This window comes from Halobaculum sp. MBLA0147 (assembly GCF_041361345.1).
GTDB lineage: Archaea > Halobacteriota > Halobacteria > Halobacteriales > Haloferacaceae > JAHENP01.
Genome location: NZ_JBGKAD010000002.1, coordinates 230,687 through 288,357, shown reverse-complemented (window position 1 = coordinate 288,357; position 57,671 = coordinate 230,687). Strand labels below are relative to the sequence as shown.

The 57,671-nt window shown below is 66.6% G+C and carries 48 protein-coding genes and 1 pseudogene (1 of these 49 cut by a window edge); 21 read left to right on the top strand and 28 right to left on the bottom strand.

What is annotated here, in order from left to right; all coding sequences use genetic code 11:
• The 4 genes from RYH80_RS15710 to RYH80_RS15695 form a co-directional block, all read left to right on the top strand.
• On the top strand, positions 1–608 hold the end of the coding sequence (locus RYH80_RS15710; protein WP_370904965.1) for an ABC transporter permease. The gene continues 796 nt to the left of window position 1, outside the view; only the last 608 of its 1,404 coding nucleotides appear in the window; the start codon falls outside the window, past its left edge; the stop codon is at positions 606–608.
• A gap of 419 nt (positions 609–1,027) precedes the next feature.
• Entirely contained in the window at positions 1,028–3,163 is a 2,136-nt protein-coding gene (locus RYH80_RS15705) for a hybrid sensor histidine kinase/response regulator (RefSeq protein WP_370904964.1), read from the top strand.
• 351 nt (positions 3,164–3,514) lie between these two features.
• A complete protein-coding gene (locus RYH80_RS15700; protein WP_370904963.1) occupies positions 3,515–4,036 on the top strand; it encodes a copper resistance protein CopD in 522 nt (173 codons plus the stop codon).
• A gap of 282 nt (positions 4,037–4,318) precedes the next feature.
• Positions 4,319–4,504: a hypothetical protein gene (locus tag RYH80_RS15695; protein WP_370904962.1), complete on the top strand. Its 186-nt coding sequence runs from the start codon at positions 4,319–4,321 to the stop codon at positions 4,502–4,504.
• Positions 4,505–4,511: 7 nt separating this feature from the next.
• Here the strand turns inward: RYH80_RS15695 and RYH80_RS15690 are convergent, their stop codons facing one another.
• From RYH80_RS15690 to RYH80_RS15680, 3 genes are all read right to left on the bottom strand, one after another.
• Positions 4,512–5,381, bottom strand: a complete 870-nt coding sequence (locus RYH80_RS15690) for a universal stress protein (RefSeq protein WP_370904961.1) — start codon at positions 5,379–5,381, stop codon at positions 4,512–4,514.
• Between the two features lie 116 nt (positions 5,382–5,497).
• Positions 5,498–6,883 carry a hemolysin family protein gene (locus RYH80_RS15685; RefSeq protein WP_370904960.1) on the bottom strand — a complete coding sequence of 462 codons (1,386 nt, stop codon included), beginning with the start codon at positions 6,881–6,883 and terminating at the stop codon, positions 5,498–5,500.
• Positions 6,772–7,332 carry an MMPL family transporter gene (locus RYH80_RS15680; RefSeq protein WP_370905130.1) on the bottom strand — a complete coding sequence of 187 codons (561 nt, stop codon included), beginning with the start codon at positions 7,330–7,332 and terminating at the stop codon, positions 6,772–6,774. The genes RYH80_RS15685 and RYH80_RS15680 overlap by 112 nt, the downstream gene beginning before the upstream one ends.
• A gap of 229 nt (positions 7,333–7,561) precedes the next feature.
• Between RYH80_RS15680 and RYH80_RS15675 the strand changes: the two genes are divergently transcribed.
• Positions 7,562–8,404 carry a DUF4097 family beta strand repeat-containing protein gene (locus RYH80_RS15675; RefSeq protein ID WP_370904959.1) on the top strand — a complete coding sequence of 281 codons (843 nt, stop codon included), beginning with the start codon at positions 7,562–7,564 and terminating at the stop codon, positions 8,402–8,404.
• A gap of 152 nt (positions 8,405–8,556) precedes the next feature.
• Here RYH80_RS15675 and RYH80_RS15670 read toward each other — a convergent pair whose 3' ends face one another.
• Positions 8,557–8,946, bottom strand: a complete 390-nt coding sequence (locus tag RYH80_RS15670) for a hypothetical protein (protein ID WP_370904958.1) — start codon at positions 8,944–8,946, stop codon at positions 8,557–8,559.
• A gap of 399 nt (positions 8,947–9,345) precedes the next feature.
• Here RYH80_RS15670 and RYH80_RS15665 point away from each other — a divergent pair, with 399 nt between their 5' ends.
• Entirely contained in the window at positions 9,346–10,161 is an 816-nt protein-coding gene (locus RYH80_RS15665) for a transcriptional regulator TbsP domain-containing protein (RefSeq protein WP_370904957.1), read from the top strand.
• Positions 10,162–10,460: 299 nt separating this feature from the next.
• Here RYH80_RS15665 and RYH80_RS15660 read toward each other — a convergent pair.
• Together RYH80_RS15660 and RYH80_RS15655 are read right to left on the bottom strand one after the other, a co-directional pair.
• Positions 10,461–10,814 (bottom strand): annotated as a pseudogene (locus RYH80_RS15660) (class I SAM-dependent methyltransferase); the annotation flags it as partial.
• A 279-nt stretch (positions 10,815–11,093) separates the two neighbouring features.
• Positions 11,094–11,753 carry a nucleotidyltransferase domain-containing protein gene (locus RYH80_RS15655; RefSeq protein WP_370904956.1) on the bottom strand — a complete coding sequence of 220 codons (660 nt, stop codon included), beginning with the start codon at positions 11,751–11,753 and terminating at the stop codon, positions 11,094–11,096.
• Positions 11,754–12,179: 426 nt separating this feature from the next.
• Here RYH80_RS15655 and RYH80_RS15650 point away from each other — a divergent pair, with 426 nt between their 5' ends.
• Both RYH80_RS15650 and RYH80_RS15645 read left to right on the top strand, forming a co-directional pair.
• Positions 12,180–13,292, top strand: coding sequence for a WD40/YVTN/BNR-like repeat-containing protein (locus RYH80_RS15650; RefSeq protein ID WP_370904955.1), 1,113 nt, complete (start codon positions 12,180–12,182; stop codon positions 13,290–13,292).
• Positions 13,289–14,275, top strand: coding sequence for a WD40/YVTN/BNR-like repeat-containing protein (locus RYH80_RS15645; RefSeq protein WP_370904954.1), 987 nt, complete (start codon positions 13,289–13,291; stop codon positions 14,273–14,275). Before RYH80_RS15650 ends, RYH80_RS15645 begins: the two co-directional genes overlap by 4 nt.
• Before the next feature lie 58 nt (positions 14,276–14,333).
• Here the strand turns inward: RYH80_RS15645 and RYH80_RS15640 are convergent, their stop codons facing one another.
• Positions 14,334–14,912, bottom strand: a complete 579-nt coding sequence (locus tag RYH80_RS15640) for a DUF7344 domain-containing protein (RefSeq protein ID WP_370904953.1) — start codon at positions 14,910–14,912, stop codon at positions 14,334–14,336.
• Between the two features lie 528 nt (positions 14,913–15,440).
• Between RYH80_RS15640 and RYH80_RS15635 the strand changes: the two genes are divergently transcribed.
• The 6 genes from RYH80_RS15635 (at position 15,441) to RYH80_RS15610 (ending at position 20,981) form a co-directional block, all read left to right on the top strand.
• Positions 15,441–16,043, top strand: a complete 603-nt coding sequence (locus tag RYH80_RS15635; RefSeq protein WP_370904952.1) for a SipW-dependent-type signal peptide-containing protein — start codon at positions 15,441–15,443, stop codon at positions 16,041–16,043.
• A 149-nt stretch (positions 16,044–16,192) separates the two neighbouring features.
• On the top strand, positions 16,193–17,497 hold the full coding sequence (locus RYH80_RS15630; RefSeq protein ID WP_370904951.1) for a TasA family protein: 1,305 nt from the start codon (positions 16,193–16,195) through the stop codon (positions 17,495–17,497).
• 48 nt (positions 17,498–17,545) lie between these two features.
• The gene (locus RYH80_RS15625; protein ID WP_370904950.1) at positions 17,546–18,487 is read left to right on the top strand and encodes a TasA family protein; all 942 of its coding nucleotides are present in this window, start codon (positions 17,546–17,548) and stop codon (positions 18,485–18,487) included.
• Between the two features lie 54 nt (positions 18,488–18,541).
• The gene (locus RYH80_RS15620; protein WP_370904949.1) at positions 18,542–19,063 is read left to right on the top strand and encodes a signal peptidase I; all 522 of its coding nucleotides are present in this window, start codon (positions 18,542–18,544) and stop codon (positions 19,061–19,063) included.
• Positions 19,064–19,435: 372 nt separating this feature from the next.
• Entirely contained in the window at positions 19,436–19,852 is a 417-nt protein-coding gene (locus RYH80_RS15615; protein WP_370904948.1) for a hypothetical protein, read from the top strand.
• Positions 19,853–19,982: 130 nt separating this feature from the next.
• Positions 19,983–20,981 (top strand): hypothetical protein, encoded by a 999-nt coding sequence (locus RYH80_RS15610; protein ID WP_370904947.1) that lies wholly within the window; start codon positions 19,983–19,985, stop codon positions 20,979–20,981.
• Positions 20,982–21,033: 52 nt separating this feature from the next.
• Here the strand turns inward: RYH80_RS15610 and RYH80_RS15605 are convergent, their stop codons facing one another.
• Positions 21,034–21,393: a DUF5658 family protein gene (locus RYH80_RS15605; RefSeq protein WP_370904946.1), complete on the bottom strand. Its 360-nt coding sequence runs from the start codon at positions 21,391–21,393 to the stop codon at positions 21,034–21,036.
• Positions 21,394–21,505: 112 nt separating this feature from the next.
• Positions 21,506–22,459, bottom strand: coding sequence for a DUF8108 domain-containing protein (locus RYH80_RS15600; protein ID WP_370904945.1), 954 nt, complete (start codon positions 22,457–22,459; stop codon positions 21,506–21,508).
• Positions 22,460–22,668: 209 nt separating this feature from the next.
• Here RYH80_RS15600 and RYH80_RS15595 point away from each other — a divergent pair, with 209 nt between their 5' ends.
• From RYH80_RS15595 to RYH80_RS15580, 4 genes are all read left to right on the top strand, one after another.
• Positions 22,669–23,415 (top strand): hypothetical protein, encoded by a 747-nt coding sequence (locus tag RYH80_RS15595; RefSeq protein WP_370904944.1) that lies wholly within the window; start codon positions 22,669–22,671, stop codon positions 23,413–23,415.
• Between the two features lie 160 nt (positions 23,416–23,575).
• On the top strand, positions 23,576–25,285 hold the full coding sequence (locus tag RYH80_RS15590) for a spermidine synthase (RefSeq protein ID WP_370904943.1): 1,710 nt from the start codon (positions 23,576–23,578) through the stop codon (positions 25,283–25,285).
• Between the two features lie 73 nt (positions 25,286–25,358).
• A complete protein-coding gene (locus RYH80_RS15585) occupies positions 25,359–25,916 on the top strand; it encodes a DUF2617 family protein (protein ID WP_370904942.1) in 558 nt (185 codons plus the stop codon).
• Positions 25,917–26,092: 176 nt separating this feature from the next.
• Entirely contained in the window at positions 26,093–28,240 is a 2,148-nt protein-coding gene (locus RYH80_RS15580; protein ID WP_370904941.1) for a potassium channel family protein, read from the top strand.
• On the opposite strand, the gene RYH80_RS15575 is transcribed toward RYH80_RS15580, so the two are convergent.
• The 8 genes from RYH80_RS15575 to RYH80_RS15540 form a co-directional block, all read right to left on the bottom strand.
• Positions 28,221–28,592 (bottom strand): hypothetical protein, encoded by a 372-nt coding sequence (locus RYH80_RS15575; RefSeq protein ID WP_370904940.1) that lies wholly within the window; start codon positions 28,590–28,592, stop codon positions 28,221–28,223. The genes RYH80_RS15580 and RYH80_RS15575 overlap by 20 nt on opposite strands.
• Before the next feature lie 164 nt (positions 28,593–28,756).
• The gene (locus RYH80_RS15570; RefSeq protein ID WP_370904939.1) at positions 28,757–29,500 is read right to left on the bottom strand and encodes an SDR family NAD(P)-dependent oxidoreductase; all 744 of its coding nucleotides are present in this window, start codon (positions 29,498–29,500) and stop codon (positions 28,757–28,759) included.
• Between the two features lie 131 nt (positions 29,501–29,631).
• A complete protein-coding gene (locus RYH80_RS15565) occupies positions 29,632–30,906 on the bottom strand; it encodes an outer membrane protein assembly factor BamB family protein (RefSeq protein ID WP_370904938.1) in 1,275 nt (424 codons plus the stop codon).
• A gap of 142 nt (positions 30,907–31,048) precedes the next feature.
• Complete coding sequence (locus RYH80_RS15560; RefSeq protein ID WP_370904937.1) at positions 31,049–31,399, bottom strand: DUF6684 family protein; 351 nt, start codon at positions 31,397–31,399, stop codon at positions 31,049–31,051.
• A gap of 155 nt (positions 31,400–31,554) precedes the next feature.
• Positions 31,555–32,541, bottom strand: a complete 987-nt coding sequence (gene uvsE / locus RYH80_RS15555) for a UV DNA damage repair endonuclease UvsE (protein ID WP_370904936.1) — start codon at positions 32,539–32,541, stop codon at positions 31,555–31,557.
• A gap of 1,734 nt (positions 32,542–34,275) precedes the next feature.
• Complete coding sequence (locus RYH80_RS15550) at positions 34,276–35,565, bottom strand: orc1/cdc6 family replication initiation protein (protein ID WP_370905128.1); 1,290 nt, start codon at positions 35,563–35,565, stop codon at positions 34,276–34,278.
• Positions 35,566–36,242: 677 nt separating this feature from the next.
• Positions 36,243–37,319: an iron transporter gene (locus tag RYH80_RS15545; protein WP_370904935.1), complete on the bottom strand. Its 1,077-nt coding sequence runs from the start codon at positions 37,317–37,319 to the stop codon at positions 36,243–36,245.
• Positions 37,320–37,435: 116 nt separating this feature from the next.
• On the bottom strand, positions 37,436–38,890 hold the full coding sequence (locus RYH80_RS15540; RefSeq protein WP_370904934.1) for a hypothetical protein: 1,455 nt from the start codon (positions 38,888–38,890) through the stop codon (positions 37,436–37,438).
• A gap of 107 nt (positions 38,891–38,997) precedes the next feature.
• On the opposite strand from RYH80_RS15540, the gene RYH80_RS15535 reads away from it, so the two are divergent.
• Positions 38,998–40,266 carry an outer membrane protein assembly factor BamB family protein gene (locus RYH80_RS15535; RefSeq protein WP_370904933.1) on the top strand — a complete coding sequence of 423 codons (1,269 nt, stop codon included), beginning with the start codon at positions 38,998–39,000 and terminating at the stop codon, positions 40,264–40,266.
• Between the two features lie 114 nt (positions 40,267–40,380).
• Here the strand turns inward: RYH80_RS15535 and RYH80_RS15530 are convergent, their stop codons facing one another.
• The 3 genes from RYH80_RS15530 to RYH80_RS15520 all read right to left on the bottom strand — a co-directional run bounded on the left by RYH80_RS15530 (position 40,381) and on the right by RYH80_RS15520 (position 44,214).
• Positions 40,381–41,142, bottom strand: a complete 762-nt coding sequence (locus RYH80_RS15530; RefSeq protein WP_370904932.1) for a class I SAM-dependent methyltransferase — start codon at positions 41,140–41,142, stop codon at positions 40,381–40,383.
• A gap of 139 nt (positions 41,143–41,281) precedes the next feature.
• Positions 41,282–42,229, bottom strand: coding sequence for a mechanosensitive ion channel family protein (locus RYH80_RS15525; protein WP_370904931.1), 948 nt, complete (start codon positions 42,227–42,229; stop codon positions 41,282–41,284).
• Positions 42,230–42,477: 248 nt separating this feature from the next.
• Entirely contained in the window at positions 42,478–44,214 is a 1,737-nt protein-coding gene (locus RYH80_RS15520; RefSeq protein WP_370904930.1) for a M48 family metallopeptidase, read from the bottom strand.
• Between the two features lie 234 nt (positions 44,215–44,448).
• On the opposite strand from RYH80_RS15520, the gene RYH80_RS15515 reads away from it, so the two are divergent.
• Positions 44,449–44,883: a dual specificity protein phosphatase family protein gene (locus RYH80_RS15515; RefSeq protein ID WP_370904929.1), complete on the top strand. Its 435-nt coding sequence runs from the start codon at positions 44,449–44,451 to the stop codon at positions 44,881–44,883.
• A gap of 355 nt (positions 44,884–45,238) precedes the next feature.
• Here the strand turns inward: RYH80_RS15515 and RYH80_RS15510 are convergent, their stop codons facing one another.
• The 5 genes from RYH80_RS15510 to glpK form a co-directional block, all read right to left on the bottom strand.
• A complete protein-coding gene (locus tag RYH80_RS15510; RefSeq protein ID WP_370904928.1) occupies positions 45,239–45,874 on the bottom strand; it encodes a cyclase family protein in 636 nt (211 codons plus the stop codon).
• Positions 45,875–45,895: 21 nt separating this feature from the next.
• Positions 45,896–47,122, bottom strand: a complete 1,227-nt coding sequence (locus RYH80_RS15505) for a sensor histidine kinase (RefSeq protein ID WP_370904927.1) — start codon at positions 47,120–47,122, stop codon at positions 45,896–45,898.
• 204 nt (positions 47,123–47,326) lie between these two features.
• On the bottom strand, positions 47,327–48,502 hold the full coding sequence (locus RYH80_RS15500; RefSeq protein ID WP_370904926.1) for a Cdc6/Cdc18 family protein: 1,176 nt from the start codon (positions 48,500–48,502) through the stop codon (positions 47,327–47,329).
• Positions 48,503–48,677: 175 nt separating this feature from the next.
• The gene (locus RYH80_RS15495) at positions 48,678–49,805 is read right to left on the bottom strand and encodes a DUF7973 family transport facilitator (protein ID WP_370904925.1); all 1,128 of its coding nucleotides are present in this window, start codon (positions 49,803–49,805) and stop codon (positions 48,678–48,680) included.
• Positions 49,806–49,808: 3 nt separating this feature from the next.
• Entirely contained in the window at positions 49,809–51,341 is a 1,533-nt protein-coding gene (glpK, locus tag RYH80_RS15490; protein ID WP_370904924.1) for a glycerol kinase GlpK, read from the bottom strand.
• Positions 51,342–51,769: 428 nt separating this feature from the next.
• Between glpK and RYH80_RS15485 the strand changes: the two genes are divergently transcribed.
• Complete coding sequence (locus tag RYH80_RS15485; RefSeq protein WP_370904923.1) at positions 51,770–52,996, top strand: FAD-dependent oxidoreductase; 1,227 nt, start codon at positions 51,770–51,772, stop codon at positions 52,994–52,996.
• A gap of 61 nt (positions 52,997–53,057) precedes the next feature.
• Here the strand turns inward: RYH80_RS15485 and RYH80_RS15480 are convergent, their stop codons facing one another.
• From RYH80_RS15480 to RYH80_RS15470, 3 genes are all read right to left on the bottom strand, one after another.
• On the bottom strand, positions 53,058–53,672 hold the full coding sequence (locus tag RYH80_RS15480) for a DUF7970 domain-containing protein (protein WP_370904922.1): 615 nt from the start codon (positions 53,670–53,672) through the stop codon (positions 53,058–53,060).
• A complete protein-coding gene (locus RYH80_RS15475; RefSeq protein WP_370904921.1) occupies positions 53,665–54,543 on the bottom strand; it encodes a ParA family protein in 879 nt (292 codons plus the stop codon). Before RYH80_RS15475 ends, RYH80_RS15480 begins: the two co-directional genes overlap by 8 nt.
• A gap of 975 nt (positions 54,544–55,518) precedes the next feature.
• Complete coding sequence (locus tag RYH80_RS15470; RefSeq protein WP_370904920.1) at positions 55,519–57,462, bottom strand: ABC transporter ATP-binding protein; 1,944 nt, start codon at positions 57,460–57,462, stop codon at positions 55,519–55,521.
• Between the last annotated feature and the right edge of the window lie 209 nt (positions 57,463–57,671).

Below are 57,671 nucleotides of genomic sequence, written 5' to 3'. Positions count from 1 at the left end.
TCGTCGTCCCGACGGGCGTCGCGGCGGGGTCGGTCGCCGCCACCGTCGGCGGGCGAGTGCGAACCGTGGTGCGGTACGTCGCCGAACTGTTCCAGACGCTCCCGGCCATCCTGGTGTACCTCCTCGTGTTCTGGCTGGTCGTGGAGGGGCGACTCGTCCTGTTGGTCGTCACGCTGGGACTCGTCGGGTGGGGGAGTCTCACGCGCACCGTCGACGCCGAACTCCGACAGCGTCGCGAGGAGGGGTACGTCGAGGCCGCCGTCGCGGGTGGACTCGACGACTGGGCAGTACTCCGGCGGCACCTCCTCCCGAACCTGACACCCACGGTGGTGACGACACTCGCGACGCAGGTGCCGCTGTTCGTCGTGATCGAGGCGTCCGTCTCGTTCGTCGCCATCCCCATCGACTCCCCCGGCACGCCGCTGGCGACACTCGGCGACCCGTCCGTCGTCTCGCTCGGGCAGTTGATCTACCGTGGGTTACTGTCCAGTGGGTTCCCGGTCGCACGCTGGGTCGCCGGAGTGCCGGCGCTCGCGCTCGTCGCCGTCGTCTTCGCCGCGAACGTACTGGGCGACGGGCTCGCGGAGGCACTGAGTCCCGAGCGGTGACCACCGCCAACACTGGTAGGACCGACAGTGAACGGACGACGATGTCAGATCGCCCCGCACAGCAACGATTCGAACCGGACAAACGACACGAGGTCGACTCACGGTCGTGTCGTCGCCCGACAGTCGTTCGAGAACCGAACCACTCGTCTGACAAGTCGTTGGTAGGGTGAGCCTGTTGGTGTGTTCTCGTCGACTGTATGGGATCCATCCGACCGAACAAACGCCGGGAAACTCGAGAGGTTCGAACTCGAGTGGACTCGTTACTACGAATCGATCAACAGTGGATCGTGAACCTCGTTGACACTGTGGTGAGCGTCTCGTCTTACGCCGCGCTGTCCGGGATTCCACAGCATAAATTAATACGAACTTAGTTCCATGTCTACCCGTTATTTATTAGATGGCGACGGTAACGGACTGCTATGGATCCGTCAATCAGGATCCTCCACGTCGACGACGAGCCCAGCTTCGGCGAGTTCGTGGCAGACTATCTCGAACGGCTAGACGACGAGTTCGAAGTCCTCACCGAGACGAGTCCGGAAGAGGGTATACAGAAGCTGCGGAACGAGACCGCGGTCGACTGTGTCGTGAGCGATTACGATATGCCGGCCACGACCGGCCTCGACTTCCTGGAAGCGGTTCGTGACGACTACCCCGACCTCCCGTTCGTCCTCTACACTGGCAAAGGGAGCGAAGAGATAGCCGGCGAGGCGATCTCCAAAGGGGCGACAGACTACCTACAGAAAGGGAAGGGGACCGAGCAGTACGAGATTCTCGCGAACCGCGTGCGGAACGCAGTCGAACAGTACCAGTCCACGAAGGAGGCCGAGGAGACACGACGACGGCTTCAGAACCTCGCCGAGAGTACACCGCACTGTGTCTGGGTCTTCGACAGCGAGTGGGAGGAGTTGTTGTTCATCTCCGGATACGAGGAGGTTTGGGACAGGCCGACGGCGGCGATCAAAGAGGATCCACGTGATTTCTTGCAGGGAGTCCACCCCGACGATCGCGAGTTCGTCAGAGAAGCGATGGAACAGATGTCGAACGGAGAGCCGGTCGACATCGAGTATCGGATCGTCCGTGGTGACGGAGAGACGGGGTGGGTGTGGGTGCAGGGCGAACCCGTCTTCGACGACGGCGGATCGGTCAAGAGTGTCGTCGGGTTCACCCGCGACGTCACCGAGCGAAAGCACCGCGAACACCTGCTCGAACGGTACGAGCAGATCGTAGAGAATCTCCCGGCCGCCGTGTTCCGGACGACACACGACGGGCGGTTCGTCAGTATGAACGACGAGACGGTGGCCGTGTTCGATGCGGACTCCAGAGACGAACTGGAAGACAGGAAGGTGACGGAGCTGTACGTCGACACGGCAGATCGAGAGCAACTACTCCGACGGGTGCGATCCGAGGGATCGGTGAGCGGGTATCAGGTGGAGATGCAGACGCTGTCGGGAGACGAGATGTGGGTCGAGGTGACGATGCGAGCGACGGTAGAAGACGGTGAGGAGTACCTCGACGGTGTCTTACGCGACGTGACCGACCGGAGAGAACGGAGAGAGCGTCTCGAGCGAGCCGAAACCGTGATTCAGAACGCACAGGACGCTCTGTTCCTCGTCGACGTCGACGACGAGTACGAGATCGAACGTGCCAATCCAGCGTTCCAAGAGCGGGTCGGTCTCTCGGCCGACGAACTGATCGGTCGGACACCAGAGGAAGTGTTCGAAGGCGAGCGAGCGACTCGGACGGAACAGAAGTACGAGCAGTGCGTCTACGAACGTGAGACACTCGAGTACGAGGAAGAGTCCCACGTCGACGGCGAGACGACGTACTGGTCGACTCAGATCACGCCGATCACCGTCGACGACACCGTCGAGACGATCGTCGGTGCGACACGTGACATCACCGATCGGAAGCGACGCGAGCGACGGTTCGAAGAACAGAGCGAGCGGTTCGACGAACTCGCTACGGCCGTCTCCCACGATCTCCAGACGCCACTCCAGGCGGCGCGTGGGCGAGCAGAACTCGCTCTCGAGACTGAGGATATGGAACACGTGGAACGAGCACTCGACGCGATCGACCGGACGGACACTCTCAGGGAGAGCCTCGTCGAGGTACTCCGCACACAGGAGGTCGTCCGAGACACCGAACCGGTCGACATCGAGCAGATCGGTCGGGAGGTCCAGACGTCGGTCCAACTGCCAGAGGAACACTCGGTTCGCATCCAAGATGCACCAGACGTCGAAGCAGATCCAGACGCCCTTCGCCGACTGTTCCAGAACATTCTCTCGAACACTGTCGAGCACGGCCCTCCAGACACCACAGTGTGGATCGGAGGTCTCGACGGAGGGTTCTTCATCGAAGACGACGGTCCAGGAATCCCAGAAGCAGAACGCGACAAAGTGTTCATGCCAGGATACACGACGAAGGGAGAAGGGAGCGGGGTCGGACTCGCGAGTGTCCGCCAGATCGTCTCCGCTCACGAGTGGACGATACGTGTAGTAGACGGGCGACGAGGCGGTGCACGGTTCGAGATAACCGACGTCGAGCGGGGTGAGTAGTCCGTGTCCACCGGCCCACTCGCTCCGGTATCGAGTGCAGGGACGACCCTCGACCTGTGCGAGCGACGAGGTGCGTCGGTGAGAGTTCCGGAACCGAGGCGAGTGTCGATCGATTCGTTCGCCGTCTGGTACCCTGTCTGCTAGTCGTCGGTCGACTCCCTCGCCGACGACCGGGTGGTTCCACTGTGCTCGGTCGGTCTCGAAGAGCTCACCGGTGAACACCTCCGTTCGGAGTCGAGGGCGGTGGCTCCGACCGTGTGAGGACCTGTCGAGAGTGCGAGTGGGAGTGGTCTTGCACTGAATTGAGAGAGCTACAGAGACGGAAACGTCGGTGGAACCGAACGCGACACGATGGAACTCACGGGTGCCGACTGGGTGTGGCTCGTCTCGTACGTCTCGCACGTCCTCTCTGGGGCGCTGTGGACCGGGAACGTCTGTTACGTCGCCGCGTTCGTCGTGCCGACGGCGCAACGCGGCGGGCTGAGTCGTGCCGCCTTCGAGCACACCGTCGACGGCGTCCTCCAGATCACCCGACTGACGGGCGTCGTCCTCCCGATCACCGGCGGCTACCAGCTCTGGCGGCTCTACGCCGTCGAGACGCTCCTGTCGACACCCCGCGGGTGGCTCGTACTCGTCATGGGCATCGCGTGGGGACTCACGAACGGGCTCGTCGAACTGGGTGTGCTCGCCGTCAGCCGGGAGATTGGCGAGGTGTCGCTCGCGACGTACTTCCTCGAGCGATTCGAGATGGAATCGGACGGCTCGAATCCAGCGGCGTTGGCGGATACTCTCCGACCGTACGCCCTCGCCGCGGCCGTCTGTTCTGTCGTCTTGCTCGTCGACGCGGGGCTGTTGGCCGCCGGAGTCGTCTGAGTCGGGTGGCGATCGGTCGTCCGAACTCGCCGTCGTTCGGAGGGACGAGAGGGTCGAACCACGGCGTGCCGGGGTGCGAGCGCATCGAACCACAGCACGTCGGAGTGCGAACGTGTACGGAGACGTGTCGCGTGTCTGCACACCTCGGAGTGTATTCAGAGTAGAATGGTCACCCGAGTCTTTCCAGAGTGGTATCCTCACCCGAGTCCCCCCAGAATCGCATCGTCACCCCACTGTATGCCCGAACACTACTTCCGTGTCTCTGCGCGACGGAGACACACTGTGAGATCGACCGACGATCCGACCGAGAGCACCACTGACAGCACCGCCCAGAACAGCACTGGCAGCACTATCGAGAACGGCACCGACGCCGATCCGATCTGGACGACGACGCGTGTCCCGCCGACGGACGAGGAGACGGCCGACACCGCGGCCGAGCCGGGGCGGACGACGCGCCGGCTCTACTGAGCCCCGGTCACTCCGCCGGGTTCGCCACCGTCAGTACTGGCACCGGCGCGGAGCGGACGGTCTTCTCGGCGACGCTCCCGAGGAGGATGCGGTCCGTCCCGCGACGCCCCGTCGTCCCCATCCCGACGGCGTGCACGTCGTTCGCCTCGACACCGTCGAGAATCTCCTCGACCGGACTCCCGTGTTCGACGTGCTCGACCACCTCCACGTCGTGTGCGGCCGCCTCGTCGGCGACCGCGTCGACGGCCTCTCGTGCGGCGGCCTCGCTCTCCTCGCCGGACTCCGTCGCCCGGAGGTCCACGCCGAGGCCGTCGTCGTCGACGACCGAGAGCACGTGGAGCGTGGCGTCCGACGCGGCGGCGAACTGGACGAGGTGGGTCGCGGCGCGTGTCGCCGCCTCGCTCCCGTCGGTCGGGACGAGAATCCGCTCGTACGGGAACTCCAGTGACTCGTCCTGCTGCATCCTGACCGAGAGAACGGGGACCGACGACAGCCGGACGACCTTCTCGGAGACGCTGCCGATCAGGTACCGCGAGAGCCCCTCACGACCGTGTGTCGGCATCACGATCAGATCTTGATCGAACTCTTCGGCGTAGTCGACGATGGTCGGTGCGGGGTTCCCCTGGACCACGTCGGTGTCGTAAGCGACACCCAGCGAGTCCAGCGTGCGTTCCGCCTCCTCGATCGTGTCCTCGCCCTCCTGGACGAGGGCGTCGACCGTCTGCCCCTCGACGACCGTGACGCTGTCTCGGGTCGTGTCGGCGACGTAGAGGACGTGTATCTCCGCGTCTGCCCAGAGTGCGAGTTGGCTCGCGTGGTGGAGCACCTCTGCGGCACCGTCGCTCCCGTCGTACGGGACGAGTACGTCGTCGTACATGGTTCGGTACCGGAGATGCGACGACGGAGCCTGAAGAAGCTTGTACCTCGGTGGCTCGCGGGCAGTGGTCGCCCACCGGGTCGGTCGGCGTCGAGAACCGCCGAGCGGTGTGTCGCTCAGTCGGACTCTGCGTCGCTCGTCGCCACGTCTTCGACGGCGTCGGGCACCTCGCGGTCCACACTCACGCGGACCTCCTGGATGCGGGTGTCCGACACCTGCTCGGCGCGGACGGTGACGTTCTCGTACTCGAACTCCTCACCCTGTTCGACGAGCCGGCCGGCGCGGTTGAACATCGACCCGGCGATGGTCTCGAACTCCGCGCCCTCGGGGAGGTCCACGTCGAGTGCCTCGTTGACCGCCTCGATCCGCACGTCACCCTGGACCAAGACGGTGTCGTCGTCGACGAACTCGATCGGGTGGTCCTCGTCGCCGACGAGGATCTCGCCGACGATCTCCTCGGTCACGTCCTCCATCGTGATCAACCCCTCCGTGGCGCCGAACTCGTCGATCACGACGACCATGTGGACCCGCTTCTCGCGCATCTCCGAGAGCAGGTCGTCGACGTTCTTCGACTCGGGGACGTGCAGCGTCTGCTCGATCACGTCCGACACGGTCAACTCGTCGAACGTGTCGTAGTCGGCCTCGCGGAGTTCGCGCACGTCGAAGACGCCGGTCACGTTGTCCAGCGAGTCGTCGTACACCGGCAGGCGGGCGTGGCCGGACTCGATAGCGGTCCGGATCGCCGACTCGACCGTCGCGTCCTCGGGGACCGCGGTCATGTCGAGTCGGGGCGTCATCACCTCCTTGGCGGTCGTCTCGTTGAACTCCAGCGTCCGCTGGAGCATCTGGTGTTCGTCCTCGTCGAGGATGTCCTCGCGTTGCCCCGTCTCGATCATGTTCCGGATCTCCTCACGAGAGACGTACGACGACTCGATCGCCGAGTTGCCGCCCGTGATCTTGTTGACGGTCTTCGTGAGGTAGTAGAACAGCGTGATCAGCGGGAACAGTATCTTCCCGACGATCTTCAGTCCCGGCGCGACGGTGCGGGCCCACGAGTCGGTGTTCTCGACGGCGTAGCTCTTCGGCGCACTCTCCCCGAACAGCAAGACGAGCGACGTGATCCCGAACGAGGAGACGAGTACCGCGGTCCCCGCGTCGAAGTAGAACCCGACGATCGTCGTCGAGATCGACGACATCGTGATGTTGACGAGGTTGTTCCCGACCAGGATCGTCACGAGTAGTCGGTGGGGGTCCTCTTTGAGCGACTGCACCACCCGTGCGCCGCGTTTCCCCTGCTCGACCATCGCGTCGACCTGGTGGGCCGGCAACGAGAACAGCGCGATCTCCGACGACGAGAAGAATCCCGATCCCATGATGAGGAACAGGATCATCAGTACGCCGATCCCAGTGAACGCCGTCTGTCCCAGTTCGATACCCAGGACCGGGACGGTGTACAGCGGCACACCGCCCCCGGAGGCCAGTGCGAACACGGGTGGATCCATAGCGGTCGGACTTGCCCGACGAGCAGATTAACCCTTGTGAATCGGCACACTGCGGACCGCTGTACCGAGACCAGAACGACCCGTCGAGCGGGTCGCTCAGTCGTCACTCGGAGCCACGGTGGTCGATCCCGTCGCCGCGTCGACACCACCGGGGCGTACCGCGCCCAGAGTGCGAGGAGACTCGGGAGGACGAACAGCGCGACGACGAACGACAGCGCCAACGCGAGCACGACCAGCGTCCCGAAGCTCTGGAGTTGCGGGTGCGGGTGCAACAGCAGCGCCGAGGACGCGTCGGTCGAGGTGAGCGTACTACCGGGCAGCGCGGCTCCAGTGCTGGTCGACGCGGTCTGGTTCGCCTTGAGCTCGTCGACCCTCCCACAGCCGACGGCGGTGGTCTCGAAGGCCGGATCGGCAGTGGTCGACTCGACGGGCGGGCGGAGTTCTCTCACCACCGGGGTCGACGACCGTGTGCGAGACGGGGCGGAGAGATCCACTCACCGAGACGCGGCCGGCGAGCAGTTTGTGTCACTCCACACGCGACGGTCACGACTCCGGTGTCGGATCGCAGGACACGTCCGCTTCGGTACCGAACTGGAGGTGTCACAGGTGGTGAGACAGTGGTACAGTTCGAGAGAGCCACCTCGTCGGTTCATGTCCCACCGGAGTCTCTGCGAGAGCGTGAGACAGACACAGCGACGAGAGACGACACGGCGAACGGTCCTCGGTGCAGTCGGGAGTGTGGCGGCGGTCGGCCTCGCGGGATGTGTCGGGCCCTCCGACGACGAGCGCGAGACGGCGACCGTCGAGCACACACTCTCGGCCGACGACGTCGACGAACTCGCAGTCTCGGTGGACGACGCAGAGACGACGGTCCGCCAGTGGGACGAGTCGACGGTCCGGATCGAGGCCGAGAAGTACGCCATCGGGCAGACGAAGCTCTCCGAGGTCTCGGTGACCCGAGAAGTGTCCGGCGGGGTGTTGAACGTCGGCGGGGAGTACACCTCTGGCATACAGTTCGGTGTCGTCGGAGGTGGCGTCGAACGTCTCGACGTGCGTGTTCCCGCGGGCGTGGAGATCGGTCGTGTCGACGGCGACGACGGGAGGATAACCGTGACGAATCTCTCGGGTACCGCCGACATCGACGTCGAAGACGGCGACGTGACGGTCGACGGCGTCGACGGGCTCCGTGGCGAGATCGACGACGGGTCGATCGAAGCAGCGTCTCCCGTCCGACTCGGCGACGTGACCGGCGGCGACGCCAGCGTCGACCTCGCAGTCGGCGGGACGGACGGCGACACCACCGTCGAGTGTGACGACGGCCGCATCGTCGTCCGAGTCGCTCCGGGACTCGACGCCACGATAGTGGCGGAGTCCGACGACGGGAACGTCCAGTTCGCGGACGGCGCAGTCGACAGCGTCGAGTCGACCGGCGACGACACACTCCGCGGACGGGTCGGTGCGGGCGGTGACCGACTCCGGTTGGCCGTCGACGACGGACGGATCGTGGTTCGGCCACTGTGACGACCGGTTTGTAAACCGTAGAGTACGATACAGAAGTCGAACGCGCGTCACTCTCGGAGTGACCGGCGAGGGGGACGAGGGCGTGGAGTAGTGTCCCAGTGCACGTCGCACCCGCTCGCACACGGCAGCAGTGGTCGGACCCCCAGTACCGGCTACCGGAGACCGGCCAGTGCTTGCGAGAGAGTCGCCTCGAGGACGAGGATCGAGAGTGCGGCACCGGCGAGAGCCACGGAGACGGTCGGGAGGTCGAACAGGGAGAACGCGACGAAGAGGACGATCGAACCGACGAGTCCGACGCGGTAGCGGAACTGCAACTGTTCCGTGCGGCGCTGACGGGCCTCGATTCGATCGAGGCGGTCGACAGTGCGGTCCAACCGTTCGAGCACCTCGCCGCCGTCCGGCGTCGGTCGGCGGAGGTGGTCGTCGACGGCGTGGTGGACGGCCGCCGCCTCCGAGAGGTCGTGTTCCTCTGCGTACGCTCCGACCGCGTCGGCCGTGTCCGGGTCCAACTGAACCACGAGTTCGTCACCGTCGCTGCTCATACGCAGACGGTGTCCGCCCGGGCGGTTAGTCGTTGGGAGACGGGTCGGCGAACGCCTGATCGAAAGGCCGTCGAGAACTGCGGACACGGTGGGGTCCCAGAGGGACGGACTCCTGTGGTCTCTGTCGTGCAGAACTGCGGACACGGTGGGGTGGGTTCGCGAGCCGACCCGAGCCCGTCACCGAGTCGATCGACCCGCTCGTCGCCACGACGACGGTGTACCGACGACCGGGACTCACGGCCGCGGACGAACGGCTGCGACCCGGGGCAGATCCGTCGGTTAGTCCACCGTCACCCTGTTCGTACGCTCGCGTCGTATAGTTCCAGTTATGTTTCTGTCTTACATCATCACGACACTATCGCTAATAGTAAGTACCGTACCCACCAACTGTGGGTCGACATGTCAGACCACACGACTGCGGAGACGCGAGCGGACCTGCTCGCGACGCTGTTCGCCGACACGGACGGCGACACACTGCTCGTCGATCCGCCGGCTTCACTGTTGGCGGCGCTCGGGCGGCTGGAGACAGACGCCCTCCCGGAGCGGCTGGACGTGCTCGCGCGCGAGGAGCCGCTGAAGACTGTCCGGAACGACTTCCTCGTCGCCTCGGACCTCGCAGACCACGTGGAGGCCGACCGCCTCACGCTGCGTGTTCTCACGGGGACCCGAGAGTCGACACTCCTGGTGACGGGGGAGGCACTGTTCGCCGTACTCGACAGCGAGCAGCTCCGACCAGTCGCCATCCCCGCGGACGACGACACCGTCGTCGCGGACGTGTTCACCACGTACCGAGACCGGTTCGACGAGGCCGAGTCGTTCGGGCTCCGGACGCCGGGTCGGACGCGTGCGATGGAGCAACTCGGTGTCGACGTGAGCGAGGCCGTCCGCGAGGACTTCGAGACCGTGCTCGCCACGCTGGACGAGGTGAGCGACGACACGATCGACGCTGTGTCACTCGCACTGCTGGTGGCCGCTCGCAACGAGGCCCAACTCTACGACATCTCGAAGTGGGGCGAGGACACCGGCGTCGCGTCGAAGGCGACCTTCTCCCGGACGAAGACGGACATCGAGGATCTCGGGCTGATCACCACGGAGAAAGTGCCGATCGACGTGGGTCGCCCACGACTGCGGCTCCTCCTGGCCGACGACGACCTCGCGAGTGCGTCACTCGACGAGTTCGCGACCGTCGCACGAGAGAAGACTCGGTCGGACTGACCACGATCGATCCATCCCGGCCGACTCTGTTCACTGGGTGACGATCTCGCGAGCCCACACTTCCGTCGGTCGGGTCGAAGTTCGGTCTCGCAGACGCTACGTCGTGATGACCACGCCGGATTCACGCGACCGACGGAGCGCCAGTCGTCCTCGTCGACAGCCTTCCAGAAGCTCCGCGGGCGTCGGCCGGTGATCTCCCGGATTCGCTCGTACGTCAGCAGGTTCTCGCCCGCCAACACCAGTTCGAACCGTTCGGGATCCGTCGCAGGGTCTTCACGATACTGCCGACGAGTGTGCTCGTTGGGGTAGTTGAACACCAGTGTCCCGCCGGGCTCGACGTGTGCGAGTAGAGTCTCGACTGCAGTCTCGATATCGGCGACGTAGTGAAGCGTCGCGATACAAGTGACACACGCGTATTGTCGATCTGTGGACAGTTCCGGGAGAGCGCCCCGTCCGAAAGAGACGTTCTCCAAGCCACGGGTCCGGACGAGCGTGCGATTCTCCCGACAGACGGATGCCGCGGCGTCGTAGCCGAACAACTCTACGTCTGGGTGTGTGTCGGCCAACTCGAACAACATGAACGCAGGTCCACACCCGACATCTGCGAGAGACTCCGGGACAGAGTCGAAATACGTCTCGATCCGACGAGCCATTCGCTCGCCCGCGGCACGCATCTCGGTGAGCTTTTGCCGGTCGGTCGTCCTCCAGTGTTCGTCCCAGTCGATGGTATCGGGAAACGACGTGGGGGGCATCGTCGTCGTGTCCGGTCGGCAGTAGAGGGGTAGGTTTCGACGACTGTCACTCTGCGAGAACCGCACGAAAGTGAACGACTGTGTTCGCGGGAGTCGTCGAACCCTGACCGGTGTCGGGTCGGTCTCCCCGCCTCTCGGTCCAGTCCCATCGTTCGAGCCGCCGCCCTGCTGCCTGTCGGGTCACCCGTTCACGTCACTCCGGAGTGCTTCGGTCTCGCGAGAGACGAACCTGCGGAGTTCCTCGGTCGTGTAAGGCGCTACCTCGTCTTCGAGGTACGCTTCGTACACTCGTCGTGCTTTCGAGTGTTCGGTGTCGGTGAGTGTCTCGGCGACGTCCTGCTTTCGTAGTGAGTCGGCACCGGCACAGAGTGCACGGAGACGCGCCACCTCACCGGCGAGAATTCGAAGGCCTTCGTCACCGGCATCCGTGACGAGTTGGTCGATCCGATCGAGTCGTCCCGGGAGGGCTTCACGGAACTCCCGGCGAGGGATCGTCGGGAAGTCACCGAGCACGACAGTGTGATGACGGCGGAAGTCGAACTGATAGACGTAGAGGAACTTGAACCGGACGCCAGCATCTGGCTGTCCGAGGTTCGTCTCGTGCTCCCACGCGAGGTCGATCCCTCGGTGATCTATCTCGGACGTGGACTCGCGGAGTACCTCTTCGAGTCGCTCGAGGACGTCAGCCGGGGGGTCGGTGTCGAATACGGCGAAGAAGTCGAGGTCGCCGTGCCCGGGACGGAAGTCACCGCGCTCGTAAGAACCGTACCGGATCAGTGTGTCCAGCGATCGACGGAGTTCACCGTCTGCTGTGAGACACTCGCGAACCGATTCGTCCATCGGAGTTCGTTCGAAACGGCAGGGTGAAAACCACCGACCAATCTGCCACGACACTGGAACGTTCGATACCAGGTTGCTGCTCGTCGAGCGGACGTGGAACACGGGCGAGTCCTCGCCGGATGACGTCCCGACCGACGAGATCGAACTGCGCCTGTGAGCCGTCCCACCCTGTCGCTCGGATGTGAGTGACGTGGGAACTGACGATCTCGTCGTCCGGCGGGTGCTCCCGGCTGGCGGAAACGTACCGGTGTCTCACCGTCTCTCTTGACCTCCCACACGGCACCGCTATACCCGAACACTACCGATGGCTGTGGACCAAACTATAACACGAGTCCCGACGACTGGGGGACCGAGATGGACGAACACACGAGCGGCGCGGCGCGGGGACGACCGGGAGTCCGCGTGGCGGGAGAGTGAGGCGGGCCGATGACCGGAACAGATACCGAGCGACTCGACGCGGTCGGAAGTGGCGACAGTCTAGACGCAGGACGTGGCGTGGTACGCCCCGACACTGCGAGCGAGGTCGTCCTCCTCGCGGGCACCAGAGACGGGCTCTACCGAGTCGAGTTCGACGGAGCGACGGCGTGTGTCCTCGACACCGACACCGTCCACCAGGTGTGCCGGACCGAGGAGGCGGTGTACGCGGCGACAGCCGACGGCCTCTATCGGTCCCGCGACGGGGAGACGTGGCAGTCCACCGGACTCGGAGACCGGACCGTCGTCTCGGTGACACACGATCCGTCGTCGGGGCGACTCTACGCGGGGGTCCGTCCCGCGCAGGTGGCGGTCGGGAGCGAGCGAGCGGCGACACCGGGTGACTGGCGAGCGAACGTCGCGTTCGCTCGGCTCGCGGCGGCGAGCGACTGGTCGACACCGGGGCCGTTCGAGCCGCAGGTGCGGACCGTCGCAGTCCACCCGGGCGATCCAGACCGGATCGTCGTCGGCGTCGAGTCCGAGGGTGCGTTCGGGACGACGGACGGGGGTGAGTCGTGGCAGTCGTTCGGTGTCGGTCTCCACGACGACGTTCACCACCTCCGGTACGCCGACGACGGCGCTCGGCTCGTCGCGGCCACCGGCGGCGGACTGTACCAGACGCGTGCCACTCGAGGCGGAGCGGCCGGCTCCGCGGACACCGCTTGGACCTCGGGCGCACACGGTGACGAGCCGGAGCCGACGGAGCAGGCCCGCTGGGTGCGGCTGGACACCGACACGGATCGGTTCCGGTTCGGCTACCACCGAGAGGTGGCCGTTCACGACGGGGAGCTGGTGACCGCCGCGCTGAACGACGGACTGGTGACGTACGAGGACGACGTCGCGGCCGTGGTCGCCCGCTACGACGGTCACCGGCGACAGATCCTCCACGAGGTGGGTGCGGCGTTCCCGCTGTCGTGGGCGAGTCTCGCAGGTCGTCTCTTCGGGGGTACGAGAGACGGTGGTCTCCTCCGTGTCGACGTCGGCGGTGTCGAGCGGTGCCCCGTCTCGCTCCCGAGCCGGGTGAAGAGTCTCGCGGTGGCACCGGAGACGGAGGTGGACGCGTGACCCACGTGTACCTCGGGACGAGAGACGGCCTCTACCGGCTCACCGGAGCGGAGGTCGACGACTCCGAGCCAGTCCGTGTTCCCGGCCCGAGCGGACCCGTCGGTGTCGACAGCCACGACGGCAGCCTGTACTGTCGTGGGTCCGACGGTGTGTATCGGGTGGAGACTTCCGGAACGAGCGAGTCGTCACCGACCCACGTCGAGTCGATTCCGGTCCCGACGGACGAGCCGACACACCTCCACGTCGACGGCGAGGGGTTCGTCGTCGGAGGGCGAGCTCCACTCGCGGTCCACAGGTCGCCCGACGGCGAGCGGTGGGAGACGGTCGAACTGCCCGATTTGGACCCTGCGCGACGGTGGATCGACGGCTCGGCGGTCGTCGTCTCCGAGGCCGGTGGACGCGTCTCCGACACACTCCGGACGGACGACGGGCTCGCGGTCGCGGTCGAACGGACGGGTGTGTTTCATCTCGCAGACGGGGCGTGGGAGTCGCGACACCAGGGGCTCGCCGAGGACGTCCACGACCTCCACAGAACACCCGACGGCGAGTGGGTGGCGGCGACGGGTCACGGACTCTACCGGACGACAGACGACGGAGTGTCCTGGCGACGGCTCGACACCGGACAACTGTTCCAAGGGTACACCTACTTCCACGAGTTCGCTCGCCTCGACGGCACGCTGTACACGAGTGGGGGACGACACATGCCCGGTGACTGGCCGGGTGCCGACGCGGAGGCGCTCGTGTTCGCGATCGGCGACGGGCGGTGTCCACTCCGTGCCGCACCGACCCCAGACACGACGGCGTACACGTGGGCGCTGTCGGCCGAAGGAGGGTGGCTGTACGCCGGCACGGCGACGGCGGACGTGGACGAACCGGACCGCGCCGAGGGAGTGTGCTACCGCCGCGAGACCGGGTCGTCGTCGTGGGCCGAACTGTGTCGCACGCCCGACCCGGTGGTGTCCGTCGCGGTCGTCACGGAGTGAGCGGCCCGTCCTCACACCGTTCCGGCGGGGGAGTGGTGCGTGTCGGGTGACGAGGCGGTCACTCCTCGATCTCGACTTCCGGGGGCGTCCCGTCGCCGCTCAGCTTCGTCCCGCCGACGTAGTACGTGTGGGCCAGCGCAGAGACGGAGAACGCGACCACGACCGCCGCCAGCCACGCCACGTCCGGGAGTGCGTCGAACGGGACGGCGTCGGTGACGACGGCGAAGAGCAGCGCGAGCGAGACGCCCGAGAGGCCGAGGTAGTACTGGTTCCACGGCATCTCGCGGCCCCGTACCACCTCCATGTACACCTCGTACTCCTCGAGCGTCGGCTGTGGACGAACGACGGACGCCCGGTCGTCGTAGTCGACGAGCCCCGCTTCGGCCAGTTTCGGGATGTGCGACTGCTGGAGCGACGTGTACACCCGTTTCCGCTCGTCACTGGTCACCGCCGACTCTGGCTGCTCGTTCTCCCACGCCGCGATCCGCTCGGCCAGGTCACCCAACTCCACCTCTTCGGTCCCGCTGATCGCGAACACTGCGTAGCGTCGTCGCCGGTTCGAGAGGATGTCGAACAACACCTCCTCTTCGCTCTGGTTCGACCCCTGCCCCTGGAGCAGTCGTGCTCGACTTCCCATACCGTGTCTCTCGTGTAGCGGGGGTATAATATCTCCGAACCGAACATATCATAAACGAGTAGAATTAGCCACATTCTCGGTATAATACGTCCGGTATTAATTGTCTCGTACGGCGACACTTGCCGGGTCGAGTCGGGAGCGTGGGTATCCAGAGTCGGAGAGAGTGGTGTCGTGGACGGGGCGTGTCCGCCCGTGGGAGGTCGGTCGACGGAGGTGGGTGTCGAACGAGATGCGGTGGCGGTCTCGGTGGGTGAAAGTGGAGAGAACGGCCCGTAGCGGCCGTTCAAGCACCGCTTGACCGTCTCGGACGGGGATCGAAGGCCTCGTTTGAACGTTCGGTAGGGATCGATTGATGAGCGTTCCGGCTGCGCTTGTGTCCGTTCTCGCCGGTCGTTCCGATCTTCTCTCCGTTCTTGACCGAGTTCTCAGAACTCATAACAAGTACGGTGGGGGTCGTTGGGTACTCCCACGAGAGCGATGGTCGGAAACGAGTCGGTACCCCTCACGCGTCGGCGGGTCCTCGCGGCGGTGGCCGGTCTCGGAGCGGCCGGGAGCGGTGCCGGTGCGGGGACGTACGCGGTGTTCCGCGACGCGGAGACGAGTTCCGGGAACACGGTGCGTGCGGGGACGCTGGATCTCGACATCGGGTCGAACGACGAGCGGGCACTGATCGGGCCGGACGCGACCAGTGTCGAGCCCGAGGAGACCGGAGGGCGTGAACTCCTCGTCTCCAACGAGGGGTCGATTCCGGGTGAACTCGCGTTCGGTATCGACGACGTTCGGGACCTCGAGAACGGCCGCGAGAAGCCCGAGCTGGAGGCCGGGGACGAGACGGGCGGTGACCCCGGTCGCGGTGCCGGGGAGTTGTCGTCGGTGTTGGAGTTGCGGATCGCCGTCCGCCGCGACTCCGACGAGCCGCCAGTCGCGCACTTCGTCGGCGGCGCAGACGAGTTCGCGACCGTCGCGGACGTGCCGGTCGGGGAAGAACTCGGGAGGGTCGCGCTCCCGGCCGGTGGCGACGTGGTCGTGGAGACGACGTACCGCCTGCCGACGGACGCGAGCAATCGCGTCCGGACGGATCGCGTTGAGGTGACCGCGACGTTCGAGTTGACGCAGACGGTGTCCGACTGAGGTCAGCCACTAGCGAGTCACGTGTACGCGAGAGCGTACACGCGAGATGATACACGGCGTTCACGCCAGGTAACCCACGCCGGTGTCCCCGAGAGGGGCGACGGTTCGACTCCGTCGGTGGGACTCCCCGTCACGGGGATCGATCGACTATGTCCGACGACGACAGCGGTACGACGTTCGAGTTGACTCGCCGCCGCGTGCTCGGCGGTGCACTGACAGTCGGCGCCGCGTCCGCCGCCACCGGTGCGGGGACGTTCGCGCTGTTCAGCGACTCGGAGGAAAGTAATGGAAACAGTGTTCAAGCGGGTACTCTCGATCTCGCTGCTGGCGGCAATAATGGGACTAATACCACAACGCTAAGTGTTACTAAAGCGCGCCCTGGACAGTCAGGAACAGGTACAAGGACTCTTAAAAATGTTGGAAGCATTAATGGGTTCTTGAACCTTAACGTTAGATCAGTTTCGAGTGATGAAAATGGTCTAGCTGAGCCAGAAAAACAAGCTGGTGATTCATCAAAAGGTTCCGGGGAGCTTGGTGAGCATCTCAACCTCACGTTAGGCTTTGGTGGCGACGAGTTCGCAACCGGGTCTGCACCCGAGATGGAAAATGTTCAATTCAACCCAAATAAGTCCCTTCCCGGTAATAACTCAACGGAAGAGTTTGAGATCGGGTGGGAAATTGATGAAAACGCCGGGAACGAGGTTCAAACCGACAGTGTTTCCATCGATTTTACTTTTGAATTACTTCAGGAAGCCCAGGGCAAAGATGTCGTTCTAACGGCTGACACCGTCTACGGTGAGGGTGATGGATTTGCAAATCCCTGGGATACAACGTCCGACATCGCTCAGAGCGGTAGCGGCGCATGGGGGACTGTCGACCATTCCGAGGACAATGATAGTTACAAGCAGGGCTTCTACTTCGCCGGCGACTTCTCCTCAATCTCGACGCTTTCTGGCTATACAATTGGTGAGATCGGAGAGATTTCCTATTCGCTCTATGAGCCTACTTCACTCAACGGAAATGACATTTACCTCCTAATATACACCCGTCCGGAGAATGATGGGAACGATGGCGGTTGGTACGACAGCCGTTTGGTTGCGCTGCCGGCGGAGGCCAACGGCAGCGATGGCGCGAATTTCACCCCCGAGGAATGGAACAGGTTCAGTACTAGAGACAGCGCCTCGAACACCCTGGTCTTTGACGACAGCGGACACAAGGATGGCAATAGTGTCGGTGGTCCCGATCTCCCAACGCTCAACGAGCTTCAGAGCGACTCCATCAACTGGAACAACTACGATAGCAGCTTGTCGTCAACATTCAATTATCAAAACCAGGAGGTGATGGCACTTTCGCTTCAGACCAACAGCGGATCGCCCGAACTAGAGGCTTGGATTGACGATATCACCGTTGAACTCACAACAGGAGAGAAGCTAAATATTGATCTCGAACCTTAAAATATCAAATATGATATCCAGATTGATATAACTATATTCGGCCCACCCATGCTTCTCGCCAGTTCGATTCCGCCGGTGGGTCTTCCGGACGAAGCAGAAACAATGTCAGATGGTACCCATCCCGGACTCTCGCGACGGCGGCTACTGACGAGTATCGCCACTATCGGCAACTCGTTGAGCGCCGCCGGCGCGGGGACAGAGGCATTGTTTAATGACTCTGAAACTGTCGAGGTGACCATTGGGGCTGGGTCAGTCGAACTCTCGATTAATCGGGACTCCTCACCCACTGTCGAAGATGTCGCGGACGGCAATAAGGGCAGAGACTCACTCGAAGTCAAGAGTACTGGCAGGTTTCCTAGCAAACTTGGCAACCAAGTCAACGCCGTTTCCGTTACAGAGCCCAGCGGAGCGAACGGGGACTTTGGCGTAAAGAAGGTCAAGTTCGGCGTATGCGGTAGCGCGTTCGTCATTTTGAACTTAACGGCTGATTTCCCTCTCAACGTCGTCGGCGAGTCGAGTGAGGACTCTGCTGAGGGGCAGGTCACCGGAGCAGATCTAAAGAAGGGCATTAATCACAGAGGCGATCTCCGAATAGTTGCTTGGTTTAAACTGCTGAATAAAGTCTACCGACATGTTCAAAATGCCGGACGGACATATCACAACGGAAACAACTGTGCCGATGGAAAATCACCTGAGGGCAACATGGGTTCACCTCCACAGAGAGCGGCGAGTCTCCGAGGCGCACTCACTGTCGAATTCGGAGTCGGGCGAGCGGACAGCACCATCAGGTGGATCATCCAGCCCGGCACCGTCGGTGCTCTCGTTGACGACCCTTCGGACGGTACGGTGACCGACTACTCCGAGGTCAGCATTGGTGGCGAAGGTCAGACGGCGACCGACATGGTCGTTGACTGGCGAGTCCGTTCTGGCGGCAAACCCTTCGCCGGCCAGACAGCGACGATAGACTACGAGGTGATCATTCGCTCATGAGTCAGTACGTCAGTTATAGCAGAGGCGCAATGATTCCGGAGGTGAGCAGAACGGATGCGTGAGACACTACAGCGGGTCGGGTTTATTGCCCTCGTCCTGGCGATACTCCCCTTCATCGTCTACGCCGTCCCGCAAGTCGTCGGCGCGAGTCAGAGCTACGTCGTCCTCTCCGACAGTATGGCGCCGACGATCGACGCCGGGGACGTGGTGATCGTCGCCGACCGCCAGCCGTCCCAGATCGGCGAGGGTGACGTGATCACGTTCCGGTCTGGCGAGGCGGACGGCCGCCTCGTCACACATCGGGTGATCGAAGTCGTCGAGCGCGACGGGACGCGTGCGTTCCGGACAAAGGGAGACGCGAACGAAGACCCCGATCCGGAACTGGTAGAGCCGTCTGCGGTCGTCGGGGTCGTCTCCTTCCACATCCCGCTGATCGGGCGGGCAGTGACGTTCGCCGGGACGACTGCGGGGACGGTTGCGCTGGTGGTAGTCCCCGGATTACTACTGGTGGGGAGCGAGTTGTACGCTCTGCTACGCGACGCCGAGGAGGGGGCGTCGGGGGAGACCACAGAATGAGCCGTCCGACACCGTTGCGAGCACTCGCCGCACTCTCGGTCGTGGTCTGTGTCACGGTCGCCGCCGGAACGACCGGGACGACGTTCGCCGTGTTCGTCGACGGCGGGACCGCGACCGGGAGCGTCACGGCGGGGACGTGGGAGGTCGCCGGGAACGACGCTGGCAGTGCTGCGGGTAACGCGCCGGCGAGTGACCGAGCGAGCAGTGTTAAGTCGTCGGGCGGCGGAACGGACGGCGGACAGTCGTCGGAGAAACGGGGTGACGAGCGACGGGCATCTGGGAGCCCAGCGAGTGCAGCGGGGAACGCTCCGACCAGTGGGCTCGGCGGGAGTGGTGGGGGTTCGGAGAACGGGTCGGGTGACGAGAGCAACGGTGAGGCCGACAAAGACGACACTGATCCCGACGACCCAGGCGATGGAGGTGACACCGAAGAAGACGGAAACGGTGGCAGCGACGAGGGTAACGAGAACAGTGGTGGCGACGAAGGGGGCAGTGGCAGCGACGGAGACGGCGATGGAGACGGAGCCGGCACAGACGGTGGTGGTGAAGGCGACAGCGATGGAGACGACGACGGGGACGGAGCCGGCACAGACGGTGGTGGTGAAGGCGACAGCGATGGAGACGACGACGGGGACGGAGCCGGCACAGATGGTGGTGGTGGAGGCGACAGCGATGGAGACGACGACGGGGACGGAGCCGGCACAGATGGTGGTGGTGGAGGCGACAGTGACAGCGAGGGAGACGGAGCCGACGGAGACAACGAGAGTCGAGACCAGTGGGACGGTCTGAAACCAGACACAGGTGAACACACCCCTTCGACGAGCGTCTCGGCCGAGCGGGAGGTCACAGCTGCAGTGTCGCGGTCGGGGTGGATCGAGACCGGCAGCGGGTCCCACACGGCTGAGAGAGGTGATCTACGATGACCGATCGACTCGACGCGATCAGAGAGCAACTCCCCTCTCCGGGGCGCAGCCGGCGGCTGATCGTCATCGGTCTCGTCGCGCTGATCGCACTCGGTACCGGTGCCGGGTTCGTTCAACAGTTCGGGAGTTCGGACGCCGGCGGACCGGCGGCGACGCCGACGCCCACGCAGACGCCGTCCGCGACACCGGGTCAGACACCGACGGACACCTCGCCGACCGGGCAGAGCACAGACGGTGGCGCCGACGACGAGACCGGCACCGCGACGACACCGGGACCGAACACGCTGACTCCCGGAGGGGGCGATCCGGGAGACGACACCCCGTCGTCGACGCAGTCGACGGAACAGCCCTCGACGCCCACCCGGACACCGACACCCGGCGAGTCGAGTGACGACGAGGACGACAGTGACGACACGTTCTTCGAGGAGTCGAGCCCGGAGTTCGACCTCGATCTCGAACCCGACGAGTCGGGCGACGACGGAGACGAGAGCGACGACGGGGGTCTGTTCGGCGACCTCTTTGAAGCCGGTGACGAGGAGCGCGGCGACGGAAACGCCTCGACCGGCGTCGACCAACCGGTTCCCGGTGGGAACTGGACCGCGAGCGGTGTCATCGAGAACGACGGCGACGTGGCGGGGGAGTTGAACATCACCAACGTGAGCGTCGTGAGCTACGAGAACGGTCGAACGGAGCCGGAACGAGCCGTCGACGACACGGGTGGCGATCCCGGCCGTGGGGCCGGCGAGTTGGACGAGGCACTCCAGGTGAAGCTCCTCGTCGTGGAAGACGGCGAGCGCGAGCCGCTGTTCGACGACGACTCCGGGTACGTGCCGGTCGAGTCGCTCGAAGGGAGAGAGATCGACGTGACGGAACTCGGACCCGGAGAGGAGGCCGAACTCGTCGTGCAGTACCGACTCCCCGCCAGCGTCGGTAACGAGGTGCAGACCGACTCCGTCGTCGTCGACTTCGGGTTCACGCTCGTCGAGATCGCCTGACCGACCGAGCGTGAACGACCGAGTTCGCCGTCGGAGGGGATCACCGCGGGCGTCACCGGAGGAACAACCTGACGTTGAACGCGGTCGCGAAGGCGCCGAACAGCGACAGCGCGACCGGCGGGAGGTAGTAGACGAACCGGTCGTCGACGCGGTCACCGTACACCGACACGGCGATCGAGAGCAGGAACACCGCCAGTTTCAATCCCACCAGCCCGGCCCGTCCGTACGCGCCGACGACACTCCGGAGCAACACGTTCGCCTCGGTGACCCACGGGACGAACTGGAGCAGTGCGACGGTGGTGACGATGTCGCCGACGCCGTACGTCGCCGTCGGGATCAACCACAGTCGCGTGAACTCCTCCGGGTCGTTGTTCCGCAAGATGCGACGGTCCAAGAGATCGAGTGAGAGCATCGAGATTTCGGTGTCGAGGTGCGGACTTAGAACTACTGGCTTCGTTCTCGCACACTCCGTCGGTGTCACGGGGCTCCAGACCGACCGCGAGCGGGGTAGTCGCCGGTGCCGGCTACCGGAGTGCGTCGCGGCGTTCCGACTCCGTCAGCGACACTTCGCCGAGGTGTCTCGTACAGTGTTCACACTCGAAGCTCTCGCCGCCGTCGTCGTAGGTGCGGATCGGGACCCCGAACAGGAAGAGAGCGTCCCGCTGTCGGCGACGGATCACCGCGTCGGCCTCGCTGCCGCAGTTGGGGCACCACTGCTCGTCGTCGACCGGCTCTTGCCAAGTGAGTTTGTGGCGACCGAACGTGGCGTCGGCGTGCGCCTCCTCCTTCGACGTCTGGATCACGGCGGAGGCGGGGATCGGTGCCCGGTCGATCTCGTTGTCGAAGCCGCTCTCGGCGGCGGCGGTCGCCGAGAGGTACGGGCCGACGTGGACCGTGTTGTCGCGGCCGACGAAGAACACGGACGCCTCGGCGTCTCTCCCTTCGAGGTGGACCTCGTTGCCCCACCCGACCACGTACACCGTCGCGTCGTGGGCGAGGTCGCGCACCGTGAGTTCGTTGGTGGCGCCGAGGATTGCGACGCCGTCGCGCGGGTCTCGCACCTCCCGCGTGTGGTTCCAGCCGGAGAGTGTCACCTCGTACGACTGTGGCAGCTTCGTCGGCTGTGCGTCGCCGTCGTGGTACACCTGTTCGGCACCGCCGGCACGGAGGGCGTTCGCTCCGTCGTGGTGGACGAACACGTCTTCGACGCCACGCAACACCACGTCGTCGGCCACGTCCTCGACGTAGCCGTCCTCCTCGCCCGTGACGGCTCGGTCGACGGTCGGCGGTGTCACCCCCTCGCTCTCCGTCGGGACGTCGGTGAACACGTACTCGCCGTCCGCGACGTGGAGGTCGCCGCCGACGGCGTCCCCGTGGACGAACACGTCCTCCGTGTCGCCGAGGCCGACCGGTTCGGTGTCTCCGACGAGACGGGCGTCGCCGGTCACCTGTTCTGGTTTCGGGTCCCAGTCTGTCATCGTCGGAGCCGTGGCGGTGCCGGTACTTCAATGCCGGCGTAGTGTTCGGGGGTCTCGGCGCTCTGAGACGGTCGACGCTCGACTCCCGTCGGTCGCAGGCTGTGGACGGCCGTCGGAGGTCGTGACGCCGTCCGCTGGCGGTGTCAGAGCGTCACTCCTCGCGAGACACGGGGAAAGAGACTTACCAGCCACTACCCTCACCGACGAACATGCGCAGACGAGACGCCCTCCGAGGAACTGCCGGACTGCTCGCCGGAGCCGGACTCGCCGGCTGTCTCGGCGGGGACCCGGCGCCGCCGCCCCGCGAGTCGCGCGTGTTCGAGGACGTGTCGATCGCCGACGCCACCCTCCAGATCGAGTTGGTCTCCCAGCCGTTCGTCGAGTCGCGGAAGGACGTCGGTGCGAGCGGTGCTCTCGACTCGAAGCGCGGCGGATCGACCGTCGACCTCGGTGCCGCGCTCGGCGCACTGTCCCCGATCGGCGTCGCGAGCGCCCAGAAGGGTGGCGGTGGTCGGGGTGCGACCGGTCGCGGGGCCGGGGGATACAGGAGTGCGCCGACGGGCCGGCACGGCTGGGCAGTCTGGCACGGCAGCGACGACGACGACGAGTGGCGCGAGAACCACGCCCAAGAGATCGAGGAGTACCCCGCCGACGTGGACCGGATCGGCGTCGAGTACCTCGGCCGCGAGAGCGAGTACGAGGACGATCCGCCCGGGCCGGGGTACGTCCCCGAGGGGAAAGTGTGGGACGACCCCGAACCCGGGACCGAGCTGACGGCACGGCTCGCGGCCGTGTCGCCCACCGACGGGCCGGCCGAGGGCTGGTACCGCGTCGGCGTCCACCTCGTCCACGCCGAGGGGACCGCCGACTTCGGGTGGCAAGGTGCCGACCTCGAGGTCGACAACGAGGGATCGTGGATCGTCGACAAGGCCTGGCACGTGAAACCGCGGCTGTGAGTCGCCCGGTGCGCGAGACTCCACCGGACCGTCGACGACGTGTGCGGCGTCGGGTCCGCGGAACGTCGCCGGACTGTCCGCGACGTGCGCGCCGGCGGGTCCGCGTCGTCCTGGCTCCGACCACTGGCGGCGGATCGCGACGCGACACGACACCCGAGAGATGACAGCGAGTACCTTCGGCCTGCTGACTGACCGGCGAGTGAAGCTCGGCTTGACCTTCGTGGTGGCGTTCTGTTCCATCGCGTACGAGCTCGTCTACTCGGAGTTCCTCACCGTGTTCTACGGCGGGACCGTCCTCCGCTACTCCATCACCATCGGACTGTACATGTTCTCGCTGGGTGTCGGCGCGTTCCTCTCTCCGCAGTTGGGGGACACGGAGTCGAACTTCCTCCGGACGGAGGTGTACCTCGCCCTCGCCGGGCCGCTGGGTGCGGGGTTGATCGTCGGCGTCAACGCCTTCCCGGCGGTGACGTTCCCCGGGAAGTACGAACTCGGGTTAGCAGTCTCACACGTCCCGATCCTCGTCGTCGGACTGCTGTCCGGGTTCGAGATCCCGCTGTTGGAGGATCTCGTCGCGGACCGCGACGGCGGCGTGTTCGGTCGACTCGGGCATCTGCCGCGACGTGGGGCCGCGCGTGTCCTCGGCGTGTTGTTCGCCGTCGAACCGTCGGACAACGACGCGCTCTCGGAGGTGCTCGGCGTCGACTACCTCGGGAGTCTCGCCGGCACCGTCGTGTACGCGCTGGTGTTGTACCCCGACCACGGACTCGTCGTCAGCGTGCTCGCGTTGGGGTTGCTGAACGCGCTCGCGGCGCTGACGTTCGCCGCCTGGACGCTCTCGGACGTGACGCGCCTCTCGCGGCCGAGTGCCGGTCGCTGGCGCGTGCTGGTCGTCGTCGGGTTGCTCGTCAGCGGGAGCTACGCCGGCCTCGTCGCGAACGGGCAGACCGTCGACCGGTACGTCACCGGGTCGTACGTCGAAGACGAGATCACCAGCGAGTACCGCCCCGGAAACGTCGACGTGACGGTCCGCGAGTACCGTACGACGGCGTACCAGCGGATCACCGTCTACGACCGGAACGTGACGGCACACGAGGGCACCGAGCGGTGTCTCCGGCTCGACGGCGCGATCCAGTTGTGTGACAGCTGGGTCGACTCCTACCACGCCGGGTTGGTCGACGTGCCGGTGTCGGCCTACGAGAACCGGTCGTCGCTGGACGTGTTGCTCGTGGGCGGCGGCGACTACGTCGCGGTCGACCACCTCAGGCGCTACGACGCCGACGTGGACCAGGTGGACATCGACGGGGAGTTCCTGCAGTACGCCCGCGAGGACCCGTACGTCCGCCAGTTCAACGACGAGGCGTACCGGTACGACCGTCTGAACACGACCGTCGGCGACGCCGTGGAGTACCTCCGCGGAAGCGAGCGGCGGTACGACCTGATCCTGTTGGACCTGCCGGGTGCCCGCAGCGACGACGCGCTCGGACTGTACTCGACGGAGTTCTACCGGCTGCTCCGTGGACACCTCACCGAGCGGGGGTTGGTCGCGACGTGGACGTACTCGAAGTACGCTGACGCCGAGCACCACGCGGCGTACGTCAACACGGTGCATGCAGCCGGGTTCGACAGGTTCGCGCCGTACGACGTGTACGAGGACTTGGACGGTGACGGCGACGAGGAGCGCGGCGAGCGGTTCTACGTGCTCTCGGACGGCCCGACGCCCGCGTTCGACCTCGACCGGGCGGAGGGTGAGTACGTCCGGCGGCACGCGGACCGAATCGGGCCGGTGGAGTGGCGGCGACTCCCGCGGTACCGAGGTGTCGAGCCGAACAGTGTCTTCGACCCGAACTACGACATCGTGATCGAGTAGTGATCCGGAACACACGAGGTGTGGGTGACACGCACGCCGGGTGGCGACTGCCGTCCGAGACGAGAGGTGGCCGATGAGCGACGAGACCCCGACGGGGACGCCGATCCCGGCGGAGAACTCGGCCCCGGCGGGGACACCGACCCCGACTGAGACGCTCACGTTCGTCCACGCGAGCGAGCCGCCGACGACGGACGTGACCGTCTACGATGCCTGTGAGCGATCGGTGTTGGGAGTGCCGTTCACCTTCCGCGTGATCGGGAACTCGCACGCCGTCGCCGCGCCCGCACTGGACTTCTACGAACTCTCCTCGTGTGCCCCGGTCGACCGCGACGGCACGCCGGTCACCCTCGATCCGGCGGGCGAGACGCGTCGCCTGGTCCACGAGACCGACCGGCTCCGGGCGGAGACGGTGGTCGAGCGGCGGCCGCTGGCCGCGTTCCCCGACGAGGAGTCGTTCGACCTCTGTCACCGGTTCGAGCCCGAGGCGGTGACGACGGTCGACGTGGGCGAGCGGCGCTTCGAGACCTACCACACGTACCCCGAGTACGACCTGACGGTGTTCAGTCGGACCTCGTTGCGGCTGCTGTCGGACACCGAGAGTGACGTCGACGGGGCAGCTACTCACCCCTGAAGGGCGGGCTTGTCGGCGGACTCCCCCGATTCCGATCACCGGGCCTCGGTGGATGACTCTGGGTCGCCGGAGTGTCGATAGATCGCTCCCGAGCAGTACCGAGACCACGTGACCGGAGCGTATCACTCCGGACACACCGGGTGGCCTTTTTCAATCCCGGGTCCGTCGTGGCACGTATGTCCGACCAGAGCCAGTCGGCCGCCGCCGGCGACGGGCCGGTCGCCGGGGTCGACACGGCGGTCCTCCACATGTCGCCTGCGGAACGGGCAGAGCGGGGTGTCGACGACGAGACCGTCCGCGAGGCGTTCCTCGCCGTCGCACGCCACGGCGACGCCGCGGACAAGGACCTCCGTGGTGTCACCCTCCCGGCGCTGTCGGTCGATCGCCTCCAGATCGACCCGGACGACAGACACCCGCTGGACCTCCGCGAGGCGACCGTCGAGGCGTTCTCCGCCGAGGAGGCGTTACTAGGAGTCCCGATCCGTCTCGACGACGCGACCGTCGGCGAACTCTCCTTTGACGAGGCGACGCTCCACGAGGACGTCCGGGCGTCGAACGCGACGTTCGAGGGCCCCGTGTCGACGTTCGAGACGCGGTTCGAGGACGAGGTGGCGTTCGAGGCGGCGACGTTCGAGGGCCCAGTCGACCTGGACGAGGGGGAGTTCCGGCGCGACGTGACGGTCGACCGGGCCACGTTCCACGACGACTGTACGGCGCGTGCCGCCGAGTTCTACGGCGACTCGAACCTGCTGGACGACAACACTAGTTTCACCGGCGCCCGGTTCGTCGGCGAGGCGAACTTCCGACAGACGACGTTCGGCTACGTCCACTTCGAGGAGTGTGTCTTCGAAGAGCGGGCACGCTTCGAGGAGGCGCTGTTCGACGGCGACGCCGAGTTCACCGACGCCGAGTTCGCCGCGGCTGCCGACTTCGACGAGATCACCGTCGAAGAAGACGCCGCCTTCGACGCCGTCGCGTTCGACGGGCCGACACACTTCCGCGGGGCGACGTTCACAGGCGGCCAGCGCACGCTCGAGGACGACACCACGTTCGCGGAGACGACGTTCGCCGACGAGGCGCTGTTCGAGGCGGCACGGTTCCGCTTCGCGACGTTCGCCGACGCACACTTCGAGAGTCGTGTCGACTTCACGGACGCCGCCTTCGACGACGACGCACGGTTCGACCGCGCCCGGTTCGGCGGGCCGGCCGTGTTCGAGGAGGTTCGGTTCCGTGGCGACGGCCGGTTCGCCGACGCCGTCTTCGAGCGCGAGGCCGCGTTCCACGGGACGGAGTTCGCCGGCGGTGCGAACCGGGTCGAGGCCGACGCGGGGTTCGCGGGAGTGCGGTTCGAGACGGACGCACACTTCCAGTCGGTGACCGCGCGGACGGCCGACTTCTCCGACGCCGCGTTCGGTGGCGAGATCGACTTCACCGAGGCCGAGTTCACCGACAACGTCGCGTTCGCGCCACACGGGATCGACACGGACGCGTACGTCGACTTCACGCGAGCGAAGCTCCGCAGCGGCCACGTCCACCAGCCACCCGACGAGTGGGTGCGGTACGACCTCACGCGGGCGAGTCTCGGCGACGTGCGACTCGTCGCCGACAGCGCGGACGACGAGCGCGAGCTACTCGACTACTTCCGGTTCTGTCGGACGGAGTTCACCGAGTTCGACGGCCACGACTTCGACTTCGGCGCCCACCGGGCGTACCTGGAACGTAACGACTGGTCGATCCACGAGTTCGACGAACCACCCGCGGCCGACCCGGAGTACAGCGTCGCGATGACACCCGAGACCGTCGCGACGACGTACCTGAAGGCCAAACAGGCCGCTCGCGAGGACGGGGAGACGAAGATCGCCGGCGAGTTCCGCGTGAAACGCCAACGGTTCACGCGACGCGAGAACGTGTCGGTCGTCACCGACGAAGAGACCGACGTGGTGACTCGTGTCAAGAACCTCGGTCGTGCGGCGGAGAACTACCTGTTGGGGATCTCCTGTGGCCACGGGATGCGGCCACTCCGGATCGGTGCCGCGTTCCTCGTCTCGCCGTTGCTGTTCGTCCCGTTGTACGCCTTCGGCGGCCCGACGTTCGCGACGACTGTCGGACAACTCTCCTCGCTCGGTGCGTTGGCGACCGAGAGCGGGCGGGCGACGTTCTTCGAGTTGGTGCACTTCAGCTACGTCTCCTATACCACCATCGGCTACGGGAACAACGCGCCCGCCGGTGCGATGGCGCGGGTGCTCGCGACGCTGGAGGCGTACCTCAGCGTCGTCCTCTCGGCGTTGTTCGTCTACGCGCTGGTCAAGCGGTCCGAGTTGTGAGCCGAGCCGGTAGACTCGTCGCGCTTACCGCCGAAGCAGTCGTTTGCCGCTCGCTACGTCTCAGTCGCTCGTCTCTCCGGCTTCTCGGGTGAGGTGTCTCGTCGGACCACGCGGCGACGACGACGGTCGCCGTCGAGAGGGCACCGAGCGCGTCGACGCAGCGGTCGGTGACGGTGTCGACGAAGTAGAACTGGAGCGTCCAGTCGTACCAGAAGGTCTCGAACAGGAACTCGGACACCTCGAACCACGCACCGACGGCGTCGACGGTGAGGGCAGTCTTCCGTGTACGACCGACACGTGCGGCCGCGAGCGTGGCGACACCGAACGCGACGAACTCGTGACCGACGAACACGGTCGGTGTCGGTGTGGCTCTGTCCAGTCGGGTTCGGACCGATCGTCGGAATCGAACGTCTCTGCCACGCGAGACGGACGGACGAGTCCCGAGAGCGCGAGTGAATCGGCGTGTGTCCCGACTCGAGATCACGTTCGAGGTCCATCGTCGTTCGAGACGGCCGATCAGTTCGCCTCCTGTAGCCGACCACCGTCGACGGCGACGTTCTGCCCGGAGATGTACGACGCAGCCGCCGAGCAGAAGAACAGGATCGGGGCCGCCACGTCGTCGAACGACGCCGGTCGGCCACGCGGGTAGTCCACGTCGTCGACGACCGTGTTCTCGACGGCGAACGGCGAGACGGCGTTGACGGTGATCCCGGCCGTCTGCGTGTCGTACGCGAGCGTTCGTGTGAACAGCAGAACTGTCTTCTTCGCGGCGAAGTACGGGAAGTTCTCCGGGACTGCTCGATCGTCGCGTGCGTCCGCGACACCGAAGTTGACGATCCGTCCCCACTCGGCGTCGCGCATCGCTGGAAGCACACGGTGTGAACAGAGGTAGGTGCCGTACAGACAACCCGCGACCGTCGTCTGCCACTGGTCGTACGAGAGTTCGTCCCAGCGGCCCCCGGGAAGTGGGCCGACGGCGTTGACCAACACGTCGACGGTCCCCAGCGCCGACTCGCACTCGCCGACGAACGCGTCGACGGCGTCTGGCTCTGTCACGTCACCGCGAACGACCGTCGCGTCGACGCCCCGTTCGCGGGCGTCTGCCGCCGTCTCCGACGCTGTCGTCGAACTAGATCGGTGGTGTACCGCCACGTCTGCACCTGCATCGGCCAGTCGCAACAGTATCTCTCGTCCGACACGGTCCGCGGAACCGGTTACGAGTGCCGTCCGCCCGGTGAGGTCTGGGTCGAGTGACTCCATCGTGTGTGCACGGGGCGGGGTGAGTATCAACCTGTGGCCGTCCGTCCAGTCGCGGTCGAGGGTCGACTGCGAGTCCCAGCCGTCCGACGTGCCAGGGGTCGACCGACGAGACAGCGTCGTTCACCGGCACCTCACTCCCAGTCGTGTAACGTGATCTGCCCGTGGGAGGGGACGAACAGTCGACCGTCGGCCGGGACGACCGGGAACTGGCGGGTGACGTTCCCCACCGGGAGCGGTGCCGTGTGTTCCACCGTCCCGGTCTCGCGGTCGAGCAGGTGCAGTCCACCCGACCCGGCGACGGCCACGTACTCGTGGCCGACGATGGGCGAGAACGAGGCGCCGTCGACTTCCGTCTCCCACCGAGTGTCACCGTGCTCGTCGATCCGACGGACGACCCCCGACGGGAGGCGGCGTTCGATCGCGACGGCACCGTCGTCGACCAGTGTCGGCGGGGGGAGTGGCGACCGGCGACCCGGTCGGAGGAACAGGACACTCGTCACGGTCTCCCCGTCGGTTTCGTCGAGGAGCCAGACACTGTCGGACTCCGTCGTGACCCCCACTCTGCCGTTCGACACGACCGCCGGTCGGTCGACCGGGCCGACATTGGTTCGGCGCCAGACGGTCTCGCCCGTGGCGGGGTCGAGTGCTGCGACGCCCGGACTCGGGTCGGTCCCGCGGTCCTCGAGGCTCGCGATCACGTGGTCGGCGCTCGCCGCGACGGCCGCCACGTGGCCGAAGTCGGTCCGCTGCCAGAGTGTCTCACCGGTACGCGCGTCGACGGCGACGAGTCCGTCACCCGGGACGAACAGCCGCCCGTCGACGACTGCCGGTGACCGGGGGAAGTGGAGCCCACCCGAGACATCGTGTCGCCAGCGTCGGTTCCCCGTCTCGAAGTCGAGCGCGTGCAGACGGTGGGTGCTCGACGCGAGTACCGTCCCACAGTGGACGACGGGTGTCGTGTTGAAGCGATTCGGGCCGCCCGGTCGGTACTCCCAGACGACGTTGCCCGTCTGGAGGTCCGTAGCGACGACGCCGTCGTTCACTCCGACGACAGCCGTCGAGTCGACGACTGCCGGTGGGCACTTCGGACCGCCGTCGACCGCGACCGCGCCGACACGGTCGAGCGACGGGAGACGTTCACGGGTCGGTGACTGGGTGGACCGAGTCGTGTCGGACGCCGATGTGGATGTCGAGCTGTCGGACGACGGACTCGGAGCGGGGTCGATACGCGCGGGTGTCACCCTCGATACACGGAGGTTCCGATCCGAGCTGCCGCGGTACTGGGACCATGCGGTCGGGTCGTCCGAGCACCGCGACTCGAATCGAGGATCACTGGTGACACAACCACCGAGGATCGAGGCCACTGCTGCGAGTGTCGTGCGCCGTGTGAGTACTCGTGAGGGCATACGTCGGGGAGTTCCTCGCAGTGACGTAGCGCTCCGTTTCTCTACCCGATGTCAAGAATTTTGTGTTGTCTGACGGCGACTTACTTTCCGAGTGATCGGAGCGACGCCGGTCTACCGATCGAGAGGAGGCGATCCGTCCCACTCACTCCCGCTCCGAGTCGTCGTACGTCTGGGCGGCGCTCCCCTCCAGTTGGCCGTCTGCGCGTCGGATCACCCACCCGGCGACGACGCTGACGAGGACGACACCACCGATCAACGCGCCGTGAAACAGTGCCAGTCGCTCACCACCACCGCCGATCGGTCCGAACAGGCTCGCGGCAGAGAGAAAGACGACGATGATGACGATCGGGACGGCGTTGACGGACAGATCCGAGAGCAACTCGGTGTCGAAGACGCTCCCGGCCTCACCGGACTCGGTTGCGGTGGGGTCGGTAGAGTCCGTTCCGGCGGGCGAGTCTGACCGATCCGTGTCCCGAGCCGAGTCTCGTGCCATCGTAGCGAGTGTGTCGGGTTCGTGCGTCGAACGGGTCAACCTCACGCTCTTCCGTCGGAACGCTCAGCTCCTCCCCACCGGGACGTTCACGACCTTCCCGTCGGAACGCTCTGTTCCTCCCCACGGGGACGTTCACGACCTCCCCGTCGGAACGCTCACGCGCTACCGTCGGGAGGTGCGTCGTGTTCGAGGTTCTCGGCCGGACATCCCGTCTCGTGGTCGTCGGCTGGACCTCCTGTCTCGTGGTCGAGCGTGTGGTACAACACGGCTCGTTCCTTCGCGTGCGCTTCCAGCATCACGTCTGCGTCACTGGCCCGGAGCCACGCCGGAATTTCGGCGACGTAGTCGGCGTGGCTCTGAGGACTCGTCGTCGTGTCGCCCGTGTGTAGTCGTTCGGCCTCCGAGAGGTGGACCACTGGTGGTCCGTCCCACGTCTCGCGGGCGAGATCGTACGCCTCGCGGTAGCTGTACCCGCGATCGGTGAACGAGTGGTGGTGGTAGTCGAGCGTCACCGGCACACCACACTCCTCCGCGACCCCACGGACCAGTTCGTCCGCGCTGTAGAGTGCCTCCTCGTCGTCGTTCTCGACGGTCAGTCGGTCGGCCGCGGCCGCCGGGAGGTCGTCGACACGCGCGCAGAATCTTGTGAGTGTCGCCTCCCGGTCTCCGTACGTCGCGCCGACGTGGACGACGATGCCGTAGTACGGCCGCCGCGGGAGTCCCATCAGGTCGAGCCACCGGCCGTGGTTCGCGAGGTCGCGAGCGGACCGTTCGGCAGTGTCGGTCGACGTACTCGCGAGCTTGCAGTAGTAGTTCGGGTGGAACGTGAGACGGACACCGTTCGTCTCGACGAACTCGCCGATCCGCTCCGCGAGGCGTCGGATCTCGTCGAACCGCGGGAGCCGTTCGATCTCGTACCGGAGGTTCCACGGGATCAGTTTCGAGGTACACCGGTAGAAGAAGATCCCGTGACGGACGTTCCACTGCAGTGTCGTCAGGAGATCCGAGAGGTTCTGGACCGCCAACTCCGCGACGTACTCCAAACCGCGGTCCTCGAACGTCGCTTCGCGCATACTGCGATTGCACCGGACTGGCGGTGTCTCTTCTCTGAGCGTCCGGTTCATCGCAGCGTAGCCGAGCACAGGTACTGCTGGTGTCGGATCGGTATGTGTGTTTCCTCCGAGTGTGTCGCGAACACCGCTGCGAGCCTCGGGATCGGTAGCTGTCGTCGGGGGCTCGTCGAGACGAGAGGTCGTCGAAGCGTGAGACTCTCCAGACTCGTGATCGGTTGACCCCACACCCCGTTGTCGAAGTGTAATCGGCTGGTGGCGATTCGCGTTCTCCAGGGAGTACGGTTCTGTCGGTTCGAAGTGAAGGAGACGGGGCCGTCGAGAGGAACGATTCATCCCGCGAAGGGTGGTGGTGGACCTCCCAGCCACTCCGACACCTCCGGCACGACTCACGGCGGCGGGTGACCTCTCCCCCCCCGTTATCGATGTGTAAACGGCCAGAGGGTGGGGGAGGGGCCCCCGGGGGTGTGTCGGTGTGTTCGGGTTCAGCGCACTCTTTCCGGACTCGAGGTGGCTGTAAGTAATCGCGGCCCCGTCTTTCGGCTCTGACCACCGCATTCAAACGGTGGTTTTATGTCCTAATACGACTAACAGCACGCCAAGTGCAATGTGTCGTGCCAGCGGCGCACGCCAGCGCCGCTGGCGAGCCCACCGCTCGGTGGATACTAGAGCTGTCGGCGACGGTTCTCACGGTTGTACTCGAATTAGTAATCTCCGAGGAGAGTACGCGCACCGGACTCGTTGGCGGCACGCTTCCATCCGAGTAGCGTTCGTGCCGTCGTCTCCTGCTCGGTCTCTCCCGTCCGAGGCGCCGATCTCACCTGCAGCGACCCACTCGACTGCACCCCCCACACCGTCTGGCCGTTTACACTTCGATAACGGGGGGTGGGTGTTCGGGACCGACCCGTCGCGAGTCGGTGGTGCGGGACCGGTTGCCCCTCGACTCGTCCGTTCGGGCTATCCCGCCGGCCGGAGTACCGGGGCACCGGGGACCCGGGGTACCCTCTCTGGCGTTTACACATCGATAACGGGGGGAGGGAGTCGTGCCCGACCGACACGGCGAGTTCCATCTACATGACGGTCCCACGTCCGTCGTCGTGAGGTTCTCTACTCGGACAGGCTTTCGGACGGTTGTTCCTCGGTCGAACGACTTTCCCAGATGGACGACCCTCTGTGCGGACAACTCTCTGGGTGGACAACTCTCTGGGCAGACCACCTCTCTGGGTGGACAACTCTCTGGGCAGACCACTTCTCGGTCGAGGCACTCACCTCACGAGCAGTCGACTCTCGCCGGTAGTGTCGGAATCTGTCCGCGACTTACACATCGAAAACGGGGGGTGATTGGCAGTCGACGTGTACACCGCTCGTGCTCGGTCGGTGATAGACGACCCACGGACTCCGAACACCGACCGTTTACACATCGACAACGGGGGGTGTGAGGCCTGACACCCGTGACTCCGTCCTAGTCGGTGAACGGGCAACCGATTACCGGCCGCTCTCGCTGGCAGCTCGACATCTTCCCACCTCTGAAGCGGTGGGCTTCCACTCGCTACGTGTCACCCCGTCGTTACACTTCGATAACGGGGGGTCCGTGTACGACGATCCCGACGCCCTCGTCCGACTTACACATCGACGACGGGGTGTGTGACGTGCGTCTGACGCTTCGGACACACGGGGACTCTCTCCGGAGGCACCGAGTTTCGACCCGGAACTCGGCACCTCGTCTCGGCCCATCGGGCTACGCCTCCTCGAATTTCCGACCACTTCTCTTCGAACTGGGGAGTCACTTCTCTTCGAACTGGGGAGTCACTTCTCTTCGAACTGCTCGAGTTGCGCGTCGACCACCGACGCGAGGAGGTCCTCGTCTCCGCGGAGGTCTTCGAGCCGCGTGTCCTCGACCACTCGTTCCAGCATCCCCTCTGGGTCGCCGGTGAAACTGAACACCATGTACATCCCACCACCACGACCGCGACTCTCGCGTGTCGTCGAGATCAATCCGTAGGTCGACAACTCTTTCACGTACTTCACGAACGTCTCCCGGGTCATCTGGTCGGCGTCCAACTGATCCGTCAACCACTGGTACACTTGGAACCCGACCGGACTCGGAACGTCCGTCATCGTCTCGCTGGAGTAGTGAGCGACGGCCGCGGTCGCGAACAACGAGATCTTCTTCTGGGTGGTCAGTCCCTCGATCAGCTTCAGCGAGCGGTCCTTGTCGACCTCGTCTTGCGAGTCCCGGACGTGCTCTTCCGTGACGCAGTCGTCGGCACGTTCGTCCGCCAGGTCACCGGCACCACGGAAGAGGTCGATCGCCTTCCGGGCGTCACCGTGGCTCTGCGCCGCGAACGCGGCGACGAGTGGGATCACGTCCCCACTGAGCGCGTCGTCGCGGAACGCGTCGCGCCGGTTCCGGAGGATCTCGCGCAGTTGGTTGGCGTCGTAGTCCGGGAAGTGGATGTCGCGCGGATTGAACGAACTCTCCGTCCGACCGTCTAAGTCCTCCATGAACTTGGGGTCGTTCGTGAGCGCCGCGACCGACACGCCGCCGCCGATCTCGTTCGTGTTGCTCGCACGCGACAACTGGTACAACAGTTTCGAGTACGCGGGCTCCTCCTGGTCTTGCCGGCCGACGAGGAGGTCGATCTCGTCGACGACGAAGATCACCGAGTCGTAGTGCTCGTCGACGAGATCGTACAGCCGGCGGTACTTCCGTCGCGTCGAGACACCCGTCTCCGGGACGCCGGGGTCGACACCCACGTCGTCGGCGACGGTCTTCACCAACTCGTACACCGCCTGATCGAGGGTGTTGATCGGCTGACAGTTGATCTCGACGACGCCGAACTGTTCGCCGCGTGACTCGCACAGCTCGACGATCTGTTCGGTGACCGCGCCGACGATCAGCGACTTCCCGGTCCCGGCGGGGCCGTACAGCAGCATGTTCGGTGGGCGGTTCCCCTGGAGTGCGGGACGGAGGAAGGAGACGACGGACTCGAGTTGGTCGTCGCGGCCGACGATCCGCTCCTCGTTGATTATCGTGTCCGGTTCGACGAGGTCCCGGTCCGCGAAGACGGAGGCAGTCTCGTCGGCGTGGAGCATCTCCTGGATCGACTGTTGGGCGCCGTCCCCCGAACTCGAGCCAGCGGCCACACCGTCCGTCGACTCTCCGTCCTCTCCCACTCCTCCCGACGACACCTCTCCCGACGACACCTCTCCCGACGACACCTCTCCCGACGACACCTCGTTCGCCGTCTGTTCCCGTCCCGCCAACGGCTCTTCACTGCCGAGTTCACCACTCCCCGAACCTGGACTCGCCACGACCTCCTCACCGCCCTCTCGACCCGACGGCAACGACACCTCCTCGTCTCCGTCGTCTTCTCCCGACCGTGTCTCGTCTTCGCCTCCGGCCATACTCCCGGACACTCACCCCTGGTACAAAAACGTTGTACCTCCGTCGAAGTGTATCTCGGTCGAGAGCCAGGCTCACTCGCCTCGACACTAGCAGTCCCGGTGAGGATCGCAGGAACCGGCTCCGATGTATTCGGTCGACGACGAGTGACCGATCACCAGCGACGTGGAACGGGTGACCGATCACCAGCGACGTGGAACGGGTGACCGATCACCAGCGACGTGGAACGGGTGACCGATCACCAGCGACGTGGAACGGGTGACCGATCACCAGCGACGTGGAACGAGTGACCGACCACCAGCGACGTGGAACGAGTGACCGACCACCAGCGACGCGGAACGAGTGACCGTGGACGAGCCCGGGCGTGTCACTCGACGGTCAGCGAGACGTCGGACATCGGACCCGTCACACCGCCGAAGGCGGTCTCGAACCCCTCGTGGCGCGCCGTCTGCGGCTGGACTCTGGGCTGGACCGTCAACTCGTCGCCGGCGGTGACCTCGTCGACGACCGCGCCGTAGTGGTAGTTCAGATCGGGGTCGATCGTCCGGACGAGTTCTCCGTCGAAGACCGACTCGCCGTCACGCGTCAGCGTCCCGCGCAGGGCCATCGCGGGGATCACCATCCGGTTGTACGGTGTCCGTGCGGAGACGGCGAGGTACTGCCCGTCGGCGTCGATCCCGGCGGGGGGACTGTCGAGCACCGTCACGAGGAACACCACGTCGTCACTCGACGCTCGTCCGACAACCCGTCCGGGGAGTGCCGACTCCGTGGGGGCCGTCGACGACGGTAACATCTCCATCTGCATCGGGTCGACGGCACCCCGAGCGCCCGCCCGGTCGCCGAGTCGCTCGAAGCTGATCTCGTCGCGGACGGCCCGCTCGTAGTCGAAGTCGATCGTCGCGGTCGTCGCCGACTCGAACCGCCCGACGAACCCACCGGTCTTCCGGGTTCGGACGCCACCCACGTTCAGTCGCACCTGGTACGTGCCGTCACCCTCCAGACCGAAGTTGGCGCCGTAGTGGAACCCCATCGGCTGCGAGAGCATCGGGTAGATCGTCTCCTGTGAGACGAGCGCGTCGTCCCGGGTGATCTCGACCGTCAGCCCGGTCTCGGGGAGAACCGTCCCCGTCTCGCGGTCCCAGACACTCGCCATCAGGTGGACCTCGTCGCCGTCGTCGATCTCCGTCTTCGACACGTCCGACCCGTTCACGTTCCAGAAGCGGTGGGGGTAGCTGTACATCAGCCCGAACCCCAGACCGCCGGCCCGTGTCACGCCGGCTATCTCCATTCCCTCGACGTGACTCGGGACGTAGACGCCGTCCGGACGGTTCTCGACCACCGGCGGCGTCGTCCGCGCGGGACGGGTCTGGATCAACCCACCACACCCCGCCAGTGCGGCACTCCCCGCCGCGCCGGCGGTCGCGAGGAACCTCCGTCTGTCCATACCCCAGCGAAGTGTTCGACGGGAAAGTCGGTTCCGTTCGGTCCCAGTGGATGGGTCACTCTCTCCGAGCGCAACGACGGAGCCGAGACCCGTCGCCACCCGAGTACTCCCACTCCTCACCCTCCCACGACGGGACGGGAGACGATCCACAGCGAGACTACAGTGTAGGCGATCATCAGGAGAGTCAACGGTACGTGTCCACGCCGAGCGGCTCGCAGCGTCCGGAACCGAGTCACGGCGACGCGGTGTGCGGCGACCACCGCGATCAGGTGACCGACGACGATCAGGACCACCTGTGACCCCCAGAACGCGGGGAGTGGTAGCCACCCGAGCGGGTCGAGGACTCGACCCGCGAGGACGGGGTCCGACGCCACGGCGACGAGTCGTCCGAGGCTGCCGATCACGTACGTGTAGTTGTGCGCCACCTCGTACGCGGCGGCGATGGGGAGCACCGTCGGCGCGAACGCGCGGGCGACAGACACGGTCGCGGTCTCACCGTCTCCCGCACGACCTCCGAGCGACGACACGAGTCGCGTGGTCCCGTAGAACGTCGCGACGAACCCGGCGAGCCCGAGCGCGTACAGGAGAATCCGAACCTCCGGTCCGACGCCGAGTGCGCCGCGAGCGGCCACCGCCAGCGACTGGTACACTCGCGTGTTCGCGAACCCGTCGAAACTGACCGTGTACACCGCCGCCACGACGGTGACCACGGTCGCGGTGTCCGGAGCCGGATCGAGACACCCCCGCCACGGAGACCGCAGTCCGACCACGAGCCCGCCGTCGGCCGTTCGCTCCGTCCGAACTGGTGCGACCCGCCCGAACAGCCGGTAGAGCACCGCGAGGGGATCGGCGCGATCGAACCAGATCGGTCCGACGACGACCGCGCCGCCGAGCACGAACAGCCCGTAGCCGGCGACGACGGCAGCCGTCAACGGCGGGGAGCGCGGGATCACGGTGAGTGTCTCGACGACACCGACGAGGAGAACGACCCCCAGAAGCGCCGGCCAGTGCCCGAGTCGTGTCGTCCACTCGGCGCCGCCGTCGCCGGCGAGCGCTACCTCGCCACCCTCCAGTCGACACAGGCCGTCGTACAGCGTCCGCCACGGAGACAGCGCCGGCCACGGCGACCCGACGAGCACGGACAGTGCGGCGAGTCCACGGAACCACACCGGCCACGTGAACACCGTCGCGAAGTTCGCCGTCGCGACTCGGCGTCCGAAGAACCCACTCGCGAGCACGGCGAGGACCGCGACGAGGAAGAGTCCACGCCCCGCCACGCGACCGAGTCCAGTGATCCGTGGTCCGACCGTTCCGAGTGGCGGCGTCTCGAGTCGAGCCGCGTCGGCGTCGGTGACGCCGAGCCACAGCGCCGTCACCGCCACGGTCGCACCGGCGCCAGCCAACAGCCACGGGAGTGGGAGCGGCGCTGCGAACCGCGACCCGGTCACGTCGTGTGCCGCCGCCGGGGCGACGGCGACCGTACACAGCGCCGCGACGGCGACGGAGACTCCGAGGAGCCGAACCACACACGCCCGAACCGCCCCGTCGCTCCCCGATTCCGACGTTCGCATCGAGCACACTCCGTGACACGACGGTTAAATCGACACGGTTCCACTCCACCGTCCGTCCGCCCGGACGAGACGAGCAGGTACTTACCGACGAGTCGTCTACGACGGCCGTGAACCGACGGACGCTGGTCGCGGTGGTAGCCGTCTGCGGACTCCTCGCGGGGGCCGTCGTCGTCGGTCTCGGCGTGGGCGACGGTGGCCTCGCGGAGCGGTGGATCAGCGATACCCCGCGTGCCAACGAGGTCAACCACCACGCCGTCGGCGTCGGTCCCACGGGAGACGTCGTCGTCGCGCCCGTCGCGGCGGTGCCGAACGGGGACGAGCAGTTGACCGACACCTCCTGTGCACTCGTCAGACTCCGCCCCGAGACAGGCGCCACACAGTGGCGAGCGGGCGTCCCAGCGGGTGACTGTTTCACACACGCGCTCACCGAACCGGCGATCGCGGACGTGGACGGCGACGACACTCGCGAGGTGGTGGTCGCCTCGACGGAGGGAGCGGTGATCGCGCGGTCGGCGACCGACGGCACCGAGGAGTGGCGCGTGGGTGTCGAGCAGTACGGCTACGGGCGACCGACGGTCGCGGACGTGACTGCCGGCCCCGGACTCGAAGTGGTCGCCAGTGACGTGGGCGGTGAAGTCGTCGCGGTCCACGGCAACGGGACGGTCGCGTGGCGGACGAGCGTGGCGGAGGCGGGCGTCGACGGCTCGGCGGTGAGCGTCTGGCGTGCGCCGGTCGTCGCGGATCTGGACGCAGACGACGCGCCGGAGGTGCTGATCGCGACGAACCGTGGCCCGGTGGTCTTCTCCGCCACGGGTAGCGTGGAGTGGACTCGCGAGGGGGCCGCGACGTACGCGGCGGTCGGACAGGCGGACGACGACCCCGCGCTGGAGCTGTTCACGGGTGACACCGGCGGCGTCGTCGCATACGACGGCGCGACGGGTGAGACGCAGTGGGAGCGGTCACTGACGAACGTTCGCGTGCGCGAGACGACCGACGTGGACGGCGACGGCGCGGTGGAACTGTTTGCCGGCCGGCCGGGTGGCGAGGTGCTCGCACTCGACGGCGCAAGCGGCACGACGCAGTGGTCGACGACGGTGTCGACCGCCGACGGCCCGACACCTTCGCCCGTGTCGGGTGACGTGGACGGCGACGACGAGACGGAACTCGTCGCGGTCACCAACGACGGGAGCGTGGCGGTGCTCTCGCCCGAGACCGGCGCCCAACGGGCCGTCTACGAGCGCGCGGTGCCGATCTGGACGTTCTCGACGGTCACGGACACGGACGGCGACGGGCGTGCGGAGGTGCTCGTCCGCTACGGCGACGGGCGCGTGGTCGCGCTGTCGTACGACGGTGACGGTGGGCTCGTGGCGGGGTAGCCAACGTGACTCTACGAAGTGGGATCACCTCGGTCTGAACCTCGGCCGCTTCGCCCAGGCGACCCAGCAGGTGTCGCGGGAACAGGGGACGAGGACGAGAGACTGTGTCGGAACTCACCCCTCTCGTTCCAACTCCCACACCTGCACACTCGCGCCGTCTTCGAGGGGTTCGCCGTCGAACCCGCCGTAGCTCGTCCACGTCTCGAACGGGGACCGACGCGCCAACAGTTCGACCTGCTGTGGGGGCAGGTGGGCGCTGACGTACGACTCCGTCGCGACGACCTCGTCGTCGGTGGACAGCAACTGGCGTTCTCCGCGGTAGGTCTGCGCCACCTCGCTCTCGACGGTGGTCTTCGTCCGGCCACGGAGCGTCTCGCCGTCGTACGTCACCTCCCGGACCGGCTGCCACTCGCCGAACGAGTCGGCGATCACCTCGTACCGTGGGACGAAGGCGTCGAACAGCAACCGGCCACCTGGTTCGAGCAGGTCGTACAGTGCCCGCAGTCCCGTGAGCTGATCCTCCACCGTAGTCAGCGCTGCGAAGGAGTTGTACGGCACGAAGACGAGTTCGTACGTCCGGTCGGCACCGGGCGAGCGAAGGTCCCCCTGCCACACCGAGGGGTCGAGCCCCTCGTCGGCGGCCGTCTCGCGGAGGATGTCCAGCATCGCCGGCGACACGTCGAACCCGTCGGCGTCGACACCCGCCCGCAGCAACTCCAGGTAGAGCCGCCCGGTGCCACAGGCACCCTCCAACACCGGCCCGTCGGCGTCGCGTGCCGCCTCGGTGTAGAACGTCTCGTCACCCACCTCGCGGTCGCGGTGAGTCGCCTCGTAGAACTGTGCGAACGCCTCGGTGTACTGGTCCGCGTCTGTCACGACTCCGACCTGCGAGACCGGTCACAAGAGTGTACCGCACCCGCGGGACGGGACCCCGTGGGTGTGAATCACACCGACCGCGGCCGCGAGCACGAACCTAGCCCAGACCGACTCGTCGCCCCCGCAGTCCCACCGCACGTCACGCCGTCGCGTCCCGTTCGACGACGGTGCGTTGCGGGAACGGGATCGTGATGTCCTCCTCGGCGAAGCGGTCCTGGATCCCCGCGAGGACGGCCGTCTGTGCGCGGTTGATCGCCATCGGCTTCGGCTCGTCGACCCACATCTTGACCGCGAGCGTGATCTGGGAGTCGTCGAAGTCCTTCACCGTCGTCGGCTGGTACCCGTCGATGTTCGTCTCGTCGTCGTCGGTCAACTCCTTCAGCACCTCGTCGCAGACACCCGTGGCGTGGTCGATGTCCGTCTCGTAGGCGACGCCGACCAGCACGTCGTTGCGGTACCGGCCCTTCCCGAGGTTGGTGATGTCCCGCGTGATCACCTCGTCGTTCGGGATGACGTGTGTCTCGCCGCGTGGACTCTCCATCGTCGTGTTGAACAGCGAGATCTGCTCGATCTTCCCGAACCGGCTGTCGATCTTCACCCAGTCGCCGACGCGGAACACGTCCGTGGAGATCAGCGTCAGGCCGGCGAACACCGACGAGAGCGTCTGTCGTGCCGCGAGTGCGACCACGACGCTCGTCACACCGGCGCCCAAGAGCACGTTCGTCAGACTGACACCCCAGACGCCGACGACGACGAGTGCGGTGGCGCCGCCGAACGCCGCGACCTGTGCGGCGCGGTACGCGACCTCCGTCTGATGGGGCGTGAAGACCGCCCGATCTTCGAGTACGATCGACGAGTCGTCGGCGGCCCGGACGACGGCGGTCGCCACCAGCAGTGTCGCGACCGTGTAGACGACGCGCGCGACGATCTCCGCGAGGTCTGTCTCCACGCCGACCACACCCGGAACACCCGTCGTCGAGATCACACTGCCGGCGTACCAACACACCAGACCGGTCGCGACGACCGCGCCAGTCCCGACGATCCGTCGGGTGCTCGGTAGCTCCGTCCGTCCCCTGTCGAGTACCACTGCTCTCTCCTCCGCGTCTCACACGAAAACGGCTTTCGCCGTCGGTGGGTCTCTGCCCGCGGACCGGACAGACCTCGTGACGACACCGCGTCTCGACGTGTGGTGACGACGGGTCTCGACACCGACCGGCACCTCACCCGAACGTCACCGGAGGCCGAGCCATCGGCATTCGCCCTGTCTCACCTGCCCTGTTCCACCTCGCGAGTGTCACCTCCTCGTCTCACCTGCCCTGTTCCACCTCGCGAGTGTCACCCACTTCGCTCCAGCTCGCGGGTCCGCTCGCGGAGCCGCTCGATCCGCTCGCTCGTGTCCGGGTGTGTCCCGAAGAGCCCACGCTGGATCAGACGGCGGGTCCGGTCGAAGAAGCGGTGGTCCTCCCACGCCGGTGGAACCACGGAGAAGGCGGCCGCCGAGCGGAGATCCTCCGCGGCGCGGTGGCCGACCGTCTCGTCGAGCGTCGCGAGTGCACTCGCGAGTGCGGCGGGGTCGCCGGTGATCGCGATCCCCCCGTCGTCCGCCGCGTGCTCTCGGGCTCGGGCGACGACGGCGACACACAGTCGACTCGTCGTCCCGGCGACCAGGGCGAACACGACGAACAGTGGGTTGAGCGTGTACCGCCGGAACACCCGACGTGCAGCGACACGCGGGAACGACAGCGCCGTCAGGACGGCAGTGTCTCGGTTGGCGACGTGTGCCACCTCGTGTGCCAACACCGCGTCCAGCTCTCTCTCGTCGAGCGCCTCGACGAGTCCCGTCGACACGACCACCGTCGCGTCCGACACCCGGTACCCCACCGCGGCCGCGACCGGACTCCGCGTGTCGAGCACCTGCAGGTCGGGCGTCGGGATCGACGCCTGTCCGGCGAGTCGCGTCAGTCGGCGGTCCAGCGTGGCGACGGCGTCCGACCCTTCGCCCGTCCCGACTACCGCCGTCGGTGCCGATCCCTCGGGCGCGTTCCCGTCGTTCCGGTTGGACTCCACAGTCGCCGTCCCGAGTCGCTCTTCGAGGTCGACGAGGACGGAACTCTCGATCAACTCGGACCGCAGGTCACCGGCGACGTGTGCCGTGGTGGCGACGACGGCGAGGACGGCTGCCGTCGGTCTGTACAGTCTGGTCGGATCGCCACGACGGGCGGCGAGCCACAGCGTCGCGACTCCCCCGACGAGGACGGCGACGACGGCGACCGGGCCGACGACACCGACTCGCCGGTAGGAGGCACGTAGCGGCTCCGTCCCGACGGCGACGACGCGGCGACCGAACCCGATCCACTCCGCCGCGGTCGTTCGGAGCTCCGACGCCCCCGCCGCCACCCGAGCACCGGCCCCTCGCAGGCGCTCGCGCGTCCCGACGGCGACCCACTGCGGGAGGACGACGACCACGCCGACGAGCGTCCGGAGTCGACCCCCACTCGTGTCGGCAGCCGCGAGCAGCGAGCCGACGGCTCCGTACCCACTCTCCGGTGGCGACTCGTCCGCGTCTTCGCGCCACGGGTACGCCTCCGAGTCTGTCTGTGCCTCGAGGTCCGTCTCGAAGCCCGCTCGACTCGCCATGTATCCCATCGCCGGGTAGAAGGAGGCGATCAACAACAGTCCCGACAGCACCTGTGCCCACCGTGGCACACCGAACTGTTGGAACCCGTACCAGACGACCCACACCGAGGCGCCGAACAGCGAGACGTAGGCGTACGCGAGTAGTCGCGGAGCGAACGCGAATCCCTCGTCGGCACGCTCTGCCGTCCGGTGGACTGCGCCGACGACCCAGAGGAGACCGCCACAGCCGACCGCCGCTCCGACGAGCGCGGCGGTCGGGTCGGCGCCGAGAACACCGAGTGCGCCGCCGCCGACACGCAGCACGGCGTAGGCGACGACGCCGATCAGCGTCGCCTCCGCCGCGACGAGCGCGACGCCGAGGAGCGCGACCACGAGTGTGGCGACGACCACACGCACCCACAGTCCGTACCGCCGTCGGCTGGACAGTTCGGACACAGACTCCAGTGGTGTAGCGATCAGTATATCCGTTCGGGTCGTGTCTCACACTCGGAGACGACGCGAGTCGCGTCTCACACTCGGAGACGACGCGAGTCGTGTTCCGCGATCGAAGACGGCGAGCGTCGTGTACGGACGACACCTCGCCGCGACCGGCGGTCGTCGCCGGTGTGACCGCAGAGACGTGTCGCCGCGACCGAAGAGATTTGTCGGTTCGGGAACTCGACGCGAGACGTGACTCCGATCCGAGACGAGCTGTACGTGGGCGACATCCAGCACGCGGCACGTCACGAGAACTACGAGCGTGCCGGGATCGACACGGTGCTCTCGCTGGCGCACGCGGACCCCGATCGCCCGTACCCGGAGTCGGTTCGCGTCGAGCGTGTCCCGCTCCTCGACGGTCCACAGAACGATCTGGCCGACACTCGCCACGCGGTCGAGACACTCCGCGATCGACTGACGGCGGGCGAGACGGTGTTCGTCCACTGTTCGGCGGGGGCGTCTCGCTCGGTGGGTGTTGCCGCCGCCGGACTCGCACTCCGGGAGGGGACGGAGACGACGGTGCGTGACGCGCTCGACGAGATCGCCGATCGCCACCCGCAGAGTCACCCACACCCGGCGATCGTCGACCACGTCGAGCGGGCCGTCGCGGACCTCCGCTCCGAGTGACCGCTCTGCCGGGGTGGAGCACCCTCGCCACGCCGTCCGTTCACGGCACTCGTCCGACGGCACACGTCGTCCACACGCCGTCCGTTCACGGCACTCGCCCGACGGCACACGTCGTCCACACGCCGTCCGTTCACGGCACTCGCCCGACGGCACACGGCGTCCACACGCCGTCCGTTCACGGCACTCGCCCGACGGCACACGGCGTCCACACGCCGTCCGTTCACGGCACTCGCCCGACGGCACACGTCGTCCACACGCCGTCCGTTCACGGCACTCGCCCGACGGCACACGGCGTCCACACGTCGTCCGTTCACGGCACTCGCCCGACGGCACACGGCGTCCACACGTCGTCCGTTCACGGCACTCGCCCGACGGCACGGACCGGGGCACCGTCACCCCCGAGCGCGAGCGGTTGCGCGGACAGACGGAACCGATCTGGCACGCTCTCCAGCCCGGTGAGGTTCTCGATCACGAGCAGCCCGGCGCCCAACACGGTCTCGTGGACCGGCACCCCGTCCGGCTCGTCGGGGCCGGCGGCCGGACTCGGCGTCGGGTCGGGGTTGAGTGTGTCCGTCGCCACAGCGAGTCCGCGCTCGACACACACCTCGGCGGCGGCGGGCGAGACGGACGGGTGGTCGCGGTAGGCGTCGGTTCCCCAGTGGTCGTCCCAGCCGGTGTGGAACACGACACAGTCGAGCGCGTCGTCGGTCGGGACGCGGTCCGGTGGAATCGCCGCTCGCGCACCCAGGTCGCGGCAGTCGACGACGGCGGCGTCGAACACGAACGCGGACGGCTCGTACTCGTCCAGTGTCCGTCCGTCGGCGACGACGTGTGCCGGTGCGTCGACGTGTGTCCCGGTGTGACTCCCGAGTTCGACGGTCCGGACCGCGTAGCCGTCCTCGTCGACAGTCGCCGCCGAGGTGACGGCGACCGGCGGATCGCCGGGGAACGTCTGCATCCCCGACTCGATCGGGTGTGTCAGATCCCACATACCGACGCGGGCGAGACGCAGCTACTTCGAGGTGTCGTCCCCACCGACGACGGCGGCTCCGTCAGGGCCGACGGCGGCTCCCGCCGCGTTCCTGCTCGACTGCGGGGCGTCCGCACCGTTGGTTCCTCGCTCGGACTCTGTCTCTCCGTCCGCCCGAGCAAGCGGTAGGCGGACGGTGACGACGGCACCCCGATCTGCCTTGTTCTCGATCTGCAGCCGCCCGTCGGCGTCGTCGACGATCCACCGCACCACCCACAGTCCGAGTCCGTCGCTGTGGTGGAGGTCCGTCTCCGTCCCGCGCTCGAACACGGTCCGTTCCTGTTCCGGGAACCCGGGCCCGTCGTCGACAACCGAGAGATCCACCGTCTGGTTCGCCTCGTCGACCTCGACCGTCACGTCCACCCGCGGCTCGTCGGCGTCGTTGTGTTCCACCGCGTTCTCGACGACGTTCTCGACGGCCGCCTGGAGATGTCCGGCCGACTCGACGTAGGCAGCCTCCGGTGTCGTCACCGTCAGCGTCGCCGCCGGGTGCTCGCGCTGCGTCTCCGCGACGACAGCGCGAACGGTGTCGACGAGGTTCACCGTCGCCCGCGGCCCCGGCGCACCTCTGGTCAACGACTCGATGTGGTGGACGTTCTCGCTGATCTCGAGAATCTTCCGACTGTGGCGTCTGACCCGATCCAGGGGCTCTCTCGGCACCTCCTCGTCCGGGAGCTGTGCGACACTCCCCAAGACGACGTTCATGTGGTTGCGCACGTCGTGACGCAACACCCGATTCAGCACCGAGAGGCGCTGTCTGTGTCGCTCGACTGCCGTCTCGCGGCGTTCGAGCCGCTTCCGCTCTGCGCGACTCACGGCGTAGAGGTGGCCGGCGGCGAGACCGACCACCGCACCGCCGAGTGCGAGTTCGACGAGGAACACGTCTGCGTTGCGGATCGACGCGCCGACGGCTCGTTGCTGGAGGACGATCACGAGTCCCGGGACGACGAGCACCGCGGCCCCGAGGAGGCCGCCGGTGCCGGCGTACTCCAACAGGTGACCCCAGTGCTCGTGGTCGCGTGCCTCCCAGAGGTAGCCGACGAACACGGTGCCCACGACCAGTGGGAAGCCCAACGCGACGGTGACACCCCAGTGTGGGGTGTCGGGCGCCAACCCGACCGTGGCAGCGACCGCCGGCCACCCGAGACCGGCCACTGCCAAGCCGACGAGTACGGCCCCCCCGAGCGCTCGGCCGACCGGGTCTCTCACGTTAGGAGCGGTGTTCAGAGAGAATTTAACAGCAACGAAACGCTCTGGCTGGAAATAGATGTGTCTCTACCACACACAGTAGGGCGCAGTCCTGGGGATCCGGCGGTCGAAAATCAATTCGAGTCGGAATCGCCCGTGTGTCGCTGGCGTCTCACGCCGCTCGTGTCCGTTCCGTCTCACACCTGTCTCGTGGTGCGGACAGACTCACCGTCGCCGGTCGTACAGTCGTCGGAACAGCGTCGGTGCGAAGCGGAGTTCGACGCGACTCGGTGGGCGCCCGCTACTCGTCGCGTCGGGCGCTCGCACGCGCTCGACGACGCCGAGTTCCGCGAGTTCGTACAGGAACCGTTCGACGGTGTTCTCCGAGAGGTCGACGAGCGGGTGGCCGGTCACCGCCGTCGTCGTCCGACTCACGGAACACCGTTCGTCGGCCGACAGGTCGGTGAGCGCCCGCACGACTCGCCGTTTGTTCGTCGGGAGCGCGAACAGCCGCGACACGGAGACACTCGGCCGTGGAACGGCGTCGAGGGCGTCGTCCACGTCCCTCGGCGTGATCTGGAGGTCGTCTCTCTCGACCGCTCGGTCGGCGGCGACGAACAGCGCCGCGAGCGCGTCGTGAGCGTCACCGTCTGCCCACTCGGCGATCCGTCGCGCGGCCTCGTGGGGCAGCCCCCGCCGCGTCAGTCCCGTCGCGGCTCGCGTCGTCAACACGTCGACCAGCACTTGGGTGTCGTACGGGTCGAACGCGACCGTCGACCCGGTGTACGCCGACAGCAGCGTCTCCGCCGGTGGCGTGCGCCCGACGGCGAGCCAACTCGTGTTACTCGGCAGCTCCGCGACCAACTCGACGAGACTCTCGGCGTCGAGACTCCCCGCCTCCCCGACGTGGTCGACGGCGACCACCGCACCGGTGTCGGTACCGCGTAGCGCCGACACGATCCGGTCGTGGACCTCCGCCGTCCCGACGCCGTGTTCCGGGACCGACTCGGCGACGAGCCCGTCCAGGACGCTCCGGAAGAAGGCGAACTCGCTGGTCGCCGTCCGACCGTCGACGGTGACGAACTGTAACTGGCGACGTGGCTCGGCGCGGGTGGTCGTGTACATCACCGACCGCCCGGCACCGGGTTGTGCCGCCAACTGCTCGAACAGCGCGGTGACGACCGCCGACTTCCCCGTTCCGGCCGGCCCGTGGACGTAGCCGTTCGGTGGGAGTCGATCTTCGAAGACGGGGTCGAGGTGGTCGAGGAGTCGCTCGACGACGGGCCCACGGTTCGACGGCTCGCCGACGTGGACCAACGGCGACAGCGCTTCCCAGTCTCTGACGAGGTCCGGCCCCGCAGTGTCTCGCCGTCGCCGTTCGACTCGATCTCGTAGGTTCACGAACCTCCCCCTCCGCGTGTGTCTCGTGGTTGCGTGTCGGTCGTAAAGAGTCCGTCACTCTCTGTCGCGTGCCGTCGCGGGCGGGCGCCTCGCCTCCACGTACCGTCTCCCCTCGACCGGAGGCCGAACCGCGCACCACCCGACACGCCGAGTGGTCGCACGGAGCCGCACCCCCTCACAGAGCGAGGTACCCCGCGGTGGAGAGGACGTTCAACAGCGACAGGACGCCGACGATCAGCATCACGATGGCGATCGCCATCGCCGGTGGGTCGACGTGTGTCCCCGAGTGCGAGTAGAACACTCGCTGGGTGACCTCGCCGATCAACCCGCTGATCGCCCCGAACAACCCCGCGACGAGTGCGATCAGCGGCGTACTCGCGACGAGTGTGTCCGCGACGACGGCCCCGACCGACCCCATCAGCGTGATGTGGTGTGTGACCGGGATCTTCTCGACGCCCAACTGGAGGAACAGCAGGCTCATCGCCGAGATGGCGTAGCCGAGGAAGATACTCCCGGTCTTCAGCCAGATGAACCCGGCCAGCACGCCGCCGACGACACCGATGACGGTGACACCGGACCACTCGTACTGGTGTGGCAGCCAGGGCTCCGTCGCCGGCCGCGAGACGTTCACGCCGCCGTCGGTGAGTGTCTTCGTGTCACCACGTTCGAACGGTGACATGTCGAGCAGTCCGTCGCCCGCCGGCCGTCCGATCACCGGGTAGTCGAACACGACGCGCGCGATCACGGCCGTCAACACGACCGAGAGGGCGATCCCGTCCGTCGGGACGCCCAAGCCACCGCTGACGCGTGCGATCACCATTCCGAGCAGTCCGAACACCGCGCCGACGGCGAGGATGTCCGGCTTCGTACCGAAGGCGTAGGTGATGTCCTTCCCGAAGTGGTACTCGCCGTCCGCCGCGCCCATCTCCGGGTACTTCTTCCCGGCATACGCCGAGGCGGCGACCCCACCCGCGAAGGCGATGTGTGGTCCCGTGATCGGGCCGAACCCGATCACACCCGTGAGCCCGGTCGCGATCTCGCCGCTGGTGACTGCCAACTCGGTGCCGATCTCTCGCTGGAGGATCGCGATCCCCTCGCCGAGGAACACGAGGAACCCGGTGAAGATGAACGCCGGCAGTGCGCCGATGGCGGCACCGAACGCGCCACCCGCCAGCGCCGTGATCGCCAGCAGGAGGAACTCCTCGAGTCCGACACCGACGATCGGTAGCTGTGGGAGGACCGGGAGTGCGCCGATCCCGGCGACCTGTGTGGCGACGACGGCCTGCGTGAGTCCGGTCGCCATCTGTCAGTCCTCCTGTGCCCAGTCCAGCGAGCGTTCCACGGCGTCGCCCCACCGGTCGTACATCGCGTCGGCCTGCGACGGATCCATCTCCGGCGTGAACGTCTCGTCGATCTGCCAGTTCGAGCGCAGCGAGTCGAGATCCTCCCAGTAGCCGACGGCGAGTCCGGCCGCGTACGCCGAGCCGAGCGCGGTCGTCTCGTCGACCTCCGGGCGTGCGATCTCCGTCTGGATCACGTCTGCCTGGAGGCCACAGAGGAAGTCGTTCTTCACCGCACCGCCGTCGACCCGCAGCGAGGTGGTCTCGACGCCGGAGTCGGCCTCCATCGCCTCCGCGATGTCGCGCGTCTGGTAGGCGATCGACTCCAGCGTCGCCCGGACGATGTGTTCCTTCTTCGTCCCGCGTGTCATCCCGACGATGGTCCCGCGGGCACGACCGTCCCAGTGTGGCGCGCCGAGTCCGGTGAACGCCGGCACCATGTACACGCCCTCCGTCGAGTCGACGGCGCTGGCGAGTTCGGCCGTCTGGGCGGCGTTGTTGATGAGGTCTACGTCCTCCAAGAACTCGATGGCTGCCCCCGTGACGAAGATCGACCCCTCCAGCGCGTAGTGGACCGGCTCGCCGGACAACTGGAACCCGATCGTCGTGAGCAGTCCGTTGTCGGAGGCGACGGCCTCCTCGCCGGTGTTCATCAGGTAGAACGACCCGGTGCCGTAGGTGTTCTTCGCGTCACCCGCGTCGAAGCAGGTCTGCCCGAACAGCGCCGCCTGCTGGTCACCCAGCGCCCCGGCCACCGGCACCTCGGCGCCGAGGAACCCGTCCGGGTCCGTCGAGCCGTACGTCGCCTCGTCGGAGGAGGGCCGCACCTCCGGGAGCATCTCGTGTGGCACGTCGAACTCCGCCAGCAGGTCGTCGTCCCACTCCATCGCCTCGATGTCGTACAGCATCGTCCGCGAGGCGTTGGTCACGTCCGTGACGTGGTTCCCGGTGAGGTTGTAGATCAACCACGCGTCGATCGTCCCCATCAACAACTCGCCGTCACGAGCTCGGTCGCGGAGGTCTCGCGAGCGCGAACTCTGCATCTTCAACGGCTCCGCGTTGTCGAGGATCCACTCCGTCTTGGTCGCCGAGAAGTACGCGTCCGCCTCCAGCCCCGTCTTCTCGCGGATCTCCTCGACCTTGCCGTCCGCTTCGAGTTCCTCCACCCGGTCCGTCGTCCGCCGGTCCTGCCAGACGAGGGCGTTGTGGACCGGCTTCCCGGTCTCGCGGTCCCACACGATGGTTGTCTCGCGCTGGTTCGTGATCCCCAGTGCCGCCAGCTGATCGGCGTCGAGGTTCGCGTCTGCCAGTCCGTCCTGGACGACGGTCTGCGTGTTCTCCCAGATCTCGATCGGGTCGTGCTCGACCCACCCGGGCTCGGGGTAGATCTGCTCGTGTCTCTCGTAGGCGTTCGTGACCACCTGTCCGTCGTGATCGAACACCATGAACCGTGTTCCGGTGGTCCCCTGGTCGATCGCACCCACGTAGCTGTCCGTCATCGGCCGCCTCCGTGTGTCGTGTTGTTCACTGTCAGTGGCACTCCATCAGTAAACATCATGTACCATCATTATAAGTGTTACCACTGCGTTGGAATCCCAGGATACAGGCAGTCTACAAGGTGTATAGTGGTGTTACGGGTGTGGACAGCCTCCCCGAGTGACCGTCGAGACGCTCGTCCGTGTGCCGTGTCACCCGTGCTCGTGTGACACGCCACCGACGACGGACGGTCGCCCGGTGTCGTCGGTCCGACACGGCAACGGCGTCTGGGAATACGCCACGTGACTAGCTCTCGACGCGGATCTCTCCAGCCGACCGACATCTGTCGAACGAGCGCCACCGGACGCACCACGAGACAGTCCGAGAGATTCGTTACGAGCGCTTCGGGCCCGGCGGTCAAGTGAAGTGTGTGGAGAGTGACGTGTGACGCATGGGACTGGATACGACCGTCTTGATCGTCGGTGGTGGTGCGACGGGTGTGGGCCTCGCACGCGACCTCGCGTTGCGCGGTGTCGACGTGACACTCGTCGAGCGTGAGGGTCTCTCGGGTGGGACGACCGGCCGCTCGCACGGCCTGTTACACAGCGGCGCCCGGTACGCCGAGGGCGACCCGGTCGGCGCGGAGGAGTGTATCCGCGAGTCGCGCGTCGTCCGCGACATCGCCGGCGACTGTGTCCGCGACACGGGTGGACTGTTCCTCCAACTGGAGGACGATTCGGACGCCTACTTCGCGGAGAAGCGCGACGCCTGCGCGTCTGTGGGTATCCCGACGGAGGAGCTGACTCCCGACGAGATCCGCGAGCGCGTCCCGGACGTGACGGACGACGTGGTCCGCGGGATGGCGGTCCCGGACGGCGTGATCTACCCCTCTCGACTCGTGGCGGCCAACGCCGCCGACGCGGAGGCCAACGGCGCGACGGTCCACACGAACGCGCCCGTCGAGGCCGTCACCGTCTCCGACGGCGCGATCGACGACGTGTCGGTCGGTGGCGACGCCGACACGACAGTGGATCCGGAGTACGTCGTCAACGCGACGGGTGCGTGGGCCGGCGAACTGGCCGCGATGGCGGGCGTGCAGGTGGGGATGGCACCCGCGCGAGGCGTGATGGTCTCCGTCGACTACGACGGCCCGCACCCGGTGTTGAACCGGTGTCGCGACCCCGACGACGGCGACATCGTCGTCCCGCACGTCGGCGAGACGGTGCTCGGCACGACCAGCGTGCCCGTCGACGATCCGGAGGAGTACGAGCGGGCCGACTGGGAGGTCGAACGGTCCGTCGAGGAGTGTGCGGCGATGTTGCCACCGGTCGCGGACGCCGACGTGGTCCGGACGTGGTGGGGTGTCCGCCCGCTGTACGAACCCGACGAGTCGAGCGAGGACCGGCGCGGGATCTCGCGCGGGTTCTTCACGTTGGATCACGCGGAGGACGGCGTCGAGAACTTCGCCAGCGTCGTCGGCGGGAAGCTGACGACCTACCGGCAGATGGCCGAGGCGACTGCCGACTTGGTGTGTGATCGGCTGGGTGTCGACGCAGCCTGTGAGACCGCCGACCAGCGCCTGCCGGGCGCTGACAACCCCGAGCGACTCGACGAGTTCGTGGCGCGGTACGACGGACAGGGCCCGACCGACGAGGACGTGGTCGGCGCGCCGGTCTGACTTGTCGGAGGACGTGGTCGGCGCGCCCGTCTGACCGATCCGAGTCGGACCGTCCGATCGACTACTCCCCTTCGCGACGGTTGGCGAGGAACTGCTCGGTCACCTCGTCCGCGTGTCGCTGGACGACTTGGAACGCCGCCTCGTGCAGTTCCCGCTTGGTGTCGTCGCGCACGCCGTGCTCGCGGAGCTGTCGCCGCACCTCGAAGTCGAGGAAGTCCTCGAGGTCCGACCACGTCTCTGCCCTCGGGTACACCGCACGTTGGTCGCTCTCCGCGAACGGGAACGCCGGCTCCGAGAGGCCGGCACCACTGCGCTCCGACTCGCCGTCGTCGGTCTCGGCGTCGTCTCCCGAGACACCCTCGGACCCAGTACGGCTCTGGCCGAGTTCGTCTGTCTCCTCCGATCTGCCACTCGCGGTGTCGTCTCCACTCGTCTCAGAATCTTCGGACTCGGTTCCGGTCGTGTCTGCGATGTCGGTGTCACCCGCGGACGCCGCGGACGCCGCGGACGCCCGTGACCCTGTCCCGTCGTCCGTCTGCCCGCTCGCGGCTGCTGCCCCTCCCGTCGTGGGGTCGTCTCCCTCCGCCTCCTCGGTCTCCTCGGTCTCCTCGGCCTCTCCGTCCGTCTCTCCGTCGTCGCCCAGCGTCTCGTCCAAGTCACCGAACGGGTCACTCATCGCGGACCACCTCCCCGCGCTCGACGATGGCGGCCAACTCCTCGTAACACGCGAGCTGGTCGCAGGTGTCGTCGTAGTCCCTGACGGGCATCCCCTCTCGGATCGCGTTGTCGATGGCGGCGCGGTGTCGAATCCCGGGCTTCGGGAGCGGCTCGTCCCACTGTCCGTCGTCGACCGCGTCGAAGAACTCGGGGTCGACGTACGCGAAGTTCGGCACACGCGGCCGGATGTTCTCGGACCGCACCAGCGGCTCGATCAACTTCCGTGTCGAGCGATCCTGGTCGATCCGGTCCGAGAGATCCGTCGGTGCGACGGCGAGAATCTCCAACTCGAAGTGATCGCGGGCGGGCTGGATCAGCCGCTCGATAGTCTTGTCGAGTCCCGAGAGCGCCCCGGAGTCTGGCCGCAGGGGGAGGATCATGTTCTGTGCTGCGTATAGCGCGTTGTCGTTTAACTTCCCCCGCGCGGCCGGGCAGTCGATCACGACGTAGTCGTACCTCTCGCCCAGGAGTGGGTCTACGACGTTGTTCTTCAGCCGTGCGGTTCCCATCATCACTCCGCCGAGGTCGTCCTCGACGGACTCGATCTCGTCGTTGCTCGGCAGGACGTCGATCCCGTACTCCGTCGACCGGATCAGGTCGGTCGCCTCGTGTGTCTCCTCGATCAGTACGTCCCCGAGGTGCGTGTCCGCGCCGAACGCGTCGTCGAGTCCGAGACTCGTCGTCGCGTGCCCGTTCGGATCGAGGTCGATCAGCAGTGTCTCGTGGCCGCGGTGGGCCAGCTCCCGTGCCGTGTTGGTCGCGGTCGTCGACTTACCGATGCCGCCTTTCAGGAGTGTGACGGCGACGGCGCGTGGCTCTCGTGTGCTCATGGGTCTCTCCGGTCCCCGACTCCCGCCCGCCGGTGTCGGCTCCCCCACGGACCGGGTGACTCGGATACTGCAGGTGGCTCAGGTGAACCAGTTGCCTCGACTGGCTCACCTGCACTCGCTGAACCACCTGAGGTACCTGAGGTAGCTGACTCCGGTGAGGCAGGTGAGTCGGGTCGTTCCGTGTCTGTCCGTGGGGCCGACTGTGGCTTATGTCTACTGCTCGTGTCTGACGGTCGTCGGACGCGTGTGGGAGAATCGGAAGAAGAGGTCCTGGCACGACTGGATTCGACACGGAGGGGTACAGACTCAGGTGCCTGATCGAACTCAGGTGAATCAGGCAAGTCATGTGCCGTACGTAGAACAAGTAACGCAGGTGATCGAGACCACCGGTCTGACCCGAGGGACGACGTGGCCGACGGATACGGTGTCGGCAGCTCGACTGGGAGTGTGAGTGGGTCGGCTGGGTCCGAGGACAAGGTAACTGAGGTAGCTAAACTCACTGAGGTAGACCAGGTACCCGTCTCGGTCGAACTGGTCCGGCCGACCGGGGGACACGAGCCACCAGAGGTATGGGGGTACGGAGAGTGTTCGTACGGCCGATCGACACGAGCGAGTATCCGACCGCGTCTGGACTCCCCGCTCACGCCGGAGTGGCTGGAATCCTCACCTACGCCGGACGACCCACCTAGCTCACCTCCGTCACCTGAGGCAACTGAGCCACCTCAGACGCTTCGTAACACTGTGGTCTCGGGGTGATCGTGCCACACGCGCTCGCCTCGACACCGACGACTCTCACGGCCAGTCTGGTCTGCCGCGCCGTCTGGGGTCTCCCTCGGGGTACTCGGCTCCTCGGCCGGCTGATTCACCTAGCGTACTCAAGCTAGCGTAGGTAGCTCAGCCACCTGAGGTAGCCGAGCCGATCAGGGTATCGGGACGATCAACGACTCGGGCGCCCACCACCAGAGACGCCGCGTCTCAGTCGGAGCCGAGGACGGACGCCTCGCCGGCCTGTGCGTCCCACAACTCGGCGTACTCGCCGGAGGCGGCGACGAGGGCCTCGTGGGTGCCGGACTCGACGATCTCGCCGTCGTCCATCACGACCACGCGGTCGGCGTCGTCGATGGTCGAGAGCCGGTGTGCGATGACGAACGCCGTCCGGTCCTCGATCAACCGGTCGACACTCGCCTGGATCTGTTCCTCCGTCTTCGTGTCCACGTCGCTGGTCGCCTCGTCGAAGACGATGATCGCCGGATCGTTCAACAGTGCCCGGGCGATGGCGAGCCGCTGGCGCTGCCCACCCGACAGCTTCACGCCGCGTTCGCCGATCTGCGTGTCGTACCCCTCCGGGAGTTCCGAGACGAACTCGTGGGCGACCGCCGCCTCCGCCGCCTCGACGACCCGCTCGCGTGCCTCGTTGGCGGACAACCCGTCCCCATCGGGACCGACCCCCTCGGCGTCCACGTCGCTCTCGGCGGCCAACACCGCGTCGTCGCCGTACGCGACGTTCTCGGCGACGGTCCCCGAGAAGAGGTACGGGTTCTGCTCGATCACCGCGATCTCGCTGCGGAGCGCCTGCAGGTCGTACTCGCGCACGTCCACGCCGTCGACGGTGACCCGCCCCTCGTCGACGTCGTGGAACCGCGGCACGAGGTTGACCAGTGTCGACTTGCCCGCGCCGGTCTCGCCGACGAGTCCGACCGTCTGGCCCGGCTCTACGTCCAGCGAGACGTCGTCCAACACCGTCTCGCGCTCCGTGTAGCCGAAGGTCACGTCCTCGAACGAGACGGCCCCGTCGACGTGTTCGGGGACGTGTGGGTTCTCGGGGTTCGTCAACGCCGGTTCGCGCCCGAGCAGGCCGAACACCCGTTCCGCACTCGACTTCGCCTGTTGGTACTTGTTCGCGGAGCGGCCGATCCGTCGCATCGGGGAGTAGAGGCGCCGCAGGTAGAGGAAGAAGGCGGCGAACGCACCCGTCGAGACGAGCGCCGCCTCGCCGCCGCCGGTGGCGATGATCGACCGCCCGCCGAGGAACAACACGACGACGAACACGATTCCGGTGACGAGTCGGAGCCCGGCGAAGAACGCGCGTCTGATCCGGAGTGCGCCGACCTGCTCGTCGTGGTACGCCTCGCTCTGCTCGGCGACGCGGCCGTGCTCGAACGCGTACCGGTCGAACGCCTTCACGACGGCGACGCCGCCGAGGTTGTTCTCCAGCCGCGAGTTGAGCCGGGCGACCGTCTCGCGGATGGACTTGTACCGCGGCTCGATCGCGCGTAGGAAGCCGGCGCTGGCGATCCCGACCAGCGGCACCGGAGCGAGCGCCACCAGCGCCAGCGTCGGGGAGTAGTACCACAACACGGCGGCGATCCCACCGACCGTGGCGACGACGCGGACCGCCTGCCGGAACTCCGTGTTGAGGAACTGTTCGAGGCGGTTCACGTCGCTGTTGAGGATAGACATCATCCCGCCGGTCTGGTGGTCGGCGTAGAAGTCCATCGAGAGCCGTTGGAGGTGATCGTACGAGTCGTTCCGCAGGTCCCGTTGGACTTTCTGTGCGGACGACTGCAGGAGATACCGGGAGCCGAACCGCGTGATCGACCTGATCAGGTACGCCAGGATGGCGATCACGACGAGCCGTTCGAGCAGTGCCAGCCGCGCCGCGCGCCCGGCGATGGTGCCGCCCGGCAGGATTCCGGCGTCGGTGAGCAGCCCGGGCTGTCCGGACTGGAGGACGATCCGGTCGATGGCCGTCGCGACCACCACCGGCGGCACCAGCCGCGAGAGTCGCGTCAACACGGCCGCGAAGATTCCGACCGCGAGACGGGGCCAGTAGCGGGTCGCGTACCGCAACAGACGCACCATCGGGTGGCCGTCGACGTTCTGTCTGATCTCCTCGAACCCACCGTGGTCGCCGCTCACGACGCGTCCCTCCGTTCTCCGCCGTCGCGCACTCGTACCCCGTGTGCCGACTCGCCGTCGACGCACAGGTGATCTCGTACAGAGACAGTCACGTAGACCCGTTCTCTGCCGGCGACCGGGATACCCCTTGCGGAGGCCACGTCCGACTGCCGGCTCCGGCGGTCGGACGTGGGCTGTCGAGACGGGTCCGAGGCTGCCGAGCACCCACA

Excerpts from the sequence above, each read along its gene's own strand:
- RYH80_RS15595 (WP_370904944.1), top strand. The coding sequence starts at position 22,669 with ATGCGCAGACGAGACGCCCTCCGAGGAACTGCCGGACTGCTCGCCGGA.
- RYH80_RS15610 (WP_370904947.1), top strand. The coding sequence starts at position 19,983 with ATGACCGATCGACTCGACGCGATCAGAGAGCAACTCCCCTCTCCGGGG.
- RYH80_RS15570 (WP_370904939.1), bottom strand. The coding sequence starts at position 29,500 with ATGGAGTCACTCGACCCAGACCTCACCGGGCGGACGGCACTCGTAACC.
- RYH80_RS15640 (WP_370904953.1), bottom strand. The coding sequence starts at position 14,912 with ATGGGAAGTCGAGCACGACTGCTCCAGGGGCAGGGGTCGAACCAGAGC.
- RYH80_RS15620 (WP_370904949.1), top strand. The coding sequence starts at position 18,542 with ATGCGTGAGACACTACAGCGGGTCGGGTTTATTGCCCTCGTCCTGGCG.
- RYH80_RS15550 (WP_370905128.1), bottom strand. The coding sequence starts at position 35,565 with ATGCTCCACGCCGACGAGACTGCCTCCGTCTTCGCGGACCGGGACCTC.
- RYH80_RS15705 (WP_370904964.1), top strand. The coding sequence starts at position 1,028 with ATGGATCCGTCAATCAGGATCCTCCACGTCGACGACGAGCCCAGCTTC.
- RYH80_RS15600 (WP_370904945.1), bottom strand. The coding sequence starts at position 22,459 with ATGACAGACTGGGACCCGAAACCAGAACAGGTGACCGGCGACGCCCGT.
- RYH80_RS15480 (WP_370904922.1), bottom strand. The coding sequence starts at position 53,672 with ATGAGTGACCCGTTCGGTGACTTGGACGAGACGCTGGGCGACGACGGA.
- RYH80_RS15545 (WP_370904935.1), bottom strand. The coding sequence starts at position 37,319 with ATGGACAGACGGAGGTTCCTCGCGACCGCCGGCGCGGCGGGGAGTGCC.
- RYH80_RS15685 (WP_370904960.1), bottom strand. The coding sequence starts at position 6,883 with ATGGATCCACCCGTGTTCGCACTGGCCTCCGGGGGCGGTGTGCCGCTG.
- RYH80_RS15475 (WP_370904921.1), bottom strand. The coding sequence starts at position 54,543 with ATGAGCACACGAGAGCCACGCGCCGTCGCCGTCACACTCCTGAAAGGC.
- RYH80_RS15485 (WP_370904923.1), top strand. The coding sequence starts at position 51,770 with ATGGGACTGGATACGACCGTCTTGATCGTCGGTGGTGGTGCGACGGGT.
- RYH80_RS15540 (WP_370904934.1), bottom strand. The coding sequence starts at position 38,890 with ATGCGAACGTCGGAATCGGGGAGCGACGGGGCGGTTCGGGCGTGTGTG.
- glpK (WP_370904924.1), bottom strand. The coding sequence starts at position 51,341 with ATGACGGACAGCTACGTGGGTGCGATCGACCAGGGGACCACCGGAACA.
- RYH80_RS15670 (WP_370904958.1), bottom strand. The coding sequence starts at position 8,946 with ATGAGCAGCGACGGTGACGAACTCGTGGTTCAGTTGGACCCGGACACG.
- RYH80_RS15510 (WP_370904928.1), bottom strand. The coding sequence starts at position 45,874 with ATGTGGGATCTGACACACCCGATCGAGTCGGGGATGCAGACGTTCCCC.
- RYH80_RS15605 (WP_370904946.1), bottom strand. The coding sequence starts at position 21,393 with ATGCTCTCACTCGATCTCTTGGACCGTCGCATCTTGCGGAACAACGAC.
- RYH80_RS15495 (WP_370904925.1), bottom strand. The coding sequence starts at position 49,805 with ATGGCGACCGGACTCACGCAGGCCGTCGTCGCCACACAGGTCGCCGGG.
- RYH80_RS15665 (WP_370904957.1), top strand. The coding sequence starts at position 9,346 with ATGTCAGACCACACGACTGCGGAGACGCGAGCGGACCTGCTCGCGACG.
- RYH80_RS15625 (WP_370904950.1), top strand. The coding sequence starts at position 17,546 with ATGCTTCTCGCCAGTTCGATTCCGCCGGTGGGTCTTCCGGACGAAGCA.
- RYH80_RS15655 (WP_370904956.1), bottom strand. The coding sequence starts at position 11,753 with ATGGACGAATCGGTTCGCGAGTGTCTCACAGCAGACGGTGAACTCCGT.
- RYH80_RS15580 (WP_370904941.1), top strand. The coding sequence starts at position 26,093 with ATGTCCGACCAGAGCCAGTCGGCCGCCGCCGGCGACGGGCCGGTCGCC.
- RYH80_RS15590 (WP_370904943.1), top strand. The coding sequence starts at position 23,576 with ATGACAGCGAGTACCTTCGGCCTGCTGACTGACCGGCGAGTGAAGCTC.
- RYH80_RS15565 (WP_370904938.1), bottom strand. The coding sequence starts at position 30,906 with ATGCCCTCACGAGTACTCACACGGCGCACGACACTCGCAGCAGTGGCC.
- RYH80_RS15560 (WP_370904937.1), bottom strand. The coding sequence starts at position 31,399 with ATGGCACGAGACTCGGCTCGGGACACGGATCGGTCAGACTCGCCCGCC.
- RYH80_RS15630 (WP_370904951.1), top strand. The coding sequence starts at position 16,193 with ATGTCCGACGACGACAGCGGTACGACGTTCGAGTTGACTCGCCGCCGC.
- RYH80_RS15585 (WP_370904942.1), top strand. The coding sequence starts at position 25,359 with ATGAGCGACGAGACCCCGACGGGGACGCCGATCCCGGCGGAGAACTCG.
- RYH80_RS15700 (WP_370904963.1), top strand. The coding sequence starts at position 3,515 with ATGGAACTCACGGGTGCCGACTGGGTGTGGCTCGTCTCGTACGTCTCG.
- RYH80_RS15650 (WP_370904955.1), top strand. The coding sequence starts at position 12,180 with ATGACCGGAACAGATACCGAGCGACTCGACGCGGTCGGAAGTGGCGAC.
- RYH80_RS15690 (WP_370904961.1), bottom strand. The coding sequence starts at position 5,381 with ATGTACGACGACGTACTCGTCCCGTACGACGGGAGCGACGGTGCCGCA.